Consider the following 55,674-nt stretch of genomic DNA (forward strand, 5'->3'; position numbering starts at 1 on the left):
CCTACTTTCCCCGCATCACCTTAACTGGTACTCAGGATCCGCACCGGTCCCTGGCGATTGAGAACCTCGACCATGACGTTCTCCCCCGAGCGCCGGAGCATCAAGTCCACACATTCACCACCCACGGCCAAACGCCGCAAGGTGATGGTGTCTAGAAAGCTCGGGAGCACCGGTTCGTCGAACAGGATGTTGAGCTTCCTCGGCCTGAAACTCATTCCCAGGCATGACTGAATCATCGACAACGGCGCAGCAGCGGCCCAGGCCTGGGGCATGCAGGCGACTGGATAGAACGTCGGCCCTTGGGTACGTTGCCGGGCAAAGCCGCAGAACAGTTCAGGCAAGCGCCGCAGATCGATGTAAGTCGAGGCGGCGAACAGCCCTTCGAAAATACGCGCCGCATCCCGGCGGTAACCGTAGCGGGCGAAGCCGGCGGCGATCAGCGCATTGTCGTGGGGCCAGACAGAGCCGTTGTGATAACTCATCGGGTTATAGCGAGCCTGGGAAGCTGCGACAGTGCGCACGCCCCAGCCGGAAAAGGATGAGCGTTCCATCAGCGTACTGACGACCGTTGCCGCGCGCTCCGGATAAGCGATGCCCGCGAACAGGGCGTGACCGGCATTGGAAGTACGGATTCGGCAGGGCTTTTTGTGGCCGTCCAGGGCCAATACATAAGTGCCCAGTTCTTCGTCGAAGAAGCGGTTATCGAATTCTTCGCGCAAACGTTGAGCCTTGTATTTCAGTTGTTGAGCCCGGTCCGAATCCCCCAGCCGGCTGGCTATTCTGGCCGCACCGGTCCAGGCCCCATACACGTAGGCCTGAACTTCGACAATCGCAATCGGCCCGGTGGCCAATTGTCCATTGGCATGGAACACCGAGTCGTGGCTGTCTTTCCATCCCTGGTTAATCAGCCCTTCGGCAGACTGGCGGCCATACTCGACAAAACCGTCGCCATCGCGGTCGCCGTATTCCTCGATCCAGGTCAGCGCCGCTTCGATATTCGGCCAGAGCTGACGCACGGTACTCAAATCATTAGTGCGCTCCAGGTAGGCAGCGGCCAGCATGACGAACAGCGGCGTGGAGTCGATGCTGCCGTAGTAGCGGCGGAACGGCACCTCGCCCAATTCAGCCATTTCTCCCAGCCTTATTTCGTGCAGGATTTTACCGGGCTCCGAATCGGCGTGAGGGTCAATGATGGTTGCCTGATTGGCGGCCAGATGCCCGAGTACACCTTTGGCAATACCAGGATCGAACCACAGCATCTCCCATGCCGTGATCAGGGCATCTCGTCCGAAAACAGTGCTGAACCATGGAATACCCGCGTAGGGATATAACCCTTCCGGCGTTTTGGTCATGAGCATGTAAAGGTCGGACACGCTGCGGCTGACTGCTTCGTTGAACACATCATGGGAGGTCGCCATCGAGGCCGCTCGGGAAGAGAATGTGCGTAACTCGCGCCGGGAATCGCGCAATGAAATGAAGAACCCGTGGCGCACCGTAAACGGCGGGTTTTGCACACCGCAATTGATGTCCATGAATAGTGACTGACTTTCCCCCGGGGCCAGCCGAACCTCGAACAACGCTGAATCGCAAGTCAGGCTGACCGGCACCGGGGCAAAACGCAGGCGGGTCATGCGCCGTTTGTGATCCAGGCCGGTGTAGGAAAGCACCACCTCTTCATTGGTAATCTCTGCCCGGTGCCCTTCGCCGCGTTGCGCACGCCGGGCCCCGCGAACTTCGAACAGGTCTTTGAAGTCGGCGGCAAACTGAATTCTCAGTTTCAACAGCTGAGGAACGTCGTCGAAATTGCGCAGGGTCAGGCGTTCGTAGCAGGAGCCCTTCCACAAGAACCGTGAACGGCGCAAATGGATCAAATCGTGGTGCAGGATTTTTTCGCCATGGCTGTCGAACAGATCCGGGTTGGTCAGGTCGCACGTGAGCATTGCGTTGTCATCACGCAGCGTGGAACTGAGCAACAGCGGGCGCATGCCGTTAAGCGTCAGGTAAAGCCCGGAAAGGTGGCGGGTATCGGTGTGGAAAATCCCTTGCGGGCTGTCGTCGGCAAACAGCACATCGCCATTGGGATCGAACACCCCAAAGGTCTCGTTATTTTTCAGGTTACGCAAACGCAGCTCTTGCAGCGACGCGGTGGCCGGAATGTCGAAGGGCGTGGACGGATGCCCATACGTGTTGCCCGCCGTCAGATGACGGTACAACTCAAGATAATGATTGGTCATGCGCTCGACCGTGAACCGTTCCTCGAACCTGGCCCTCACCTTGCGCCGATCCAGCGCTCCCAACCGCTGCACCGCCGCCACCGCTCCTGCAATGCCATCGACGATGTAACCGGATACGCCCTCGTCGATCACTTCCGGCACCGAGCCCTGACCAAACGCAATCACCGGCGTGCCGCACGCCATGGCTTCGATCATGACCAGGCCGAACGGCTCGGGCCAGTCGATGGGAAAGATCAAGGCGCGGGCATTGCCCAGCAAGCCTGCCTTTTGGGATTCATCGATCTCGCCGAGAAATTCGACATTTGCCCGGCTGGCGATCATCGGTGCGATGATTTCTTCCCAATACACCTGATCGGCCTTGTCGACCTTGGCGGCGATCTTCAATGGCAGCCCGGCCTTCGAAGCAATCTCGATGGCACGGTCCGGGCGTTTTTCGGGAGAAATGCGCCCCAGGAACATCAGATAGTCGCCGCGCGGCTCAGGGTTGAAGGCTAGTAAATCGCGCGGAATGCCATGGTAGACATTGCCCACCCAATTGACGTCGCCCTTCACCGGACTGCGCTGCGCCTTGGAAATCGAAACCAGCGGCACTTCGGGAAAGTGAGGGTAAAAGCATTGGTAATCGCTGATATCCAGACGCCCGTGAAGCGTGGTCACACTGCGCCCGGCCAAATGTCGAATCAGGGGAAAATGGTAGATGTCGGTATGAAAATGCATCACGTCGAATTGATCCGCCTGACGCAGCACTTGATCAAGCATCAGAATGTGATGAGGCGCTCCGTCCTTGACGCCTGGATCGAACCGCAAGGCCTGATGTGCGCCTGACTCCAGGCGGGCCGAGGTTTGCGAATCGCCGCTGGCAAAAAGCGTGACATCGTGGCCCTGGCGCACCAGCTCTTCGGTCAGGTAAGACACAATCCGCTCAGTGCCACCATACAAACGGGGCGGACAACGTTCGGTGAGCGGCGCGATCTGAGCGATCCTCATGGAGAGGCCCTCCGTCATGGGGTCGAAGAATTAAGGCCTCCAGCGTCTCGGCGTTTCTATTCGCCGAGGTCTGGCGGCTTTATCCTCGATTGACGGTGCGCCTGCTACAACAGTTCCATCCGGTTATACGACCTAATCCTGTAGCAGCTGAATGGCTTAACTTACCCGAAACAACCGTCGCCGTAACCACACGACCCATAGCGTGAAGAACGCACCAGCCACTGCCAGCGCCATGTCGGCTTGAGAGTCCCATGGGTCATTTTGTGCGGCGACAAATGCCTTTGCCGTGTCTTTTCCCAGGTACTGCCCGCCTATCCATTCGACGATTTCATACACAGCCGAGGTCGACAGCACGATATTCAACGCGATGAACCCAACCCAAAAACCCCGCAGCGGCGTGATTCGTACAAGCACTTCCCGAATCGGATACACCATCAAGAGTCCATACGTCAGATGCACCAGCCGATCGTAATGATTGCGTTCAAACCCGAGGGCTTTGTTGAGGCTGATCCCGGTCAAGGCTGAGCACCAGCGGTCGTAGGGCACCAGCGCGTAGGTGTAGTGCGAACCCACCTCATGAATACAGAGAAAAACGAACACCAGGCTGAGGGAAACCGCAGACAGGCGGAACCGTCGATAAACGCCGATCAGGACCAGCACCAGCACCAGGGCCAGCAGATTTTCCAGGACCCAGTCCACTCGGCTATGGGGCGAAATTCCCAGCGCGACGACGATAAGAAGAAATGCAATCAATAGCGCCAGGTCGTATCGCGGGTGCTCTTTGGGCGTCATGACCGGCAGAGGTCTGCTGTGAGTACTCAGGTCTTTTGCGCCTACTGACGTGCTCATTGGGCGCCTTCTTCTCGAGTCTTTTAAATTCGAGACGCGGCCGCTTCGCAAGTTCGTTTTTTCTGGGCGGGTATGGCGGCCCGATACCCGCCCCCAACGCTTATCAAGGCCGGCGCACCGCCCTCACCTTCCCGCTGTTGCCGCCGCCACAGAAAAACCGGTCGTGACCATCGAACTCAAGTCCTGAGACCCCGACGCCAGCCGGCATCTGGACGCTCTCCAGCACGTCGCCCGTGGCCGGATCAATTCGCCGCAACTCGCTCTCGTCACCTTCCCAGGTGCCGTGCCACAGGTCCCCCTCGACCCAGGTTACCCCGGTGACGAAGCGGTTGGATTCGAGGGTGCGCAGCACTGCCCCGGTCTGGGGGTCGACCTGATGAATCTTGCGCTCGCGATATTCACCCACCCAAAGCGTCCCTTCGGCCCATGCAAGCCCCGAATCGCCACCGCCGCCGGGCGCGGGGATGGTGGAGAGCACGCGACCGGTCTGTGGGTCGATTTTCTGGATGCGATCCTCGGCGATCTGAAACAGGTGCTGACCGTCGAAGGCTGTGCCAGCGTGGGCGGCGACATCGATCGAGCGCAGCGTCTTGCCGCTCGCGGGATCGAGGGCATTGAGTTTGTCGCCGGAGGCAAACCAGACCTGCCGGCCGTCATGGGTGACGCCATGCACGCTGTCGACGCCGGGGAAAGGTCCATATTCGCGGATGATTTCAGCCGTTGAATGTTTCATGCCTTGCTCCTCATTCACTGGGTTGGTGAAGGGATGCTAATCATTGGGCAGCAACCCTGTGAGTAACAATACCGTCGCGAATCCCGGAACCGGCGGCGTCATCCAGCGACGCGCCCGGCCATGACCGAACGACTGCACCTTGCCGGCCACCGCCAGCGTGTCGAGAGCCCGTTGCACGGTGCGCTGACTGGCGCCAAGCGCCAACGCCAGGGCCGAACTCGACCACGATTCGCCGTCGGCGAGAAAGGCGAGCAGCGTCGCATGCTGCTCTTCGACAGGCCGCACCAGCACCACCACGTCACGCGCATCGTGCGGCACCAGCGCAAACCCGCGCGGGGTCGCGACGACATTGGCGATCTGGTGCAACGCTGCGCGCAATCGCCCGAGTTCGACACGCAACCGCGCGCGATGGGAGTCATCCGCGAATTTCATCCGAAAGGCGCGCGCAATCAGCGTCTCCCTCGGCACGTCGGCGGGCCATGCTTCGCCCAGCGCCCGAACGAGCGCGAAGAGCACCGGCCGCCGGGCGAGTGAAACCGCCGAGCCTGCGTCGCGCACGACATACCGGCAGGCGTCCACGACCAGCTTGGTGGATGCCAATAACGCTTCAATTTCATCGAGCAGCAGCGGCTGTTCCTGGCCACCGACAATCAGCCGCGCCGCCGGCGTGTCGAGGATGCGCGCGGCGCTTTCGACCTCGGCCGTCAACGCGGGGATAGCGGCGTGCTGTGCGGCACGCTCGGCCCGTTCAAGTGCCGCGCACGCCGTTTTTGTTTGCAGGCGACGCATTGCGATGCCCGCCACGACCAGTTCGTAGGCTGCCTTCGATGCAGGCGGTAACGGTGTTGGATCGAGTTCGGCGAGCCGGTGCTCAGCCTCCTCGAGGTGCCCGATCAGCAGCAAGCGGCGGATCTCGAGGTACCGCGCATGGGCGGCGTTGACCCAGTCGCCGTGCGCCTGAAGCGTTGCCTGCGCGGCGTCGAGTGCCTTGGTCGGCCAGTTCAGATCCCGCGAGGCGAGCGCGATTTCGGCCTCGGCGACGACACAGCGCGCCCGGGCCAAGGCCTCTTTCGGCCCGAAAGCACGTGCGGCGCTGCGCACCAGCGCCTTCGCGCGCACCAGATCCCCCAATTGCGCCATCGCGATGCCACGAAGCGCGAGGGCTGGCGCATCGTCGCGCAAGGCGATGCGGTTCAGTGCGCCGAGGGGGTCACCCGCCGCGAGCGCACGGGCCGCCGCCGTGATCAGCGAATCCATCTGAAGCGCGCCACCTGCCACCCCCACCGTTCGATGCCCGCTGATCAGTCTATCTCACGACCGCATAGCCGCACGCCGATCCGCCAGGGGTGCCGCTCACTTGATCCGGTAGTGAAAGGTATTGCGCACGGCCGGCACCGCAACCGCGTGGCCGTCGACGATTTTCGGCTGGTAACGGAAGGTGTTGGCGGCGGCCAGCGACGGACGCATGAACAACGGATGGCAACCGTCCAGTACCTTGGGGTTCTCGATGTGGCCTTGGGGATTGACGGTGTATTCCACGGTGCAATCGCCTTCGATGTTTTTATCCAGCGCCCGTTGCGGATAATCCGGCGCGTCCTTGCTCAGGGGCAGATATTGGCGGCTGTCGGCAGCTGCCTGGGCGGCCTGCTGCCGTGCGCGTTCGACGGCCAGGCGCGATTGTTCGGCGCGATGTGCCTGTTGCGCCTGCTCCTGGGCCTGGCGTTGCTGTTCGAGGTCATGGGTGCGTTTTTCTGTTTCCTGACGCTGGCGTTGTTGCTCGGCCTGGTGTTCGCGTTTTTTGTCTTCGACGCGTTTGCGGGCAAGAACGGCCTGATCAAGTTTCTGCGCCTGGATCTGCGGATCGATAGCCGGTTTGAGGGGTTGGATGGGCGCCTCGGCAACCGGCTCCGGCGTCGACGCCGCTACCGGTTCAGGCGCCTGTGGCTGCGGTGCCGGTGGCAGCATCACCAGTTGCGTTCGCAACACCGCGGGCTGATCGAGCGCGGGTTTCTCCAGCGACCCGCCATGCACCAGCAACGCCAGCACGATGGCATGCAGCCCTACCGCCAGGCTCGCCGCCAGACTGTTTTTCCAGAACCCGCTGCGAGCAGCGTCCCGCAGCGTCATGGATGGACTGTGCATGATCATTGCCGTCATTGCGGGGCCTCGGTCACCAGCCCGAGGTTGCTCACACCGCCCTGCTGCAGTGCCGCCATGGCTGCGACCACGCTGCCGTAACCGGCGTCCTTGTCGGCGCGAATGTAAACCTGAGTGTCACGGCGTTCGGCAACAATCTGCGCGACCTTGGCGCGCATCTCGTCGAGCGCCACCGCACTGTCGGTCTGGTGCTGCGTATCCAGTTCACCGCCCAGGTTCCAGTAATAGCCGCCCTCGGCCTTCACCGACAGGGTAAGGATTTGCTGGCGGGTATCGGTGGCCAACGCTTCACTGGCGACCTTGGGCAGTTCGATCTTTACGCCTTGGGTCAGCATCGGTGCGGTGACCATGAAAATCACCAGCAGCACCAGCATCACATCGATGTACGGCACCACGTTCATTTCGGCCTTGGGCCCGTGCTTGCGTTGCGGTCTGACGAGCATCTGCATTCTCCTCTCAGGCTGCGACGGCCAGGTTCATCGGCGTGCCATGCAAGGTGCGATGCAAGCGCACCTGCAATTCATTGCCGAAGGCGTAATAGCGAGTCAGCAGGGTTTGGCTGCGCGCCGAAAAACGGTTGTAGGCGATCACTGCCGGGATGGCGGCAAACAGACCGATGGCCGTGGCGATCAGCGCTTCGGCGATGCCCGGGGCCACGGTGGACAACGTCGCCTGCTGCACCTGGGACAGGCCGAGGAAGGAATTCATGATCCCCCACACCGTGCCGAACAGGCCGATATAAGGGCTGACGGAACCGACCGTGGCGAGGAACTGCAAACCCTTCTCCAGGCGAACTTCTTGCTCACTGATGGCCACGTACAACGCCCGTTCAACGCCTTCGAGCACCACATCGGCGGCATTGCACGAGTGCTGCTTGAGGAGGCTGAATTCCTGAAACCCGGCGTGAAAAATCGGCTCGACACCGGCTTCGCTGTCGGTGCTCTGTGCGCTGTCGCGGTACAGCGGCAACAAGTCCGTCGTGCTGCGAAAGCGTTGCATGAAGCCGTTCAGCTGCCGCTCGCGACGTTGCAGCACGCCGCTGCGCTGGATGATCAGGTACCAACTGAGCACCGACGCCAGCAAGAGGATGAGCATCACGGCTTTGACCAGCAGGCTGGCGTCACTGATCAGGCCCCAGATGGTCATGTGTTCCAGTGTCGCTTGCATGGTAAAACTCCTTGTCTGACGCTCTCGGGCCGGCGATGCGCGACGGCCGTTGAGCTATTCGATGAAATAGTGATGACAGGTTGATGACTGGCCGGGTCAGGGCAATTGCAACGCCTTGGTGACCTCGGCCCAGGGCACGAATTTGAAGTTCTGGGTTTGCTCGGGCATGCGTTTGCGCCCGTCCTGCACCACCAGCATGCCGTGGCTCCAGGCGCCGCCGAGATTGGCCGAAGTGACTTCCAGGCCATCGGTTTCCGAAGCGCCGTCAATGCCTGCCGCCGCGTTCAGCCCTACGCGAAATGCGCCGCGAGAGGCGAACGGCGGTTCGGCATCGAGCACCACATAGCTGTCGTTGCCCTGGCTGGAGATCACCAGATAGTCCTGCGTCGCGCTTTGATAGAGCGCCAGCCCTTCCACATCCGCCTGCAACTGCGCACCGACCTTGATCACGCTGCTGAGCGTCGCCGGCTGATCGGCGCGGGCGTCCACCGCCCAGACGCCGACATCCTCTTCACCGAGAAACAGGCGCTGGCGCTGGTCGTCGGCCACACAGCCTTCGGGCTGGCTATCGACCTTGAACTGGCGCACCAACTTACCCTGTACGCTGCCGTTCAGCGCGCTCAGGCGGTATTGCAGGAAGGTGCCGTCCTTGCCGTTGGCGATCGCGTAGAGTTCGCCGCTGGCCGGTTGAAACAGACAGATGCCGTAGATGTCGTCGAGCGGCGTGGGAATCTCGCCGGCTTCGCGCAACTCACCGCTGGTGCGGTCGATGCTGAACAAGCTGAGGCTGTTGTGATCGCGATTGCTCGCCACCGCAAGATCGACGGTCTGTTGACCGAGCTTGAAATTCGGTCGTATATCGACGTTGTTCAGCCGCCCCACCGGCAATTCCTGCAGCAATTTGCCTTGCAGGTCGTACGCCATTAGCCCCTGCTTTTTATTGGTGCCCAGCACCCTACTCAGGGCGGGTTGCTGTGGGTGAATCCAGATCGCCGGATCATCCGCGGCATCGCCCTGGCGCCCTACCGGTTCGCTTTGGCTGATTGCTTGTACGTTCGCCAGCACCGGCGCCAAGGGCACCGGCGTGGCTTGCCAGTCGAGTTCGCCCTGATACAGACGGCCGTCATCATCGTCGCGCAGCAGTACGTGCAAACCATTGGCCGTCGGGCGCAGGGCGAGGTTTTCCGGTTCTTTCAGACCTGGCAGCGTCAGTGTGGCCTGAGCCGTCCAGCGTTCGCCCTGCTGCTGATAGAGATGCAGCTGCGCGGCTTGCGGGTCGAGTGCGACGATGCCACCCGGCACCAGGGCCATTGCACCCGCGGCCTGTTTGATTTCACCGAACGGTTCGCGCATGGCCACCGGTGAGCGCGTCACATCGGCTTCGGCATGCGCCGGATAAGCCCACCAACCGACATTTTCCTCATTGACCATCAATTGATTGGCCGCATCGTCGACCTGGCAAAACTGTGCCGACGGCGGCAGTGGCAGACCGCGCACCCGTTGCGGTTGCGGGTTCAAAGTGACGCCGTTGCCCACCAGCCATTGCTCACCCTTGCCCTCCTCGCCCACCAGAAACAGGAACAGGTTGCTGGCTTCGTCGCGGTACAGGCACAAGCCGTTCACCGGGTAATCCCGTGTTGGCAGATACACCGGTTGCCCCCAACTGCGCCTGGCCGGATCGAGACTGACCAACAAGGCTTGTTGACGGGCGTTGTCGAGGCTGGCCACCAAAACGTGTTGGCCGGCGGCGCGGCTGTCCAGGCTATTGAACGAACCCTTCAAACGCGCCAGCTCTTTGCCTTGCGCGTCGAGCAGTAGCAAGCCGTCTCGCTCGCTGGCGGCCAGGCGTTCGGGGCCGAGGCCAGTGGGTAAAAACGCCACTGCGTCGACCGCCAGGCTCGGCGCCCAAGGTGTGAGGCTCAGGTTCGGCGCGGCCGCCATGGCCTGGCCGATGGTCAAACTGATCAGGGTGGTCAGCAGACCGTGTTTGGGTAACCACGAAATACTCATGAACAGGCAAAGTCCTTGTCGTGCATCCATCAGGGCGGCAGCACCGGGCTGCCACCCGGGGCTTAGAAGTGGGTGAAGGTCAGGCCGAGCTTGTAGGTCGGGCCGTATTCTTCGTATTGGCCGTTGTAGGAGCGGTTGCCGGTGTAGACGAAGTACGGCTCGTCGGTGAAGTTCTGCGCCTCGAAGCTGACTTGCAGGTTTTTGGTCAGCGAATACCGTGCGCTGAAATCGACGAAGGTCTGGGCATCGACGTGCAGGTCATGGGCCTTGTCATTGATCGAGGCCAGCTCAAAGAGGTAATCGGACTTGTAGTTGGCCGACAGGCGCAGGCTCAACTTGTCGTCTTCCCAGCCAAGCATCAGGTTGCCGACGGTGTCGGACTGATTGGGCAAATCGATGCTGCGCTTGCGGCTGACCCCATTGGCGGCGTCGAAGCCTTCGATCTCGGCATCGGAGCGGCTGAAGGTGGTGTTGGCGCCGAGCAGCAGGCCGTTCCAGGGTGCGGGCAGCCAGTCGAATTTCTGCGAGTAGGCCAGTTCCAGGCCATAGAGTTTGGCGCTGTCGCCGTTGGCGAACGTGTGAGCCTCGGAGAAATCGGCCCAGGCGCCGGTGCCGGCCAGGTCGGTGTTGTAGACGAAGTTCTTGATGTCTTTGTAGAACACGAATGCCGAGACCGTGCCGGCATGGCCCATGTAGTGCTCGATGCCCAGGTCGAGGTTGCTGGACTCCAGCGGTTTGAGGTCCGGGTTGCCGAACGTCGCCTCGTCATCATCGATGACAAAACCCGGCGCCAGTTGGCCGAAAGTCGGGCGCACCACGGTCTTGGTCCAGGCCGCGCGCACCTGAGTGTTCTTGTCCAGTTGATAGCGCGCATGCAGGCCGGGCAACCAGTGGTGATAACGGCGTTTGGTTTCGGTGGACTGGAACTCGCCGTCGGTGGCGCCCGTGCCCTTGGCTTCGAACTCGGTGCTTTCGTAGCGCAGGCCGGCAATGAAACGCCAGTCGTCGATATCGATGGTGTTCATCAGGTAGCCGGCGTTGATGTCTTCGCTGATCTTGAAATCGTTGACCCGCGATTCGGTCTCGTCGTAGAAGTCCGCCCGATTCAGGCCACCGATCAACTGCTTGATGGCGCTGCCGCTGATGCCTGGGCCGAATTGGCCGAGGCGGTAGTCCACGGAGCCTTTCTTGAATTGGCTGAGGTTGAGCTGTTCATCGCTCAAACCCAGGTCGTCGAAATCTTCATAGACCCAAGCGTCGAGGTTGTTGTCTTTGTTGCGGCGGCTGACCTTGCCACCGAATTTGACCTGGGACGCATAGCCGCTGAAGTCGTAGTCGCGGGCCAGGTCCAGGCGCAGGTTTTTCTCGGTGTCGGTGGTTTTCTGTTTTTCCCAGTCGACCTTATCGAGACTGAAGTTGTCCGGGTTGTAGAAGCCCTGACCGATGATGGGCCGCGGCTTGTCGTTGTCGTGGAAACCGCTGTCGGTGAAATCGTCGGTGCCGTTGAACGCGGCGTTGGCGATGTGGCCCGGGCTGTCTTCGCTGGAGCGGCTGTAGCCGGCCTGACCGCTGAGGGTCCAGAGGCCGAACATACGCTCGCCACCCAATACGTAGGACTGGATTTCCTGGGTCTCTTCCCGCTGCTTGAGTTTGCGGGAGCCTTCGGCGTCACCTGATTCCCTCGCTGCCAGCGGGTCGGCGAATTCGAGACTGGTGGAATTGCGCGTCTCGCTGTCCTTGTAGCGGCTGTACAGAGTGCGCAGGTAATAGCTGCTGAGGTCGTCAGGCTTGTAATCGAAGTTCAGGCCGCCACCGGCGCGTTCACGGCGGATGTCGTAATCGCGTTGCTCGAACTCCTGCAACCTGGCGCCTTGCTCAAAATCCCAGGCGCCGCCGGTTTCGACGTTATCGGAGCCGAAGTCGCGCTTCTGCCAGCTCAGCGCCGCAGCGACGCCGAAGTTGTCGATGCCGTCGCCAAGGCTGAAGCGATCACTGATGGCGCCGGAAAATTTCGGGCTGGTCTGTTGGGTATTCTTGTCGTAACTGGCTTCGCTGCTGCCGGTGTAGAACAGTCCTTTGTGATCGAAGGCCGAGAGGCTTTTCACCTCCACGGTGCCGCCCAGGGAGTTGGCGTCCATGTCCGGAGTCAGGGTTTTGATTACCGACAAGGACTGCACCAATTCCGAGGGCAACACATCGAGGGCCACGGCCCGGCGTTCGCTTTCCGGTGAGGGCACCAGCGTGCCGTTGATGGTCACGCTGTTCAGGTCCGGACCGAGGCCACGCACGCTGACAAACCGCCCTTCGCCCTGGTCGCGCTCGACGCTGATGCCTGGCAGACGCTGCACCGCTTCGGCAACGTTTTCGTCCGGCAATTGCGCCACGCCATCGGCATGCACCACGCTCTTGATGCTGTCGGAACTGCGCTGCTCCTTGAGCGCCTGATCGATGCTCGCCGCCTGGCCCACCACTTCGACGTGTTCGGTGTTCGCCACGGCTTCGGCGGCGCTCAGGCGTTCACTGGCGATCGCCATGGCCAGGGCGGTGAGCGTGAAGCCGACGACTCCGGCGGTGTTGCTGCGCTTGTACATGAATGTCCTCCCCCAAGAGTCCGTTAACGCCAGGCAAGAGGCCCGGCAACTGGGAGGGCACGCTAGGGATGGTGGATGACGCTTCTGTGACAGGGATTGGCGGGAGGTGCGGTAAACCGGGGTTTTGCCGGGTTTCGGTGAAGGAAGTGAGCTGAAATGACTTGCTCCCGCAGACAACAATTCTGTGGTGAGTGAGTTTTCCTGTGGTGTGGGGCTTACCTGTGGTCCACACTCGCCAGAAAATCCCATAGGACCATGAGCTGATTCGACCTCCCTGCTCCATTCCCACCCCGTCACCCGACTGTCACAAACATCTGCTGTGCTGGCGCGCATTGCTTCTTCGCCAAAGGATCGCGGCCATGTTCTCTGTGCTCAAACCTCACCGTTGGAAACTCGCCCTGCTGCTGTTGGCCGCCCATCTGGGGTTGCTCCTGCATCTGGCCTGCGGCGAGCTGAAACCGGTCAGCGAATGGGTCTGGCTGGACGTCGTCGGTGAAGGCGGTTCGGCGCTGCTGGCGTTGGTCTGGTTGGGGTTGGTACTCAAGAGTCGGCCGGCCGGGCGCGTCACCAATTACCTGGTGCTGGGCTTGAGCGGTATCTTCTTTTCCTGGTGGATCGACAGCCTCGACGAGTTTATCCGCCTGCCCAACAGCATCACCTGGGATCACTGGCTCGAGTCCGGGCCGATGCCGGTCGGCATGATCCTGCTGACCATCGGCATCTATCACTGGCACCGCGAACAACTGGCGATCAGCGCGCAGATGGAGAAACGCGAGCGGCTGTTCCGCGAGCATCGGTTGTTCGACAAACTCACGCCATTGGGCGGCGCCGATTACCTCAAGCGGCAACTGACCGGCAGCCTTGAGGAAAGTCATAGCCACCAACAGCCGCTGTCGTTGTTGGCCCTGGACCTGGACAACTTCTCGGCCATCAACCAGGCCTTCGGGCATGCCGAAGGCGACGCCGTGTTGCAAGCGCTCAGTCATTTGCTGCTGCTCAACCTGCGGCGCCAGGACTTGCTCTGTCGACTGGCCGGCGACCGTTTCGTGGTGCTGCTGCCCAACACTGGCGAGAGTCAGGCACGGTTGCTGGCACTGGAGCTGCAACAGGCGGTTCAGGGCCTGGCACACAAAACCCGGCAGCATGGCGAACGCTTGCAACTGTCGGCGAGCACAGCGGTGGTGATGGCGCTGAACGAGTCGCCGGAGGCCCTGCTTAAACGCCTTAACCTGGCGCTGGCCCGGGCCAAACAGCCTCTGGCCAGAACCGCTTGAGGCCTGGCCATGACCCTGAAAACCACCTGGTACGAAACCGACAGCCGCTTCATTCCCGGGCATTACCAGCCGGCAACCCTGATCGACCTGGCGCTGTCCCGGGACATCGACAGCCATCGTCTGCTGCGCGGCACCGGGCTGTTTCATGAAGACATTCTGGCGGGCCAGACCCGCCTCAGCCCCCAGCAGTTTTTCGCGCTGATCGGCAACAGCCGACGCCTGCTGGATGCCGACGACAGCAGTTTCCTGTTCGGCCAGCGCCTGCTGCCCGGCCACTACGGCGCCGCCAGCCACGCCCTGCGCCATGCCCAAAACCTGCACCAGGCACTCGACACCCTGGTGCAGCAACAGGCGCTGCTCAGCCCGTTAATGACGCCGCGGTTGGTGCTGGATGAAAAACACGCCTATCTCTTTTGGCTGGACAGTTGCGGGGCCGGCGAGCAGTGGCATTTTCTGCTGGAAGCGAGCATGACCTCGCTGGTGGCCATGAGTCGCGCACTGAGCGGCCAGCGTCTGCCGTGGGAGTGCAGTTTCAGCCATGCCGAGCCCCGTTATGTCGAGCAATATTGGGTGCATTTGGGCGAGCACACTCAGTTCAATCGACCACTGGATCTGATGCGCATCCCCCGGGAATTTCTCGCCCGGCAATGGCCCGATGCGTCGGCCATTGCCGGGCAGGTCGCCCGTCAGGAAGCTCAGGGGCAACTGCAACAGTTGGGCTGCACGTCGAGTTTTCTCGACTGCCTGTACCGCTATTTACAACGCCACGTGCGCCACCCCCCAAGCCTGGAACAAGCCGCTCAGGCCTTCGCCATGAGCCCCGCCACCCTCAAGCGCAAACTGCAAAAACACGACACCGGTTTCCAGCAGCAGGTGGATCTGGTGCGCTTGCACATGGCCTTGTACCTGTACCAGATCAAAGGGTTCAGCAACGAAGCCGTGGCCGAGTACCTGAGCTTCAACGATGCGGCAAACTTCCGTCGCTCGTTCAAACGCTGGACCGGCAGTACGCCCAATCTGATCCGCCAGTTATTCAATGCCGGCCTTTAGGCGCTGCGATCGATTGTAGGAGCCGTCGAGCTCCGGCGAGGCTATGATCGATTGTAGGAGCTAAGATGTTGACCTGAATGCGCGCAAGGCCGCGACTCAGCAGGCCATGAGGTTGGCAGATAGTCTCGTGCTGTAAACTGACCGCGGTTAACCCGTAGCAGCTGTCGAGCCCCGGCGAGGCTGCGTTCGGCTGCGAAGAAGTCGTGAATCCGGCTAACGCGGTTTGCCTGACGTATCGTAATCTCTGGTTTTACGGCCAGCCGAACGCAGCCTCGCCGGGGCTCGACAGCTGCTACAACTGCCCCTATACAAACGCCCCTCAAGCACGAGAACCCTCATGGCAAATCGCGACATCACCTTTCTCCCTGATCCAGACCCGGAATCCATCTCCTCCGATGTCGCCGGTTTCGGCGGCCTGTTGGTCTCCACTCAAATCCCTACCCGCATCGATGGCAGCCTGGAGCTGGGTGGCATCACCGAGCAGAGCGAATGCACGCTGCAAGCGCTCAAGGTAGCGTTGGAGCTAGCCGGCAGTTCCATGGACCGGGTGCTGCATCTGACCATCTACCTCACTGACATGGCCGACCGCGCCGCTTTCAACGAAGTCTACAAGCGCTTTTTTGCCAAGCCCTGGCCCGTTCGCGCCGCCGTTGGCGTGGCATCCCTGGCCGTCGAAGGCATGCGCGTGGAAGTCACTGCGATGGCGGCCAAGCGCTGAGTCCGCGGACTTGTCCGGTCCCGACGACGGATTCTGCGTCGTCGGGCGATCTTCACCGGGACTCAAAAAACGGCTACTTGACCAGCCGTTTCTCCTTGGAAGGTCTGTAGCCGAAATACGAGCTATAGCACTTGCTGAAATGACTGGGCGACACAAAGCCACAGGCAACCAGCACGTCTACCTGGGACAGTTCTGTGTGCTGAAGCAGCCGACGCGCTTCGGTGATGCGCAGCTCCATGTAATACCGCTGCGGCGTGGTTCCGAGCTGCTCTTTGAACAAGCGTTCGAGTTGTCGCCGGGAACGGCCCGCGTAGACCGCCAGTTGCTCCAGCTCCAGAGGCTCTTCGAGGTTGGCATCCATCAGCTTGACCACCTCGCGCAATGGCGCACTCACACAAATATTTTCAGCCGGCTTGATGCGCCGGTAGCGAGACTCCTCGAAAGCAAGAATGTCCTCGATCCCCTCGACCAGGGCTTTATCGTGCAGTTCCTTGATCCAGTCCAACGCCATATGAAATGCCCCAGAGGGACTGGACGCGGTGAGCCGGTCTCGATCGATGACATAGGGCTCACTGGTGACGTGCGTCGCCTTGGAGATTTCCGCCAGTGCGGGACGATGTTCGGGATGAATGGCGCAACGGTATCCATCGAGCAAGCCTGCGCTGCCCAAGAACCATGCACCGTTCCACAACCCGGCCAGACTGACACCTTGGTCTGCCGCCGCTCGCAACAGGCTGATGAACTCATCAGTCGCCTTCAGTTCTGTCCTGTAGCCGCCGCAAATGACCAGCAGGTCCAGGTTGTGGATGGCTGAAGAGTCGATGCGTGCGTCCGGCCGGATGACCAGGCCCAGGTCGCTGATGACCTCCCCCTCATTCAAGCCGAACGTTCGGGAAGAGAACAACCCGGGGCGCAGAAGATTCGCAGTGACAATCGTGTCCAGCGCTTGCGTGAACGCAGGCAGCGAGAAATGCTCGAGCAGCAAAAAGCCTGCCCGAGTCATTCGAGCAGGCTCGCCAGGGTTTTCATTCAGATAGCGGAGGTTTTTCCCTTTCATGCCCCCGCTGAATTGACGTCGTTCGATCAATGTTCGACCCACTCGGTTACGTTAGCCAATCTGTCATTTGGTGCGCTTATAAAGCGTCCATGCTACCTGCACAAGCTCAAAAAGCCCTAGGGGTCGTTCTCAATTAATGCGCAAAAGCGGATAAATAAAATGATAGATGGCAATGGCTGAGAACGGCACGCATTGAACTGCGTCATGAGCACTTAAAAACCCGAACTCCCTCCATACCGCTGAATCCAATTTATAAGCCAATGGAGGTGAGCGAAATGAACAATGATGACCGTGTTAATGACGACGAAGCAGAAACGACCCCGAACGTCCCGCCTGCCGATACCTCTGGCAAACCCGAGGATGTGATTGAAACAGAGCTTGAGGACAGTGACGCCGAAGGTATAAATAAAACCCATGCCCAGGAGCTGGAGGCTGAAGAGCTCCGTCGAAAAATAGCGGAGATAGAACGCAAAGTGGCCGATGGCAACTAACAGAGTGCCGCTGAAACGCGAGAAGTCATGGTGCAGATGTTGACCGGGGTGATTTGACAGACGGTGTTATGCACTCCGAAAATTGACCGCTTTGCGTTTTGGATTCAATCCGTCGATGCAACAGATTGCAATTGGGCCAAAACCGGTCAATATCGCTCCCTTTCGTCTACCCTCACAAAGCGCCAGGCCTGCTTGGCGCCTCGACATTCTTTTGTTCATACACCGGAGATTTTCATGCTCAAGCGTACCCTGGCGTTGGCCGTCAGCTTGATCCTGCCTTTTTGCACCCTGTTGGCGCAGGCGGCCGATACGCTGAAAGTCAGCGCGATTCCCGATGAAGCCCCTACCGAACTGCTGCGCAAGTTCAAGCCGCTTGGCGCCTATCTGGAACAACAGTTGGGCATGAAGGTCGAGTTCGTTCCGGTGAGTGACTACCCGGCCGTGGTCGAAGCGCTGGCCACCGACCGCATCGACCTGGCCTGGCTGGGCGGTTTCACGTTCGTGCAGGCACGCTTGAAAACCGGCAATGCCATTCCGCTGGTACAGCGTGAACAGGACGCCCAATTCACCAGCAAATTCATCACCGCCGACCCTGCCGTCAAGTCCCTCGCCGATCTCAAGGGCAAGACGTTTGCCTTCGGCTCGGTGTCCTCCACGTCCGGCAGTCTCATGCCACGTTATTTCATGCTGAAGGACAGCATCAAGCCTGAAACTTATTTCAGCCGAGTCGGCTACTCCGGCGCCCATGACGCCACTGTTGCCTGGGTTCAGGCCGGCAAGGTCGATGCCGGGGTATTGAACGCCAGCGTGTGGGAAAAACTGGTCGCCGCCGGCAAGGTCGACACCACCAAGGTCAAAGTGTTTGCCACCACACCGGCTTACTTCGATTACAACTGGACGGTGCGCGGGACCCTCGACCCGGCGCTGGCGGCCAAGATAAAAACAGCCTTCCTGGCCCTCGATCCGGCGAAGCCTGCGGACAAGGAAATTCTGGATCTGCAGGCCGCCAGCCGTTTCATCGAAACCAAACCCGAGAACTACAAGGGCATCGAGGAAGCCGCCCGCGCCGCCGAACTGCTCAAATGACATTACGTCTGACCCAGGTAAGCCTTACCCACGCCAATGGTGTCCAGGCACTGCGCGGCGTGGACCTGCACATCGGTGCCAGCGAACAGGTCGCCATCATCGGCCCGTCTGGCGCGGGCAAGTCGAGCCTGCTCAACCTGCTGGCCACCGCCCTGCGACCAGGCCACGGTGAGCTGCAGGTGCTCGGTGAGCGTGCCTGGCAGCTTTCTGCCCGTCAGCGTCAGCGCCTGCGCGCGCGTATCGGGCTGATTCATCAGTCGCCTCCCCTGCCACCGCGCCAACGTGTGGTCACCGCGGTTCTGGCCGGTAAGCTGGGTCAGTGGGGTCTGGGCAAGAGCCTGTTGAACCTGCTGCACCCACTGGATATTCCGGGCGCGCGCGCGGCCTTGGCCCGGCTGGACCTGAGTGACAAATTATTTGCGCAATGCCAGCAACTGTCCGGTGGACAGTTGCAACGCGTGGGCATTGCCCGTGTGCTGTACCAGGCGCCCGAGGTGTTGCTGGCCGATGAGCCGGTATCGGCCATGGACCCCGTATTGGCCCAGCACACGCTTTCGGTGCTCTGCAGCCATGCCCGGCAGCACAACGTTACCCTGGTCGCCAGCTTGCATGCGGTGGAGCTGGCCCTGGCGCACTTTTCGCGCATCATCGGCTTGCGTGATGGACAGATTCTGTTCGACCTTCAGGCCAGCGAAGTCGACCGTGAGTTGCTCGACAAGCTCTACGCCAACGAACAATTGCTATCCCCACCGATTGCTCCAGCGCCCTTGAGTGTGCAGATTCCCCGATGCTGACCCGTGATACCCGCGATCCGGCCACCCGGCCCCGCCTGCTGTTCACCTTGCTGGCCCTTGCCCTGCTATGGCCTGGCATCCATTTCAGCGAGTTGGACCTCAGCGTGCTGGTGGCAAGCGACAGTCAGAGCGAGATGGGCCGGTTTGTCTCCGCCTTCTGGCCACCGGCCCATGGCGAGGAGTTCATTGAGCTGTTGTTGCAAGCCACCCTGCAGACCCTGGCCATCGCCACGGCCGGCATGGCCCTGGCGTTGCTGTTGGCAATCCCGGCCAGCCTGTTGGCCAGCCGCGCATTGTCGCTGTCTGCGGCCTCCCGAGCCGGCCACCCGAGTTATTGGGGCCAACTGCTGCGCTGGCCTGTACGCGGTTTACTGATCTTCCTGCGCAGCGTGCCGGAAATCGTCTGGGCCCTGCTGTTCGTACGCGCTGTCGGCCTCGGCCCGACAGCGGGAGTGCTGGCCATTGCCATTACCTACAGCGGCATGCTGGGCAAGGTTTACGCGGAAATTTTCGAGTCGGCCGACCAGCGCCCGGCCCACGCGCTATTGCAATCGGGCAGCAGCCGGCTCGCGGCCTTTTGTTATGGGATCCTGCCCAATGTGGCGGCGGAATTGCTGTCGTACACGGTGTACCGCTGGGAATGCGCCATCCGCGCCTCGGTGGTGATGGGTTTCGTGGGTGCCGGCGGTCTGGGCCAGCAAATAGATCTGTCGTTGCGCATGTTCGCCGGCGGTGAAGTGGCCAGTCTGTTACTGACCTTCCTGGTGCTGGTACTGCTCGCCGATCAACTCAGCCGTCTGCTGCGCTGGAGGCTGGCATGAATCGCCTGATCAATCTGGCCCTGCTGCTCTGCATCGGCGCAGCGGTGATCGCCTCGTTCATCTACCTGGGCATCGACCTGGGCGAGCTGGGCGGCACGGGCAACCTGAAGCAGATGGGCGCTTATGCGCAGCGTTTTCTCAGCCCGGACCTGAGCCCCGGTCATCTGCAAGCCATCGCCCACGGTGCGTTGGAAACCATTGCCATGTCTGCCCTGGGCACCCTGCTCGCGGCGGTATTCGGTTTGCTGTTGGCCTTGCCTGCGGCCGGGCGCTTCGGCTGGCCATTGCAGAGCGCGTCGCGCCTGGTGCTCAACGCCTTGCGTGCGGTTCCGGAACTGGTGTGGGCTGCGCTGATGGTCCTTGCCGCCGGCCTCGGCCCCAATGCCGGTACCCTGGCGCTAGCCCTGCACACCACTGGCGTGCTCGGCCGGCTGTTTGCCGAAGCGCTGGAAAACACCCCACCAGAACCGGCCGAAGCCATTCGCCTCCAGGGCGGCAACACCGTATGGGCTTTCTGTTACGGCACACTGCCCAACCTGTTGCCACAGTTACTGGCCTACATCCTGTACCGCTGGGAAAACAATATCCGCATGGCCAGTGTGCTCGGCTTCGTCGGCGCCGGTGGTTTGGGGCAAATGCTCTATGTCAGCCTCAGCCTGTTCCAGGAGGCGCAAGCCAGCACGGTGATTCTGGCCATGCTGTTGTTGGTATTCGCCGTCGATACATTGAGCAGCTGGAGCCGTCAACGCTGGGTCAAGGCCTGACTTTTTTCGCATAGCGGGTTGCACAGAGTGTGTTGCGCTCGACGGCACGACAACCCCATGGGCAAACCTGATCATAGCGCTCTATGATTGAACCCCATGACGACCTCTCTACCCATCCGCCAACCCTGCCCGCCCGGAGCCTGCATCTGCGAGCGTGAGCCGTTGCTGGAAACCCCCGGCGCGGATCTGCGCATCCTGAGCCTGACCCGCTCGGAAGAAAAGCGCCTGATCGAACGCCTGGAAAATCTCCAGAGCCTCAGCGATCTGGAGCGTCTGCAACGCCGGATGTACGAGCAATTGGGTCTGCGCGTGGAGATCGTCCCGGGCTTCAACGAAGTGCGCACCATGCGCGGCATCAACATCACCCTCGGTGAATTGCCGGGCCTGTGCCGCAAAACCCGTCAGTCGATTCCGGCGGCGATTCGTCGAGGGCTGGAGAAGCGCCCGGAGATTGCCTACGAGCTGCTCAATGCCAACGACTTGCTGCGTGATGCCTGATGGTTTGCGCTGTTATCTCGATATATTCGTTTCAAATGCCCTGAAAGAGGATCAGCGGTCGTACGCCAAACGCGGGCCGCTGCTATGCCTTCTGATGGGAGCAAAGGTATCAGGCCAGCCAGGATGGAGCTGGAAACACAAGCGTGGCCGTGGCCCCGGCGCCAGCCATGTGCGCGAAAAAAAAGGTGCCAATCCGTAGCAGGAGGTGGCAAATGTTATTCATCGTCCGTTGGTCCATCAGTCAGCAACATCGTAACAGTGCAATCGAACGTTTTCTCAAGACCGGTGGCGCGCCACCCGCAGACGTCAAGATGCTGGGGCGCTGGCATGCCGTCGGTGGCTCGAGTGGTTTTGGCATTGCAGAGGCCAGTGATCCGGTGTTGATTCAGAAGTGGGTGCTGGAATGGAGCGACCTTATGAGCATGGAAGTCCACGCCGCATTGACCGATGAACAGGCGGCGCCGCTGCTGGCTGCCGCTATCGGCAAGCAATAGTCGTCGAGGTGGCGAGTGCCCTCGCCACCTTCTTCTCGATTCACTATTTTTTCATCCCCACCCGCCGCCGCATGTCGGCAGTTATCGTCTGTCGGGTCTTCTTCAGGTCAGCCCAGGGTTCGTCACCAATGTCGGCCAGGCGCTCATGCACGTTGTGCACGTTCCATTGATTGCCCCCCTTGAGCTCGGCCACCTCCTCGCGAAAGATCGGCACTGACACCGGCAGCCCTTCGCGGGTGCGCACGGCATAGGCGCAAATCGTGGTGGCGCCCAGACCGTTGCGCAGGTAGTCGATGAAGATACGCCCCACGCGGTTTTTCGGTCCGGACACCGCAGAAAAGCGGTCCGGCAGTAATTTGGCCATGTGGCTGACGATCGCGTGGCTGAAGTCCTTGACCTCGTCCCAGCCATGTTTGCGAGTCAGCGGCACGATCAGGTGAATCCCCTTGCCGCCGCTGGTTTTGAGAAACGCCTTGAGTCCCAGCTCATCCAGCACCGTGAGGGTTAGCCGGGTCGCTTCGATCATGCTTTTCCAGGGCAACGCCGGATCCGGGTCGAGATCGAGGACGAAGCGATCGGGTTTATCCAGATCGACTGACGTGGCATTCCAGGTGTGCAGTTCCACGGTGCTCATCTGCACCGCGCCGATCAACGCTTTGGCGTTGTTGATGATCATCACCGGTTGGCCGGTCAGTTCCTTGTCCAGGGTCACAATCCCCGGAATGGCCAGGCGTTCGGCGTTCTTCTGAAAGAACAGTTCGCCGGCGATGCCGTCCGGCGCACGCACCAGCGCCACCGGCCGATCCTTGAGTTGCGGCAAAATCCACTCGGCGATGTTGGCGTAGTACTCCGCCAATTGCATCTTGGTGGTGCCGCTGCTGGCGTCGATCACCCGTTCCGGGTGCGTGATGCGTATTTTGCCGCTGGCCAGGCCGATCTGCGACGGCGCGACAGTCGAGCGGGCAGTTTTCGGGTCGGCGGTGTCGGGTTTTTCGGCGGCTGATTTCCTCTTTGCCACGGATTTTGCTGCGCCAGTTTTCGGGGTTGTTGTATTCGAGGCTGATGTGTTCACGGTTTTCGGCAACTCCACAGTAATTTCTTCGGCTGGCTTGTCATCACGCAAACCATGGAACACGGCATGGCGCACCGAGCCGTCCTTGGTCATTTCGGCGAAAGCCACTTCCGCCAGCAATGTGGGCTTGAGCCAATGCACGCCTTTGGCTTCGAAACCGCTGGGCGGATTGACCACCGATGGTTTTTTCGTCTGCAAGGGCTTCAATTGTTCGTAAATGCGCTTGAGGGTCGCCTCGTTGAACCCGGTGCCCACCTTGCCGGCATAACGCAATTCACCGCTGTCGCGGTCGTGCAACCCCAGCAACAACGCGCCAAAAGCACTGCGCGTACCTTTGGGATCAGTAAAGCCGACCACGATGAATTCCTGCCGGTGCTTGCACTTGAGTTTGATCCAGTCACTGGTGCGCCGGGACACGTAAGGCGACCCCAGGCGCTTGCCGATCAGCCCTTCCATCTTCATTTCGCAGGCACTGTTGAGCAACGCCTCCGGGGATTCGCCAAAGGCGTCGGAGAATCGCAACAGCGGGTTTTGATTGGGCTTGAGCACAATCGCCAGCGCCGCCCTGCGCTCCTCGACAGGCACTTCGCGCAGGTCCACGCCATTGAGGTAGGGCAAGTCGAACAGGTAGTAAACAATGCTGCCGCTTCGGCCGGAATCGAACGCATTTTGCAGCGCCTGAAAATCCGGGACGCCTTGCTCGTTGGCCACCACCATTTCGCCGTCGAGCCAGGCCGATTCCAGATCCAGCGCAGCCAATGCCCGGGCTTGGGCGGGCAATTTGTGGGTCCAGTCATGACCGTTGCGGGTGAAGAGTCTGACCTCGTCGTGGTCGATGCGCGCCATGACCCGGTAGCCGTCGAATTTGATCTCATAGCTCCATTCGCCGCCTGGCGCCGATTCGACCAGTGTCGCCAGCTCAGGTTTGAGCAGCTCCGGCAACTTGGCTTTGCGCGCGCCCGTCAATTGTGCCGACTTTTCCTTACGTGCCTTGGCCGGGACTTTTTTGATCGGCTTGGGTTTTTCAGCACCGTGCTTTTTTTCCAGAATGGTGCGGTCGCTGAGCACGCTGTCCGGCTGGGCGGCGACCACGTCGTATTCGCTGTCGGGTCTGGCGGCGCTGTCCTGATGCTTGATCAGAAACCACTGTTCCTGCTTGCCCGGCATGTGCGTGCGCACCAGGTTCCACAGACCGCCAAGCTTTTCCCCCTGCAGCTCGAATTTCAGCCGGCCTTTGGCGTACGCCTTGGCCGGGTCGTCCAGGGGAATCCACACCCCACGATCCCAGACGATCACATCGCCAGCACCGTAATGCCCTTCAGGAATAGTGCCCTCGAACGTGGCGTATTCCAGCGGATGGTCTTCGACATGAATGGCCAGGCGCTTGACCTTGGGGTCCAGCGACGGACCTTTGGGCACGGCCCAACTTTTCAGCGCGCCGTCGAGTTCCAGGCGAAAGTCATAGTGCAAGTGCGAGGCATCATGCTTTTGAATGCAGAACTGCAACGCATGATCCTTCGCTGCTTTTTTGCCCGAGCGTTTGACGGCGGCCGGTTCCGAGGTCGCCGAGAAATCGCGCATGCGGTTGTAATCGTCCAGGTTCTTGTTCATGGCTCACCTACCGCTCGTTGCGGGGCCGGGCTGGCGCAAGGTTGTTCGCCGGTTTCCATCAGCAGTTGATCGACCGCTTGCGCCAACGCCTCGGGCATCGAGCGTGCGTCGCACAAGGCCTGTTCCACCGCGTGCCGTTGCCGATCGGCGCTGGTCCCGTCGATCAACAGACGCCGAGCCTGTTTGAAGACATCTTGCACGCCCAGTTGCTGCGCGGTCTCGGCAAACGTCACTTGCGCCAGCGCCAGCCATTGCTCGACCGAGATTGTCGGTTCGTGGTCCTTGCGGATGAAGGTGCCGTGAATGCCGTAACGCTTGGCGCGCCAGCGATTTTCCTTGAGGATCCAGTAAGCCGTCCGGTTGAAGTTCGCCCCCGGCAGCGGCTGCGCGACGGCATCAGCGACCATCAGGCGAAACAGCGAAGCGATGCACAGCGCGTCATCCAGCCGTGGACAGGCGTCGGTGATGCGCAGCTCCAGCGTGGGAAACCGTGCGGCCGGGCGCACGCTCCACCAACAGTCACCAGGTTGGCGGATCGAGCCGGTGCGGGTCATCAGCGCGACATAGTCATCGAACGCATCCTGATCCTCGAAAAACTCCGGGATGCCCATGCGCGGCCACTCGTCGCAGGCCACTTGGCGATAGCTCATGAAACCGCTGTCCACTCCCTCCCAAAACGGGGACGAGGTGCTGAGCGCCAACAACAGCGGCACCCACGGCAAGACTTCATTCATGATGCGGATCCGGTCCAGATGACCGGGCACTTCGACGTGCACGTGCAGCCCGGACAACAGGCTGCGTCGGGCCACTCGCTGGTAATCATCGAACAGCTGATGGAAATGCACCTGATCCGTCGGTTGCTGAATTCGCCAATCCGCCAAGGGATGACTGCCGGCGCTGAGCAGGCCCAACCCGAACGGCTCCAGAGCACGTCGCAGCGCACTGCGGGTGGTGGCCAGGTAATCGGCGGCCTGCGGCACACTGCTGAAAACCGGTGAGGCGACTTCAATTTGCCCCTGGAACATTTCATAGGCGAACGACTGGCCCAGCGCCGCCCTGCACGCCTCGATCGCTTGGGCCGAGGGCTGCATCGGCATGTGCCGGGTGACGAGGTCGGTGAGGAAGTATTCTTCTTCAATGCCGAAATTCAGGCGCCTGCTCATCAACGTTTTCCCCAATGCCCGGGCCGAGACGCGTCGCGGTCAGCGCGACGACGGCAATCCGTTCCACCCGTTGATAACCGGGTGTCGACAACTCTTCTCCGAACACATCCGGATCGAGTTCACGATAGGTCCAGCCGAACCCCGGAGCCTCCAGGCGCGGAGCAAGGGCCTCCAGCAATGGGTCGCGGCCATCGACCATCGCCGCGCCGGTGTACAACAGCAACGAGCCGCCGGGTGCCAGCCGACCCAGTGCCTGCTCGACAATCCGCAGTGACAATTCCGCGCCCAACGCGCCGCCGCCATGCCGATAGGCACGCTCGGCCGGATCGGCCATGTAGGGTGGGTTGGCGACGATCAGGTCAAAGTATCCGTCGACATCCTGCAGCAGATCGCTGGCCTCGACCCTGAGGTTGTGCACTTCGGCAAGCGCGGCGTTGATGGCCGTCATGCGCAGGGCCTCGGGGTTGATGTCCAACGCCCACACCTCGGCTTCGCGACGGGCGCGGGCAATCAGAATGGCACCGACACCGGCGCCGCAACCCACGTCCACAGCGCGCCTGATCGGGGCAAAACTCTGCTGCAGATGGGCGTGAATCAGTTGGGCGAACCGATAAGTGTCGGGGCCGAAGAACACCGAATCGGCGGCCTCCGTCGGAAAGGCCGAATGCACGAACAGCAAGTCGTCGAGGCTGGACCAGCGCACCCGGCTTTTCAGCCGCCCGTTGCATGCCTCCAGCACCTGCGCCTGTTGCAACTGGCGTTGTTCATCCGCCGACAACAGCCCTGGCTCAAATGGCCGCGACCAGCCAAAAACATCGCGCAGGGTCTCGGCCCGTCGGCCTTCGGCACGGCTATTGACGCGCTGATGGGTCAGCGGCGTCGGCGTAATGAACCGATAACCGTCAGCCTGCAGGCGCCGTCCCAGTTGCACCAGCGCCAGGTCGGCGACAGACAGCTGTTCTTCCTGACTCATAAACCGCTCCCGTTGATAAAAAAGCGTTCTAGAGAAGGCTGGATTTGAGTTCGATGAAACGACGCGTCGCCAACAGACCCGCAGGATGTGCATGCCGATGGGGCGAAAGCCACCGCATCAACACCGGCATTTGCTCGTGCCCGCTCAGACCGTTCAGCGCGGCGTGCAGGCGCTGGATATCCGGATCGCTGTCAGGCACCGGCGTTTCTGCCGCCACACTGCTGCCACGTCGTACGGCAACCGCCGGATGTTCAGGTTTCCAGTCACCGGCAATCCAGTCGTGCAGCAACTGTTTCTCGTAAGGGCTGAATACGCCGAACATCGCCGCGCCGGGGCCATCGATCAATTGCCAGAAACGACTGGCCTGCGGGTCCTGGTGGCGTTTGATCCAGCCTTTGTTTTCCAGGGCGGCCAGCAATCCCGGCAACTGCTCCGATGAAGACAACCATTGATTGACGGTCTTGCCTTCAAAGCGGCTGTAATCGGAATGCATGTGCTGGCCGAACGGGCGTTTGCGTTCCAGCATGCTCAGCACTTCGCTGTCGAGGTCGAACGACTCGATAATCGCCCGGCTGCCCTGCCCCAGGCCGTTGAGCCGATAACCCAACGCCACCCGACGCAGAAAGTCATCGCGATCGCCCTCCACCGGGAGCAATTGCAGCACCGACTGCGCCGCCTTGTGAGCATGGCCGATGCTGGCGTTGTCGATGGTCACGTGGAGCGTGAAATAAAGCGGATCGATGCCCAGCTCGCTGAGTTCATAAGCGCTGATCAACAAATGCAGCGGCAGTTGTTCATAGCCGAGGTTGTAGCCGATCACTTCCGGTAAATACTCCTGGGCGCAATAGCCGAGCGCCAGTTGAATCGCGCCTTGCAGGTAGCGTTCATCGGTAATCGCAGCCGTGTCTGGCAAGCCATGTTCGGCGAGCAGTTTGCGGTAGATCAGCACATGATTCTGTGCCGGATTGCCCTCGCCCAACTCCTCCAGATAAGTGCTCAACAGCCCGTCGAAGCGCGGGTCCTTCCAGTGCGGCAACAGGCCATAGAGCCAGGCCCCATCCACCAGTTTGGTCGGGGCCACTGCCTGCAGGAAAAACAACGCATGGGCTTTATTGCTGAAGAACTGTCGCGCACCGCCCGCCTTGCGTTGCTGAACGTAGTCGGCGTATTGCCGGGCCACGTCGACGCTGTGCTGTTCGACCCAGTTTTGCAGGGCCGAGAGGTCCCGCGGCAGCTCATCAGGCAACTGCGCCGCTTGTTGCAATTGCTCTTGCAGGAAGCGGCGGGCGAGCGGGGTCTTTATCGCGTCATCGTCGCTCAGCAGCAATTGTTCATAGAACGACTTCACGCCGCCGGTAGCAGTCATCAGGTGTTCGCGGGCAGGCCGGGATTCAAGTCGTGTCAGGGCAGTCATGGAATAGTCTTCTCACTCTGCGGCCAGTGGCAGGACGCTGGATCAGCACGTCTCTATCAGCAGAGCGGCGGTACCTGAAAAAAATTCCACTGGCATTGAAATTGGCCGGACAGACGGGCCAGCGCCGTGGCACTGGCTCGCGAGGCAATTCGCCCGGGATGTACACAATGTGTGTAGAGGCGCTGCCGCAGGCTGCGAGCTTTTGATCCTGGCCATGTTCAAACCGCTGAAAATCAAAAGATCGCAGGCTTCGCCAGCTCCTACAGGTGGATGCCGCGCCGCCCTTGCACCTCCCGGCTATTACCGGGGTATTTTTTTGTCCGGCGACTAAGATTCATAGGGGGTGAACCTTATCCCCGCAAATCCGGTCGATACCTGCAACCCGACCCGGTTCGCCCGACACCCTCAACAAGAGGGTGATCATCGGCTTGCTTCACTTTCTGGAGAACGCCCCCGTGATATCCACCGTACACATTGCCAGGCTCAAAGCATGGGGCGCCCATGGTTTTACCGCCACTGGCGTGGTCACAGCCTTCCTCGCGACCCTCGCCTTGTTGGAGAACCAGCCGACCCATTGTCTGCTGTGGCTGGGCGTGGCGCTGATTGTCGACGGTCTGGACGGCGCGCTGGCACGCAAGGTGAATGTGCAGTCGGTGCTGCCAGGTTTCGACGGTTCGATCCTCGACCTGGTGATCGACTACCTGACGTATGTATTTATCCCGGCCCTGTTCATCTACCGCTATATCCCGTTGCCGGACTACACCCTGCTGCTGACTGTGTCGCTGATTCTGGTGTCGTCACTGTTTTGTTTCTGCAACGTCAACATGAAGAGCAAAGACAACTATTTCCAGGGCTTCCCCGCTGCGTGGAACGTCGTTGCGCTATGCCTGTACATCATTGACCCGGCCCCGTGGATCACCTTGCTCACCATCATCGGCCTGGCGCTGCTGACCGTGACCCGAATGAAATTCCTGCACCCGTTCCGCGTGCGCCGGTTCATGCCGATCAACATTGCCGTGACGGCCATCTGGCTGCTGTGCAGCTTGTCGCTAGTGGTCAATCACCCGGTCATCAATCCGCTGGTGATGGGCTTGTGGCTGCTGATGTCGGCGTACTTCCTGGGGATCTGCTTCTGGCGCACGGCGCTGGAGTGGTTCGACAGTTCGCGGCTCAAATAGGCACTGCGATCATGCCCATTCACATCGTCCAACTCGGCTCACCCCGCACCGCGAATGAAGGCCTGCGCCTGGGCACGGTACGCCGCCCGCCCCGTGGCGTACCGAAGGCCGAATTCGCCAGCCGGGATTTTTACGATGTGTGGCAACCGTTGTTGTCCCCCAGCCCCGAGTTGGTGGCCGAAGCCAAAGCGGCGGAAGATGCCAAGGCCTGGGGCGCCTTCAAGCGCAAATTCAAGGCCGAGATGAACCACCCCGCGTCCAGTCAACTGCTCGACCTGCTGGCCGCCCTCTCCCATCAAACGTCACTGGCGGTAGGGTGTTATTGCGAAGACGAAGCCCACTGCCACCGTTCCGTGTTACGGGAATTGCTGGAGGCACGGGGGGCGAAGGTTGTATAGGTCGCACGAGCCCCATCCCCTTGTGGGAGCGAGCCTGCTCGCAATGACTGTTTTCCAGTCAATGCAGCTGTCGACTGACATTGCGCCATCGCGAGCAGGCTCGCTCCCACACTTTTTACCGAGTCATCCGTTACCTCAACGCGTGATCACCCGCTTGCGGACGAGAGTTTGATCATGGTCAATACTGAGAGGATTGAATGGCTATCGAATGACCATACGTCGGGCGCACTGTCGCTCTCCCGTGTCAGCCCGGGGGGACCGTCGTCTGCTCGTTTACCCACGGGAGGTTTGTCATGTCTGGTCAAGCTCGTTTCATGCTGGTCGCCTCGCCCCTGATGGAACACAGCCCTGCCTTCGACCGAGCCGCAGCGCTGGCCAAAGCCGAAGATGCAGCCCTGCATATCGTAGCCTTTGACTATCTGGAAGGCCTGGCGACCGCCAGCCTGGTCAACGAAAAGGCCCTGGAGCAGATGCGTCTGGGCTATGTCGAGCGTCACCGCCAGTGGCTGGAGGAACAGGCCCGTCCGTTGCGCAAGATCGGTGTGCACGTCACCACGGAGGTGACGTGGGTCGAAAATCCGCTGGAGGAAATCCTCACCCACCTCAAAGAACAGCCGATGGACGTACTGATCAAGGCGCTGGAACATCAATCGCGGCTATCGCGGCTGGTGTTTACCCCCCTCGATGTACATTTGCTGCGCGAATGCCCGGTGCCGCTGCACTTCGTCAGCCATGCCAGACATGCGTTGCCGCGCAAGATCGTTGCAGCGGTGGACCCCTTCCATCGTGATGATCACTACAAAAGCTTCAATGACCGGATTCTGCACGAGGCGTCAAAACTGGCGAGTGCCTGCAATGCCGAGCTCGACGTGGTCTACGCCTATGACCTTTCATCGATCAGCTCGGACGAGTTCAGCTTCGAAAACGGTTCGGCGTTTTTCGCTTCGGACAAGGCCAAGACCCTGTTCGACTTTCAGGAAGATGCCTTCAACGAATTGGCCGCACGCAACGGCATCGCCCCACAGCAACGGCACATGCTCATGGGCAGCCCGACCAAGGTGCTGACTCGCTACGCCGAGACCTATGACGTCGATGTGATTGTCATGGGCCGGGTTGGCCATCGTGGCCTCGGCCGGTTGATCGGCAGTACCGTGGAGCACCTGCTGTACAAAATGCCGTGCAGTGTATGGGTGGTGTACACCGAACGGCTGGATGAGTGATCGGTCTGGTCAGGTAGTCAATACTGCACATACCCCGTAGGAGCGGGCTCTGTGGCGAGGGGGCTTGCCCCCGTTCGGCTGCGAAGCAGTCGCAAAGCTTTTAGGGCCGCTTCGCGCCCCAACGGGGGCAAGCCCCCTCGCCGCAGAGCCACCATGTCCCCGGTCCAGACAAGCCCGCTCCCACAGGGGGATTTGTGTTGTCGTTTCAACGCCGTGTAATCACCACCTCCAGGTATTCACTGGGCACCACCAGCGACCGCTTCCCCGCCCGGTTCAGGCGATTGAGCAGTTCGGTCAGGTCGTTTTCCAGGGCGGTGCCCCCTTCGGGTGGCAGGGTCGCAAATGCCTTGTGAACCGGGCCATACCAGGTACGGAAGGTATCGATCCAATGCGCGGCCGAGCGATAGCGGAAGTTGAACAACCGCCGCGTCACCTGGAGCTGGAAGTCGCGCTGATCAAACTGTGAGTGCAACCAGGCTTCGGTGCCCCAGTTCGAAGGGGGTTGCGCGCCTGGCGGTGGTGGCAGGTGGCGGCCCAGAGTCCTGAACACCTGGCCGATGAAGCCTTCAGGCGTCCAGTTGGCAAGACCGATCCGCCCGCCACGACGGCACACCCGCGCCAGTTCCGCTGCGGCCTTGGGCTGATCGGGGGTGAACATCACACCAAAGGTCGAAAGCACGGCATCGAAACTGGCGTCCTCGAACGGCAAGTCCTCGGCATCGGCCACCTGAAAAGTCACGTCCAGATGTTCTGCCCGAGCGCGGTCTTCGCCGCGCTCAAGCAGCTTGGCCACGTAATCGGTGGACGTGACCTTGCAGCCCCGGCGCGCGGCAGCGAGCGTTGCGTTACCGTTGCCGGCGGCGACATCCAGCACCTGCTCATCACAAAGCAAGTCACAGGCCTCGGCCAGTTGTTCCCCGACAATCTGCAGGGTAGTGCCGATCACGGCGTAGTCGCCGCTGGCCCACGAGGCCATTTGCCGGTTTTTCAGGGCAGTGAGGTCAATGGGTGTGCTCATGAAATCTGCTCCGTTGCGGGTTGGAACGCGTCCGGCTCACTCCGCCGTGGTGGGATCGATGACGTTCATGACCCGGGACACGCTGTTGATGGGAAATTCACCCTTTTGGGCGTGCTCCCTGATCAGTCCCTCATTCGGCGCGATGTACACGCAGTAGATCTTGTCGCCCGTGATGTAGCTCTCCAGCCACTGCACCTCTGGCCCCATCTCGCGCAACACATCGCAGGACTTTTGCGAAATCGCCTTGAGCTCCTGTTGCGGCAGTGCGCCAGCGCCTGGAAGCTCGCGTTCAATAATGAATTTAGGCATGACAACTTCCTTTTCTTGAGGGTGATGACAGGGTCGGCAATGATCCTGTCGTCCACAAACTATCGCTCCCGGATACGCCGGCGTCCTGCCAATCGTCCGGAGAATTCACGAAACAGGGGATTCTCCGATGCGTGGTCGCCATTTGTAACGCCGCCTTGACAGATTGGCTTGCGTGGCCGAAACGGGTTAAGCGGCAGGCGGTTTGGCCTCTTCCAGCAATTGCCGGATCATCTGCTCCTGAGTCTCATACCGTCCCTCGCCAAAATGGGTGTAACGCACCTGCCCCTTGGGGTCGATCAGGTAATGAGCGGGCCAGTACTGGTTATTGAAGGCGCGCCAGATCGCGTAGTTGTTGTCGATCGCCACCGGATAGGTGATACCGAGTTTTTTCACCTGATCGCGGACATTGTCGATGATGCGTTCGTAGCCATATTCCGGGGTGTGCACGCCGATCACCACCAAGCCATCTTTCTCATATTTTTTCGCCCAGTCCTTCACGTAGGGCAAGGTGCGCTGGCAGTTGATGCAGTCATAGGTCCAGAAGTCCACCAGCACCACTTTGCCGCGCAGGGAGTCGTTGCTCAGTGCTGGCGAGTTGAGCCATTGGACCGCGCCAGCGAGTGACGGCATCGCGCCCTTGGCCGCGTCCAGGGTCGAGTCGGCCTTGACCTTGCTGACGACGTAATCGATGACTTTCGGTACGCTTTCCAGCAGGCGCTGTTCAACCGTGGTGACACCTTCGGACGAGGTACTGGCGAGCAACTTGTTGTCGGTGCCAGTGGCGATGACTGCGGCGGCGACCAACACCGCAACGCCCGTACCGCGCCGCAGCCAACCGGTCAGCGGAATCGACGGTTTCAAGCGATTGACCAGGCCGCGACCGGCGAAGATCAAAGTGCCCAGGGACAACGCGCTGCCCAGGCCGTACGCCACCAGCAGCAGACTGGTCTGAGCGTTGGCGCCTTGCAGCATGGCGCCGGTGAGAATCACGCCGAGGATCGGCCCGGCACACGGCGCCCAGAGCAACCCGGTGGCGACGCCGATCATTACCGAACCCGACGGGCCAGACATTTTGCGAGTGTCGGGATCAAGGCGATTGCCCAGCAGCACGAACGGGCGCGCCAGCCAGCCACCCATGCGGGCAGAGATCAGCGACAGGGCAAACAGCACCATCACGATCAGCGCCACATGACGGCCGGTGTTGCTGGCTTGCACCACCCAATCACTGCTGACCACCGCCAGGCTGGAGATCAGGGCGAAGGTCAGGGCCATGCCACCGAGGGTGAGCAGGATGGAAGAACGCGTGCGTTTCGCCCCGGCAAACAGAAACGGCACGACCGGCAGGATGCAGGGGCTGAGGACGGTCAAAATACCGCCCAGGAATGCGATGAGAAACATGGGAATCACCTTGAGAATGTGAAGGGCGATACACCGCAATTCCCACACTGGGACGGAGGGAATTGACAGAACCGGGCCAGGCTTCAGCCCTCCAGCTGCTGGCCCTGCGGCGTCCGGCTGTAGCCATTTTCGGCAACCAGTTGCCCTTGCGGTGTGCGGCTGGAACCATCCTCGGCCAGCAGCGGCGTCAGTTGGAAGCAGGTGCTGTTGCCACAACTGCTCTGTTCAACCACAGCGTTGGCATGGGCGACGGCGCCTGCTACGGAGAAGACGATGGCGGTCAAAACGCGGGTAATGTTGTTCATGATGTTCTTCCTGTTGCAAAGGGGATGGGTAATCGAAAGACTCAGTTGCCTTCGTTGCAGCCGTCAGCGAATTTGCTGTAATCCAGGACCCGGGTTTGGCCTTGGGAATCCAGGTAGGTCATCCGGGCATTCACAATCCCGCAGGCAGGTGTGGCGTCCTGTTTCATCGACAGCACTTTCTGGATGTCCAGGTGGGTGCCGTAGGTGTAGGTTTGAGGGGTGACTTCGGCCTCCGCCCGGGCCGACAAGGTACAAATGTTCAGGGCGGCAAACAGGCAGGCGGCGTACACGGCTTTGGTGTTCATGGTGGTTTCCTCTGGGCTTCCATAGGTCAATCGTTGATTGAGCCGAGGCGGTTGGGTGTGCCTCGATGGAACCTATTTGAAACCCGCGAGGTATCTCGTCTGTGTCTGGAACAGGCGCGAGTAAATCGCTGTGTATCGACGCCGGCCTGCGATACACAGCGATACAAAACCCCTGAAACCGGCTGTTTTTTTGCATCCCCGTGTATCCGCCCAGACGCCAGATACACTGCAATACAATCGACGGCAGGCGAGCGGGCCATGGCTCGATAGACTGCGCGACAACTCCCCTTCAAGAGGCTTCAGCATGGAACACGTCGATCACATTCTCATCGTGGACGATGACCGCGAGATCCGGGAACTGGTAGGCAATTACCTGAAAAAGAACGGCCTGCGCACCACCGTGGTGGCGGATGGACGGCAGATGCGCTCGTTTCTGGAGTCCACGCCGGTGGACCTGATTGTGCTCGACATTATGATGCCGGGGGATGATGGCCTGGTCCTCTGCCGCGAACTTCGCGCCGGCAAACACAAGGCCACGCCAGTGCTGATGCTCACCGCTCGCAACGATGAAACCGACCGCATCATCGGCCTGGAAATGGGTGCCGACGATTACCTGGTCAAACCGTTCGCCGCCCGCGAATTGCTCGCCCGCATCAACGCCGTGCTGCGCCGCACGCGGATGCTGCCACCGAACCTGATCATCACCGAAAGCGGTCGCCTGCTGGCGTTCGGTCGCTGGCGCCTGGACACCTCGGCCCGGCATTTGCTGGATGAGGACGGCACCATGGTCGCCCTCAGCGGCGCGGAGTATCGATTGCTGCGGGTGTTCCTCGATCACCCTCAGCGGGTGCTCAATCGCGACCAGTTACTCAACCTGACTCAAGGCCGCGATGCCGACCTGTTCGACCGCTCCATCGATTTGCTGGTGAGCCGCTTGCGTCAGCGTCTGCTGGACGACGCCCGGGAACCGGCCTACATCAAGACCGTTCGCAGTGAAGGCTATGTGTTTTCCCTGCCGGTGGAAGTGCTCGGTGCGCCGTCATGAACCTTGCGCTGCACTGGCCCCGCACGCTGGCGTCGCGGCTGTCGCTGATTTTTCTGATCGGTCTGATCCTCGCCCAGGCGCTGTCCTTCGGCGCTCAGTACTATGAGCGTTATCAAAGTGCGAAAAACACCATGCTGGGCAATCTGGAAACCGATGTCTCGACCTCCATCGCCATCCTCAACCGCTTGCCCGCCGAAGAGCGCCCGAACTGGCTACAGCGTCTGGAACGCACCAACTACGGCTATCTGTTGAATGAAGGCTCGCCGGGCACACCGATCGCGGCCCGCGATGTGCCGATTGCAGTCACCTCGATTCAGTACGCCATCGGCCGTGATTACCCGCTGACCTTTACCGACATCCCCGGCCCGAAAAAACACTTTCAGGCCCACCTGAAACTCAAGGACGGCAGCCCTGTGACCATTGATGTACGGCCTTCGATGGTGCCGTTGTCGCCGTGGTTGCCGGCGGTGTTGCTGGGGCAACTGGCGCTGATGATTGCCTGCACCTGGCTGGCGGTGAGAATCGCCATCCGCCCGCTCACCCGCCTCGCCCAAGCGGCGGAAACCCTCGACCCCAACACCCACGCCATCCACCTGGATGAAAAAGGCCCCACCGAAGTCGCCTACGCAGCCAGAGCCTTTAATGCAATGCAGGCGCGCATTGCGGCTTACCTCAAGGAACGCATGCAACTGTTGGCGGCGATTTCCCACGACCTGCAAACCCCGATCACCCGCATGAAACTGCGCGCCGAATTCATGGAAGACTCCAGCGAAAAAGACAAACTGTGGCATGACCTCGGCGAGATGGAACACCTGGTTCGCGAAGGCGTGGCCTATGCCCGCAGCATTCATGGTGCCACCGAGGAAAGTCGCCGCACCGATCTGGATTCATTCCTCGACAGCCTGGTGTTCGATTATCAGGACATGGGCAAAGACGTGCAGCTCGACGGCAAAAGCGCAGCCGTGATCAACACCCGGCCGCATGCGTTGCGTCGGGTGCTGGTGAATCTGATAGACAACGCGCTGAAATTCGCCGGTGCCGCAGAGTTGTGGGTAGAAACGAAGGCTGATGGCTTGTCAGTGAAGGTGATGGACCGTGGGCCGGGGATTGCCGAAGAGGAATTGGCGCAGGTGATGGAACCGTTCTACCGCGTGGAAAATTCGCGTAACCGCAGTACGGGAGGGACCGGGTTGGGGTTGGCGATTGCGCAGCAGTTGGCCATTGCGATTGGCGGGTCATTGAAATTGAGCAATCGCGAGGGGGGTGGGTTGTGTGCGGAGCTCAGGTTGCCGACACCTCACTAAACACCACGAGTCCCTGTGGGAACGGCCGGCCTATCCAACATTGATGTTGGCTGACACTCCGCCATCGCGGGCAAGCCCGCTCCCACAGGGATATCGGTTTTTTGGGAGATTGTGGGCGGTCAGGCGATTATGCCGATCACCCCTTCCCCGTGCATCTGCCGCAATAACGCCAACCCGTTGTCGATAAAATCCGGCGCCCCAACCATCTCCGCCTCCACCGCCAATCCGTCCAGCTGCGCTCGGCCATTAAGCTGAGGAAACGCTTCGATCCGCTGCAACAACCGCCACGCCAACGGGCTCAGTTCGGAAAACCGTACACCCCAATCCTCGGCCCGATGAACCAACAGTAACGTCGGCTGAACGGGCGGCGTGTCCGGTCGGTAATCTGGCCCCACCCTCTGCACCGGCCAGCCATACGCCAATGGCCAGGCCAGCGGCGAAACCTGCAACGGTCGATCCAGCAGCAATGCGGCATCGCCGGTCGGCAACGGCTCGGCGTCGGATTGTTGCAGTGCCATTTCGACCCATTCGTAATTCGCCAGCTCGACCATGAATGGCGGCCACGGCCCATCGCTCAACACCTGTGGCTCGGAGGCGAGGAATTCCACAAATTCCTGGGCAACCTCACCGAATTTTGGCGTTTGAGCGCGATAGTCCCTCAGGAAGATCCGCACCAATGCACGCCAATGATCATCGCCAAGCACCTTCACCAGCACTGGAAAAGTTCCGCAGAGTAACGACGACAGATTCGAAAACACCAGGTCGCGATAAACCTGCGCCCGTGCCACGTCCATCTCCGCGGGCGGCGCACAGTGTTCAGGGTCGCGCAAGTAACGGGTCAATGTGTCTTGCTGCTGATAGAGCGTCGGCTTAGCCATGATTCACCTCACCTTGCAGGCGGCGAATGGTCTGTAACTCGCTCACCAGGTCGGAAAATTGGGGAAAGTTGAAATCCCGTTCCAGCAGTGTCGGTTGCACACCAAACCGCGCGTAGGCCTCGGCCAGCAGCGACCAGACCACCGGTTTGACCGAGGCGCCATGGGTGTCGATCTTCAGCGTGTCGGACTCATCAAAATGCCCCGCCACATGCAGGGCAACCACCCTCCCCGCGTCGACGCCGGCCAGAAAGGTCTGGGGATCGAAACCGTGATTGATCGAGTTGACGTAGACATTGTTGACGTCCAGCAACAGGTCGCAATCGGCTTCACGCAACACTGCGTTGATGAAGCTCAGTTCGTCCATGTCCTGTTGTGGCGCGGCGTAGTAGGAGATGTTTTCCACCGCCAGGCGCCGACCGAGAATGTCCTGTGACTGGCGAATTCGGCCGGCAACGTGATGCACCGCTTCTTCGGTGAACGGCAATGGCAGCAGATCGTAGAGATGCCCGTCATCGCTGCAGTAGCTCAGGTGTTCGCTGTACAGCGGCACGTTGTGCTGATCGAGGAAAACCCGCACCTCTTGCAGGAACCCGACGTCCAGCGGTGCCGGCCCGCCCAACGACAAGGACAAGCCGTGACAGGACAATGGATAACGCTCGGCCAAGGCGCGAAAAGCCGCGCCATGAGCACCGCCGATGCCGATCCAGTTTTCCGGCGCGACTTCCAGAAAGTCGAAAGCGCCTACCGGGGCCGCTTGAAGATGCTTCATTAAACCGCGGCGCAAGCCGAGCCCGACGCTCGTCTTCGCTGATATGAGGGGAGTTTGCATGGTGTCGATCTCATCCTGGGATCCGGTCTCCAGCGTCTGAAAACTCAGTGCCAGCCGGCAATCCCAGTCAAGCGCCGCGGTGTGTCGGGTGTGTGTTCACAAACGCCGCTCTTCTCAGGCCACTGTATCGGACAGGCAGTCAGATACAGTGGGATACACGAACTAGACTTATTGATTACCCCCGCAGGGGGCCAGGACGCCGTTATCGTCCTGTTCATTCCCACGATCACCGCCCAAAGGTGCATGCCTCGACAAACAATGCCTCTGGACTCTGATCCTGCTGAAGGAGCACACATGATGGACGAGGCCAGACTCAATGATTTCATGGGCAAACTGGTGAACGACATGGGTGGCGCGGCGATGCTGGCCAACGTCATCCTCGGCGAAGAGCTCGGCCTGTACCGGGCCATGGCCGACAGCCAGCCTGTCACCCCCGAAGCACTCGCCGAAAAGACCGGCTGCAACACCCGCCTGCTGCGCGAATGGCTCAGCGCCCACGCCGCCTCCGGTTACATGGAACACCGGGACGGCCAGTTCCGCCTGCCTGAAGAGCAAGCCATGGCGCTGGCGATCGAAGATTCACCGGTCTATGTGGCCGGCGGTGTCGGCGTGGTTGCCTCGTTTTTCCATGACAAGGACAAACTGGTCAAGGCCATGCGCGGCAACGGCGCCCTGCCCTGGGGCGATCATCATCCGTGCATGTTCAGCGGCACTGAACGGTTCTTCCGCCCTGGGTACAAAGCGCATCTGGTCAATGAATGGCTACCGGCACTTGATGGAGTGGTGGCCAAACTGGAAGCCGGCGCCAAGGTGGCGGACATCGGCTGCGGCCACGGCGCCTCGACCGTGATCATGGCCCAGGCGTTTCCCAATTCACGGTTCGTCGGTTTCGATTACCACGCGCCTTCGGTCACCGTCGCCACCCAGCGCGCCGAAGAAGGTGGCGTGTCCGGCCGGGCGCGGTTCTTCCAGGGCACCGCGAAAAGCTATCCGGGCGACGACTATGATCTGGTCTGCTACTTCGACTGCCTGCACGATATGGGCGACCCGGTCGGCGCCGCAAAACATGCCTATGAATCGCTCAAGCCCGACGGCTCGGTGCTATTGGTAGAGCCGTTCGCCAACGACACGCTCGATGCCAATACCACGCCGGTGGGACGACTGTTTTATGCCGCCTCGACCTTTGTCTGCACGCCTAACTCGCTGTCCCAGGAAGTCGGCCTCGGGCTCGGCGCCCAGGCGGGTGAGGCACGGTTGCGCAAGGTCTTCACCGAAGCGGGGTTCACGCAGTTCCGGCGGGCCACGGAAACGCCGTTCAACCTGATACTGGAGGCGCGTAAGTAAACACTGCTGACTGCTGATCGTAGGAGCTGCCGAAGGCTGCGATCTTTTGATCTTCAGCGATTTCAACATCGCCGAATCAAGATCAAAAGATCGCAGCCTTCGGCAGCTCCTACGGGGCCGTGTTGGATTTCAAAGGGAAAGCTGTTGGCCAAGGTTTTCGGCTTTGAGAATATCGAACAGCGCCTGCGCCGCCGCCGACAGTTCATGCCCCGTCGTCAGCACCCCGATTGCCCGTTCCACCACCGGGTCGCGCAGGGTGATGCAACGCGCGCCCAGCTCGCGCATCTGCCCGGCGCATAGGGCCGGCACCGCACTGACGCCCAATCCGCTGGCGACCATCCGCCCGACCGTCGCCAATTGATGGCTTTCAAATTCCACCGGCAATTTCATGCCGCGCGTCTGTAAATGTTCTTCGAGCATCACCCGCACCGTCGATGGTCGCTGCAAAGTAATGAACGGCTCCTTGAGCAAGGACTGCCAATCGATGTCAGCCAGCTGCGCCAGCGGTGAATCGAGGGGCACTACCGCCACAAACCGGTCGATGTACAACGGGGTAAATTCCAGCGACGAGCTCTGGGTCGGTTCGAACGCTACGCCCAATTCCACCTGACGGTCGCGAACCATTTCCAGCACCTGCTCGTTGATCACGTCGTTCACGGTGACGTTGACCTTGGGGTAGCGCGCGCGAAAGGTCTTGAGGATCGGCGGCAACAGGTTGCCGGCAAACGACGGCATCGCCGCCAGCGTCACGCGGCCGCGCTGGAGGGTGAAGCGTTGGCGCAGTTCATCCTCGGCATTGTCCCAGTCTGCGATCAGCCGACGAGCCAAAGGCAGCAACGATTCGCCTTCGGCGGTTAGCGCAACATTGCGGGTATTGCGCGTGAACAAGCGCCCGCCCAAGCCTTCCTCCAGCGCCTTGATGGTCAGGCTCAATGCCGACTGGGACAGGTGCAGCCGCTCGCATGCCACGGCAAAACTCAAACTCTGGGCCACGGCGAGAAATGCGCGGATCTGTTTGACGGTCATGGCCACGGTCTCCACGGTAAGGAATATCCCATGTAGGAGCTGGCGAAGGCTGCGATCTTTTGATTTTCGGCTCCCCTTGAAGGTGTTGAAGATCAAAAGATCGCAGCCTGCGGCAGCTCCTACGCATTATTGAGTTTTATCCATCAATCAACCTTAAAAATCAACTTAACAAATCAATCATCCAGCGAGACACTCCTTCCCCATCCGGCTAGCCAGCCGCCCACAAAGAATAAAAGAGGTGCATATGGCAGGGTTCGACAAGCGCGTGTATTCCTACGAGGAAGCGATGGCAGGTCTTGAAGACGGCATGACTGTGATTTCTGGCGGCTTCGGCCTGTGCGGGATTCCGGAAAACCTCATCGCCGAGATCCAGCACCGTGGCACACGCGATCTCACCGTGGTCTCCAACAACTGCGGCGTCGACGGTTTCGGCCTCGGCGTATTGCTGGTAGACCGGCAGATCCGCAAGGTGGTGGCCTCTTACGTCGGCGAAAACGCGCTGTTCGAGAAACAGCTGCTGAGCGGCGAAATCGAAGTCGTCCTGACTCCTCAAGGCACCCTCGCCGAGAAAATGCGCGCAGGCGGTGCCGGCATCCCGGCGTTCTTCACCGCCACCGGCGTCGGCACTCCGGTGGCCGACGGCAAGGAAGTGCGTGAATTCAAGGGCCGCCAATACCTGATGGAAGAGTCCATCACCGGTGACTTTGCCATCGTCAAAGGCTGGAAAGCCGACCATTTCGGTAACGTGGTCTATCGCCACACCGCCCAGAACTTCAACCCGCTGGCCGCCACCGCCGGCAAGATCACCGTGGTCGAAGTCGAAGAAATCGTCGAACCCGGCGAGCTGGACCCGTCGCAGATTCACACCCCAGGCATCTACGTCGACCGGGTCATTTGCGGCACGTTCGAGAAGCGCATCGAACAGCGCACCGTGCGTAAGTGATCCCCTGCCCCCGGACCGAATGAAGGAATAACAACAATGGCACTTTCCCGCGAACAAATGGCTCAACGCGTCGCCCGCGAAATGCAGGACGGCTACTACGTGAACCTCGGCATCGGTATCCCGACCCTGGTCGCCAACTACATCCCGGAAGGCATGGAAGTCATGCTGCAATCGGAAAACGGCCTGCTCGGCATGGGCGCCTTTCCGACCGACGCCGAAGTCGACGCCGACATGATCAACGCCGGCAAACAAACCGTGACCGCGCGCATCGGCGCGTCGATTTTCTCGTCCGCCGAATCCTTCGCGATGATTCGCGGCGGCCACATCGACCTGACCGTGCTGGGTGCGTTTGAAGTGGACGTCGAAGGCAACATCGCCTCGTGGATGATCCCTGGCAAACTGGTCAAGGGCATGGGCGGCGCAATGGACCTGGTGGCCGGTGCGGACAACATCATCGTCACCATGACCCACGCCTCCAAGGACGGCGAGTCGAAACTGCTGTCGCGTTGCAGCCTGCCGCTGACCGGCGCCGGTTGCATCAAACGCGTATTGACCGACCTGGCCTACCTGGAAATCAAGAACGGTGCGTTCATTCTCAAGGAGCGCGCGCCGGGCGTCAGCGTCGAGGAAATCGTCGCCAAGACCGCTGGTAAACTGATCGTGCCTGACCACGTCCCGGAAATGCAGTTCGTTGCCCAGTGAGGAATTTTTCCATGCAAGAAGTCGTAATCGTTGCCGCCACTCGCACTGCCATCGGCAGCTTCCAGGGTTCGCTGGCGAATGTGTCTGCCGTCGATCTTGGCGCTGCGGTGATCCGCCAGTTGCTGGTGCAGACCGGGCTGGACCCGGCGCAGGTCGATGAAGTGATCATGGGCCAGGTGCTGACCGCCGGTGCCGGCCAGAACCCGGCGCGTCAGGCCGCGATCAAGGCCGGCCTGCCTTTCGCCGTGCCGGCCATGACCCTGAACAAGGTCTGCGGCTCGGGCCTCAAAGCGTTGCATCTGGCGGCGCAGGCGATTCGCTGCGGCGATGCCGAAGTGATCATCGCCGGCGGCCAGGAAAACATGAGCCTGGCCAATTACGTCATGCCGGGCGCCCGCACCGGTTTGCGCATGGGTCACGCGCAGATCGTCGACACGATGATCAGCGACGGTTTGTGGGATGCGTTCAACGATTACCACATGGGCATCACCGCCGAGAATCTGGCGGAAAAATACAGCCTGACCCGTGAACAGCAGGACGCCTTCGCTGCCGCCTCCCAGCAAAAAGCCGTGGCCGCCATCGAAGCCGGGCGGTTTGCCGATGAGATCACACCGATCCTGATCCCGCAGCGCAAGGGCGATCCGCTGGCCTTCGCCACCGATGAACAGCCTCGGGCCGGCACCACCGCCGATTCCCTGGGCAAACTGAAAGCGGCCTTCAAGAAGGACGGTTCGGTGACTGCCGGCAACGCTTCTTCGCTGAACGACGGCGCTGCTGCAGTGATTCTGATGAGCGCCGAGAAAGCCAAGGCCCTCGGCCTGCCCGTGCTGGCGAAAATCGCCGCTTATGCCAACGCGGGCGTCGACCCGGCGATCATGGGCATCGGCCCGGTGTCGGCCACTCGCCGTTGCCTGGATAAGGCCGGCTGGTCCATCGATCAACTGGACCTGGTCGAAGCCAACGAAGCCTTCGCCGCGCAATCTCTGGCCGTGGCCAAGGACCTGGAATGGGACTTGAACAAAGTCAACGTGAATGGCGGCGCCATTGCCCTGGGCCACCCGATCGGTGCCTCGGGTTGCCGGGTGCTGGTGACGTTGTTGCATGAAATGATCAAGCGCGATGCCAAAAAAGGCCTCGCCACCCTGTGCATCGGTGGTGGTCAGGGCGTGGCGTTGGCGATCGAACGAGCTTAAAAGCTTCGCGAGCAAGCCCGCTTGTATGATGAGACTTGAAAAACGATACCTGTGGCGAGGGGGCTTGCCCCCGTTTGAGTGCGTAGCACTCACAAAATCTTTGGTGCATCCAAGATTTTGGGGTTGCTACGCCGCCCAACGGGGGCAACCCCCCTCGCCACAAACTCTGATCCTCAGGCGAATTTCACCAGGTTCAAGACTGGCAACGGTCCGCCCGGAAACTGCACCAGCCGCGCTCCGACACTCAGCTCGCCCAGATCAATCCCGAAGAACCCCAACCGCTCGATCAATGCAGCCACTTGTGCCTTGGCCTCGGCATCGTCACCTGAGAGAAAAAGCACCCGCCGACCGCCCTCCGCTTTCGGGTCGCTCTCAAGCAGATGCGCCTGCAGGTGATTGAATGCCTTGACGACCCGCGCACCGGGCACCCATTCGGCAAACACTTCGCTGGACGGACGGCCCTGCAAATCCACCGCTTTGAACGATGGCGCCTCGATCGAATTGTTCGCATCGATCACAATTCGCCCGTCAAAATCTGGCAGCCCGGCCAGTGCCGTCGGTAACTTCGACCAATTCACCGCGACCAGAACGATCGGCTGCGCGGCCGCTTCTTCACGGGTGCCGGCCCGCGCTGTCGGCCCGAGTTCTTCTACCAGCGCGGCCAGGGTTTGCGGGCCGCGGCTGTTGGCGATGACGACTTCAATGCCCTGACGGGACAGTGCTTTGGCGAAGGCTTTACCGATGGCGCCAGCGCCGATGATTCCGATTGTGCTCATGGTGTTCACTCCGTGGTGGGTTGATGGAGTGAATACTGCGCTTGTCATTACGACTTGATTAGAGGGTAATAGCTTGAATCATCTTCAAGCATTAATAGCAGGTGCCCGGAATGGAAACCCTCGCCAACCTCGAATCTTTCGTGCGCAGCGCCGAAACCGGCAGCTTCTCCGCCGCCGCGCGGCTGCTGGCACTGACACCCGCCGCCGTCAGCCGCAACGTGGCGATGCTCGAACGCAACATCGGTGTGCGGCTATTCCAGCGATCGACCCGCAAGTTGTCGCTGACCGAAGCCGGGGAGCGTTTTCTGGCAAGTATCAGCGGTAATCTGCAAGCGTTGCAGGCAGCGATCAGTTCGGTGTCCAGTGATCGCGGGGAGCCGGCGGGCGTGCTCAAAGTCAGCCTGGCGCCAACGTTCGGCATTGGTCATGTATTGCCGTTGTTGCCGGCATTTCTGGCGCGCTACCCGCTGATTCGTCCCGAATGGCATTTCGAAAATCGCCAGGTGGACCTGATCGCCGAAGGTTATGACGCAGCCATCGGTGGTGGTTTCGAACTGACGCCCGGAGTCGTCTCGCGGACGTTGGCGGCGGCGCATGTGGTGGCAGTGGCTTCCCCGGCCTACATGGCCGGGCGCACGCCGCCCGACAACCCGGCGGACCTGGCTCGTTACAACGGGATTGTGATGCGTGGCGTGCGCACCGGGCGACTGCGTCACTGGGTCATGCGCGATGGCGCGGGCAATGAAGCAAGTGCCGAGCTGAGTGACAACATCGTGCTCAATGACCCGGCCGCCATGCGCGAAGCGGCCCTGCTCGGCCTCGGAGTGACGCTGCTGGTGTTGCCCGATGTCGCCGCCAATATTCAGCGTGGCGAACTGGTGCGCTTGCTGCCAGGCTGGCATGCCGACGCGGGGCCGATCTCGTTGTATTACCCAAGCCGCAGTTTGATGCCGGCCAAGACCCGGGTGTTTATCGATTATCTGGTCGAGGCGTTTGGGCGGGGATGAAGATCAAAAGATCGCAGCCTTCGGCAGCGACGCCGAAGTCCGACAAACTGCTGCTGCGCATGCTGGCCGGCGCCCTGCTCACATTGGCTGTGACGTTGCTGGCCAGCACCGTCGGCGAACGCTGGAGCGGGTTGCTCGCGGTATTCCCGGTGCTGGGCAGTGTGATGGCGGTGTTTTCCCAGCACACCGCAGGCATTACGGCATGATGCGTCCCGTCCTTTCCCCATGAAGAGGCCGTTTTTCTTGAACGATTGCGAGGGTGGCACAGAGTTCGGTGACTCAGGCATGATGCGAACTTCAGCCAACGGAGAGGCGTATTGAGCAGCAACGATAGCCCATCGGTTTCACTGGCCCTGCGTTCGTATTCGGGTCAGGTCGAGCTCGGGCGACGCGGTGTGGCAGGATTTCGCAGCTGGAACCAGCCCTGGTCGGTGTGGGCGGTCGGTTTTCTCGGGATCTTCGCCTACCACGCGCTGTATTTTTTCGCCCTCAAAGCCGCTCCAGCCGCCGAGGCCAGCCTGATCGCCTACTTGTGGCCGCTGCTGATTGTGCTGCTCTCGGCCTTCACCGCCGGTGAACAGCTACGCAAACGCCAACTGCTCGGTGCGCTGCTGGGGCTGGCCGGGACCGCATTCATCATGCAGCAGCGTGCTTCGGCGGAAGTCGCCGACATGCCGGTGGCCGGCTACCTGGCCGCATTCGCCTGCGCGTTGGTCTGGTCGTCCTACTCGGTCATCAACCGGTGCTTCAACGAAGTGCCAAGCAGCATCATCGGCGGCATCTGCGGCCTGGTCGCGGTGGCAGGTCTGGTCTGTCATCTGACGTTTGAGACCTCGGTCACCCCCGACTCCGGCCAATGGGCGGCCATCGTCGGCCTCGGCCTGGGGCCAGTGGGGCTGGCGTTTTTTGCCTGGGATCATGCGACCAAACACGGCAGCCTGTCGATGCTCGGCGCACTGTCGTACCTCGCGCCACTGATCTCGACCCTGCTGTTGGTGGCCATCGGGCAAAGCCATGCCAGCCCGTTCCTGATTATTCCCGCCCTGCTGATTATCGTCGGCGCCGTTATCGCAACCTCACGAACAGGTCAGCCCAAAGCCTGACATCAATGTTGTAAAGGAGCTGTGGAGATGGACCTGATTGCCTCTGAAGGAACAAAGCAATACGTAGTCCGCCACTACGACAACGGCGGGTCTCATGAAAAAGCCACCATGGCCACGGAGAAGTGGAGCGCCGAAGACATCGAAAAAGCCCGCATGGAACTGCTGGTGCGCGCCAACGGTGCCGATCGGGTCAGGAAGATGGTGCGGCGTGGGACGTGGCCGGTGGATGCTTGAGAGAGCGCTTGCCCCCTCGCCACAACCAACTCATTCGCCAGTACTGCGTAACCAGTCAGCACATTCGCGCTGGAGTGCTTCCTGACCTCCATGGGATGATCGCCGTCAAAGCGCGGATCATCCACTGGAGAGTTTGAATGTCATTGTTGAGTAAAAAAACCGTTGTTCTGCTGCTGATGGCGGCTACCAGCCTGGGTGCCTTGAATGCGCAGGCGGCCAAGGCCACTGCCGGCGACAAAGCGCCGGCCCAGAAGGTCTCGATGCTCGGCGGCAAGTTCACCTTCACCCTGCCCAAGGGTTTCATCGCCAACTCGCTACCCGCCGGCGATGCGGCCACCGGCACTGCTGGGGCGACGGGTACGATGTACACCAACCAGACCACCAAAACCGTGGTGATCGCCGCGGAAAACACCATCCCCGGCGGCGTTAACGTCAAGGACAACGACGGTGAATTCCTCGACAACACCGTGTCCGCGTTCGCCACCGAGCAACGCAACGCCTTGCCGGATTTCAACAAAACCAGCGAAAAAAGCCTGACTCAGAAAGGCACGGGCCTGGGCCTTCGGCAGATCGACAGCACCGCCACCCAGGGCGGTGGCATGACGCTGGACAGCACGTTGATGGCCGCTTCCGGAACGCGCATGGCCATCGTTCAGATCATTTCGCGCCCCAACGACAAAACCGGCCACGAAACGCTGGTGAAACAAATCGTCAGCGGCAAATAAACCCGACCGATTCAGGGATTTTTGCGCTGCAACCAAGCACTCAAATCCTGCATCTCGGGGGCGCTGATGCTGTGACCGACACCCGGATAAGCATGAAACTCGGGTTTGAGTGACAGGCGCTGCAACAGGCTGTCGGCCTCAGTACCGTCGTTGTAGGGCAGGAGTGTGTCGGCGGTGCCATGACCAATGAAAATCGCCAGTTGCTGGCGTTTTTCATCCGGTTTGAGTTCGGACTTGAGCACCGGCAGAATTCGCCCGCTCAGTGCCGCAATTCCACCCACCGCGTCGGGATGACGCAATGCGACCTCGTAGGACATCATCGCGCCTTGGCTGAAACCCACCAGGAATACCTTGTCCGCATCGGTGTGATATTTCTTCGCCGCTTGTGCGACAAAATCCCGCAGCATTTGGCCGCTGGCCTTCAGGTCGTCCGTCTCACCGTTATAGGCGCCCTCGCCCTTCTGGCGAAACCACTGGTAACTGCCCTCTTCCATCGTCATCGGTGCCCGCACCGACAGGTAGTTGTACTGCGGCGGCAATTGATCCTTGAGGTCGAACAGGTCCTGTTCGTTACTGCCGTAACCGTGCAGGAAAATCACCAGAGGCTGGTTGCGGGATTCAGCGTGGGCCTGCTCCAGGTACTTGAGCGGCAGATCGGTGTGCAGCGGGGTTTGAGCGTGGACGGCGGTGGACGCCAGGAGCGTGAGCAGAGCAAGTAACTTCAACATAAACCTTCCTTCACAGCGCGCAGGATTCGGGGCAAAGCCTAACACTGTGAAGCATGCTGGGGCATTTCAGGTGTTGCTGAAGCCGCCATCGCGAGCAGGCTCGCTCACACAGGTTTCTCATCTCAATAGTGCGAGCATAAAAAAAGTGGCCATCGCGTCAACAGTGGCCACTTTTTTCTACCGCCTATTAATGGCCGTAAACATCAAAATTGAAATACTTGTCCTGCACTTGCTTGTACTTGCCGTTGGCGCGGATTTCAGTGATGGCGGTGTTGAATTTGTCCGCCAGCTCTTTATCACCCTTGCGCACAGCGATGCCGGCACCGCCGCCAAAGTACTTGGCGTCTTCATAGGTCGGGCCAACGAAAGCAAAGCCTTTGCCGGCGTCGGTTTTCAGGAAACCTTCGTCCAGGTTGACCGAGTCGGCCAGCATCGCGTCGAGGCGACCGGCGACCATGTCCAGGTTGGCTTCCTGCTGGGAACCATAACGCACCAGGTTGATGCCGGCGGGTACCAGCACTTCTGTGGCGAAGCGGTCGTGGGTGCTGGCGCGCAACACACCGACTTTCTTGCCTTTGAGCTCGGTCAGCGGATCCTTGACGTCGGTGCCTTCCTTCATCACGAAGCGCGCCGGGGTGTGGTAGTACTTGATGGTGAAATCGACGTTTTTCTTGCGATCGTCGGTGATGGTCATGGACGACAGGATTGCGTCGATTTTCTTGACCTTCAGGGCTGGGATCAGGCCATCGAATTCTTGCTCGACCCAGGTGCACTTCACCTTCATCTGCTCACACAACGCATCGCCGATGTCCACGTCGAAACCGGTGAGTTTGCCGTCCGGGGTTTTCATCGAGAACGGCGGGTAGCCGGCTTCGATACCGAGGCGGATCGGCTTGGCGTCATCGGCCACGGCGGTCAGGGACAACATCGACAGTGCCAGGGCACCGAACATCACTCGCTTCTTCATTTATAACTCCTGTGTATGGAGGTTTTTTATTGGCAGCTTTCGATTGGCAACTTTCGGTAGATGAAAATCGAAGTGGCGGGCAGTCTAGAGTGGCTTCAGAAGGGCAAATTGTGTTTAGGCGACAAATACTTATAGAAAAACAGCCGAGGGTTTCAAGGTACTTGAAGCGTGCGCCACGGTGGTGCATGGGCTGTAGGACAATCCTTTGTTTCAGACAAGACCTGGGGCGGGCCTTATGAATCCAATGCCGGGCCGACGTGGCCGGAAGCGGAGCCGAAATTGGAATTGGATGGATTTTTGTGGCGAGGGGGCTTGCCTCCGTTCGGCTGCGAAGCAGTCGTAAACCGGTTAATGCGGTGTATCCGACAAAATCAGGTGGCAGGGTTTGGGGCCGCTTCGCGACCCAACGGGGCGATGCGGCGTTCCGACAAGCCCCCCGCCACAGTTGATCACCTGTGTCTGAATGTCAGCATTCGCAACCAATGACCGCCGTTGCGGTGCGTGCAACCGAAACACTCAATGCAAACCCTTCATCCAGCCACCCCGTTACCCCGCCGATCATTTCCTTGACCGGGTAACCCAGTGCCGCCAGTTTCACCGCGGCTTTGTTGGCGCCGTTGCAGTGGGGCCCTGCGCAATAGACCACGAACAGCGTGGATGTCGAATAAGCCGCCAGGACGTCAGCCGTGATCAGCCGCCCGGGGATGTTGATCGCGCCTGGCACATGTCCGCGTTCGAACGCCAACGGTCCACGCACGTCGACCAGGACAAAATCCACCTCGCCGGCCTGTTGGCTGCCGTAGACGTCGGAACAATCGGTCTCGAAGGTCAGGCGGTTACTGAAGTGCATCAGGGCGATGGCGGAGGGGGCGGCGGGAATTTCGCGAACCAGGCTGCGCATGGGCTGTACTCCAAAGTCTTGATGGGTGTGGGAAGACTTTATCTGCCCCGCGCTTGCCGCTACAGTGGCGCACAAGACACTCACCGGGAATTTTCCGCCAAATGCAACCCACCCCTGGATTGGTCGCGATTCTGGCCTATGACGGCCTCTGCACTTTCGAATTCGGTATTGCCGTGGAGATCTTCGGCTTGGCGCGACCGGAGTTCGATTTCCCCTGGTATGAGCATCGAATTGTTGCCGTCGACCAGGGGCCGATGCGGGCCATGGGCGGCATTCAGGTGCTGGCCGACGGCGGGATGGAACTGCTGGAACAGGCGCGAACTATCATCATCCCCGGCTGGCGCGATCGCAGCGCAGCGGTGCCTGAACCTTTGCTCTCCGCCCTGCGCCAGGCCCATGCCCGGGGCGCCCGATTGCTGTCGATCTGTTCGGGAGTATTCGTGCTGGCGGCCACCGGTTTGCTGGACGGCCACGGCGCCACGACACATTGGCGCTATGCCAGGGAACTGGCCGAGCGTTATCCGGACATTCAGGTGGACCCGGACGTGCTCTATGTGGATTCAGGCCAATTGATCACCTCGGCTGGCAGTGCCGCGGGCATCGATGCCTGCCTGCACCTGGTCGCGCGGGATTTTGGCACGCAGGTGGCCAACTCAGTGGCGCGACGCCTGGTGATGTCGCCGCAACGCACCGGCGGTCAGGCGCAGTTCATTCCATCACCGGTCAGCCCGACGCCGCGCAGCGATCTGTCGCGAGTCATGCAATGGGCGCGGGAACGTCTGCACCAACCGCTGGAAGTTCGCGACCTGGCCAGCGAAGCGGCCATGAGTGAACGCACATTCCTGCGGCGGTTCACCGAAGCCAGCGGCCTGTCGCCCAAGACCTGGTTGCAACATGAGCGCCTGGCCCGTGCCCGCGAGTTGCTGGAGAGCACCCGCCAGAACACCGAGCAGATTGCCCAGCACTGCGGTTATCGTTCGGTGGAGAGTTTCCGGGTGGCGTTTCGCAGCGTGGTCGGCGTGCCGCCGTCGGTGTATCGGGAGCGGTTTGGGCGTGAGGTAAAGGCGATTTGTTGAGGTGTTATTCAGGGCCTCTTCGCGGGCAAGCCTCGCTCCTACAGGAGTCTTGCCACAGATCCACTGTAGGAGCGAGGCTTGCCCGCGAAGGCGTCACCCCAGACACCCCTTATCTCAAGGCTTGCGCAACAGATACGTATCCATAATCCACCCCTGTGCCAGGCGCGCCGCCTTGCGCACTCGCTCGATCTCATCCGCGACATCCTTGAGCTTGCCACTGATCAAAATCTCATCCGGCGTCCCCAGGTAAGCCCCCCAGTAAATCTCCGTCTCCTGATCGGCCACCTGATGGTAGGCATCTTGCGCATCCAGCATCACCACCAGGCTATCGGCGTCACTCACCTGCCCCGCCGCCAATCGCCGGCCGGTGGTGATTTCAATCGAGCGACCGATGCGGTTCAGCGGCACTTTATGTTGCGCCGCCAACGCTTGCACGCTGGTGATACCGGGGATGACTTCGAACTCGAACACACACCGGCCCGACGCCAGAATCGCCTGCAGAATCCGTATGGTGCTGTCGTACAACGCAGGATCGCCCCACACCAGAAAACCAGCGCATTGGTCGTCGGTCATTTCCTCGTTGATCAGCCGCTCGAAGGTCTGCTGCTTGGCGCGGTTCAGGTCTTCGACGCTGGCCTTGTAGTCCACATCCCCGCGCTCCCGCTCAGGGCTGTGAGCTTCAACGAAGCGGTAATCGCGATCGGTGATGTAGCGCTCACAGAGCTCGCGGCGCAGCTCGATCAGTTGGTCCTTGCTTGAACCCTTGTCCATGAGGAAAAACACATCGACGCGGTTCAGCGCCTTCACCGCCTGCATGGTGATGTAGTCGGGATGGCCGGCGCCGACACCAATGACCAGAAGTTTTTTCATCAGCATGTTCCCTCAGGTTGCGTACCCATCAAACGTAACCGCCAGCGACCGTTGAACCGCAACTCGATGGCCGACAACGGCTCGACGTCGATCTGGTTGAACGCCGCGCCCTGCACCACTTGCATCAGGGCGGCGCGAATGACAAAAGGATGGGTGATGGCAACGACATGCCCCGGCGTCGCTTCAAGGCTATTCAACCACGCAGCCACCCGCTCACCGAGTTGCGCCACCGATTCTCCACCGTGGGGTGCCGAGGTCGGGTCACTGAGCCAGACCTGGAGTGCCTCCGGTTCAGTTGTTTGCAGGTCGTCGATTGACAGGCCTTTCCAGCGTCCGAAATCGCACTCCGCCAGTGCCGCAACCATTGCCACATCGTGGCCAAACAGTTCAGCGGTTTGTCGGGTCCGCAGTTCTGGGCCACAGAGTAAACGGAGGGGGCCCTTGAACTGGTGGCAACGCGAACCCTGCGCCGAATGCCAATCCATTTCCAACGGCTCATTCGTAGGAAAACGCGCCAATTTTTGTGCGACGGTTCGAGCGTGGCACATCAGGGTCAAGCGGGTCGCCTGCACGGAAGATCACTCTGTCGATAGGATGGAAAACGGCACGACGCCGCGAATAATCGCGTCATTGTGCCCCAAGAAGCACACTCTGAACGCATTCCTCGTAGCAGCTGCCGAACTCGCGCGGCTGCGTTCGGCCCTGTAGGAGCTGTCGAGCCTGCGAGGCTGCGATCGGCTGCGCAGCAGTCGTGAATCCGGCTGACGCGTTCTGCCTGACACACACCGCGAGTTCTGGTTTTACGACTGCTGCGCAGCCGATCGCAGCCTCGCAGGCTCGACAGCTCCTACAGTCTCCAATTTCCCAAAAAAATGGCGATATCTCACACATCCATGAGCGATGTCCTACAAACTCAGTCGACATCCGCGTAGCCCCCGGCGCACGGGGGTTCGCCCGATTCCTGGGATTGGAAAATCCTCGCGAAAATTCACTAGACATGTAGCACACGCTACATAAATACTGTTTTAGCAATTTCTGAAACGAAACCGACACACTCATCCAGCAGGAGCCCGGATGCCCCCTCTCAGAGACCTGATCACCGATCCCTGCCTGGAACTTACGCCATCGGAACGCAAAGTCGTACGTGCTTTGCTGGATCAGTACCCGCGCAACGGACTGGGTCCGATGTCACGTCTGGCCGAACATGCCGGTGTCAGCGACCCGACCATCGTGCGGCTGGTGAAGAAGCTTGGCTTCAGCGGTTACGCCGACTTTCAGGACGCCTTGCTCCGCGACATGGATGACCGCCTGCGCTCCCCCAGTACCCTGTTGCAACCCCGCGCCCATCTCAATAAAGATGACCCTTGGGGCCATTATCTGGCGAACACCCATCGGGCATTGGTCGAGACCCAGGCGCTGACCCAACCCGAAGATGTACGAATTCTCATCGAATGGCTGCTCGACACCCGCCATCAGATCCATTGCTTTGGCGGCCGCTTCAGCAGCTTCCTCGCCCACTATTTGCTCAACCACCTGCGTCTGTTGCGGCCCGGCTGTTTTGCCCTGGAAGACAACGCGCAATTGCCGGACCGGCTGTTCGACGTGCAGCGTCAGGACATGGTGCTGGTGTTCGATTACCGCCGCTACCAGGCCCAGGCCCTGCGGGTTGCCAATGCGGCAAAGAGTCGACATGCGCGGGTCGTGCTATTCACCGATATCTATGCATCACCGCTGCGAGAAATGGCCGACCTGATCATCAGTGCACCGGTGGAATCGACGTCGGCCTTCGACTCGATGGTTCCGGCGCTGGCCCAGGTTGAAGCACTGGTGGCCTGCCTGTCCCTGCGCAGCCCCGATCTGGCCGATCGCCTGGAAGGCATCGATGCCCTGCGGACCGACTTCGACACTCACCTGCTGGAGGATAAATAAGGATGTTCACGCTCCCCCACCACTCGCCCCGGGATTTGCCCTTTGCCGCTGACCACACCGCGCTATTGCTGGTGGACATGCAGCGTGCCTGGCTCGAGCCGCAGTTCGACCCGCATCTCAATCAGCCGGAAGCCGACTATTTTCTGACCCGAGCCCGTGTGCAAGTGGTGCCCAATCAACGCCGGTTGCTCAGTGCTTTTCGCAATGCGCGACAAAACGTGCTGCATACGCTCATCGAAAGCCTCACCGCCGATGGTCGCGACCGTTCGCTGGACCACAAGCTCTCGGACATGCACCTGCCCAAGGGCAGCCCGCAAGCGCGAATCATCGATGATCTGACGCCGATCGAAAACGAAATCGTGCTGCCCAAGACTTCTTCCGGGGTCTTCAACTCCACCAACATCGACTATGTGCTGCGCAACCTGGGAACCCGACACCTGATCATCGCCGGCATCGTCACCGACCAATGCGTCGACATGGCCGTGCGCGATGCCGCCGACCGTGGTTACTTGGTGACGCTGGTCGAAGATGCCTGCGCTACCTACACCGAACAACGGCATCACGCCTGCCTGAACGCCATCAAAGGCTACTGCTGGATCACCGACACCCAGACCGTGCTCGGTCGTTTGCAGGAGATGCAGCCATGAGCGAACGCCTGTCGCCATTACCCATGACCACCATCGTCACCACCGACCTGATCGGCGTGACCCGCGGCCGTTCCTTTCCCACGGACGAACTCGAGGCCTATCAAGTGGCGGGCTGCGGCTGGGTGCCGGCCAACAGCGCCCTGACCCCGCAAGACATCATTGCCTCCAGCAATCCATGGGGCGCTTATGGCGACTTGCGGCTGATCCCCGACATGAGCAGCCGCGTGACCGTGAACAACGGCCCGGATGCCAATGCCCCGGCGCTGGACTTCATTCACGGCGACATTCGCGAAACCGATGGCCGCCTGTGGGGCGCCTGCCCGCGCACACTGCTGCGCAACGAGGTAGAGCGTTATCGCGGCGAATTGGGATTGCAGATCAACGCCGCGTTCGAACATGAATTCAACCTCGGCAGCGGCGCGGCTGAGCCTTTGGCGTTCTCTCTTGAGGCTCAGCGCCAGGGCGCCGAGTTCGGCGGCTGGTTGCTCAGTGCACTGCGTGCCGGCGGTGTGGAACCGGAGATGTTCCTGCCGGAATATGGCAAGCACCAATATGAAATCACCTGCCGCCCCGCCCTCGGCGTCGCCGCCGCCGACCGCGCGGTGAACGTGCGTGAGATCACCCGTGAAATCGCCCGGCAAATGGGCCTGGACCTGAGCTTCGCGCCCAAGACCTCTGCCCGGGCGGTGTGCAATGGCGTGCACTTGCACGTGAGCTTGCAGGATCTGGCCGGCCACCCGGTGATGTACGACGCCGACACCCGCAACGGTCTGTCGACCCTCGGCCAGCATTGGGCCGCCGGCGTTCTGCATTATTTGCCGGCGCTCTGCGCCTTTACCGCGCCGACACCGGTTTCCTACGAACGCTTGCAGCCCCATCACTGGAGCGCTTCCTACGCCTGCCTCGGCCAACGCAACCGCGAAGCGGCGCTGCGAATTTGCCCGACCGTGAGCCTGGGCGGCAAACCCGTGGCGGCGCAGTACAACCTGGAATTTCGCGCCATGGACGCCACCGCCTCGCCGCATCTGGCCATGGCCGTGTTGCTGATCGCCGGGCGTCTGGGCATCGAGCAGCGCCTGGCCCTGAATGCGATCACCGATGAAGTCCCCGATTCGCTGAACGAAGAGCAACGCCAGGCTCGCGGCATCGTCGCCCTGCCCGCGTCCCTGGCCCAGGCCCTGGAATGCCTGCGCAACAGCGAGGCGCTGATAGAAGCCCTGCCGAGCGCCTTGCTGGACACCTGGTTCGCCCTTAAAACCGAGGAACTGAAGCTGACGGAACAGCTCTCGTCCGCCGATCTGTGTGAGC

General features: G+C 60.7%; 56 protein-coding genes (1 of these 56 only partly in view). 28 read left to right on the forward strand and 28 right to left on the reverse strand.

What is annotated here, in order from left to right:
• Positions 1–20: 20 nt before the first annotated feature.
• The 9 genes from BZL43_RS27290 to BZL43_RS27330 form a co-directional block, all read right to left on the reverse strand.
• Complete coding sequence (locus BZL43_RS27290) at positions 21–3,221, reverse strand: glycogen debranching N-terminal domain-containing protein (protein ID WP_168185152.1); 3,201 nt, start codon at positions 3,219–3,221, stop codon at positions 21–23.
• Between the two features lie 156 nt (positions 3,222–3,377).
• Positions 3,378–4,070: a DUF2238 domain-containing protein gene (locus tag BZL43_RS27295; protein WP_095635151.1), complete on the reverse strand. Its 693-nt coding sequence runs from the start codon at positions 4,068–4,070 to the stop codon at positions 3,378–3,380.
• 103 nt (positions 4,071–4,173) lie between these two features.
• Complete coding sequence (locus tag BZL43_RS27300; RefSeq protein ID WP_095635152.1) at positions 4,174–4,803, reverse strand: PQQ-binding-like beta-propeller repeat protein; 630 nt, start codon at positions 4,801–4,803, stop codon at positions 4,174–4,176.
• 36 nt (positions 4,804–4,839) lie between these two features.
• Positions 4,840–6,060: a helix-turn-helix domain-containing protein gene (locus tag BZL43_RS27305; RefSeq protein WP_095635153.1), complete on the reverse strand. Its 1,221-nt coding sequence runs from the start codon at positions 6,058–6,060 to the stop codon at positions 4,840–4,842.
• Positions 6,061–6,156: 96 nt separating this feature from the next.
• Entirely contained in the window at positions 6,157–6,960 is an 804-nt protein-coding gene (locus BZL43_RS27310; RefSeq protein WP_095635154.1) for an energy transducer TonB, read from the reverse strand.
• Positions 6,957–7,403, reverse strand: a complete 447-nt coding sequence (tolR, locus tag BZL43_RS27315) for a protein TolR (RefSeq protein ID WP_052963043.1) — start codon at positions 7,401–7,403, stop codon at positions 6,957–6,959. The genes BZL43_RS27310 and tolR overlap by 4 nt, the downstream gene beginning before the upstream one ends.
• 13 nt (positions 7,404–7,416) lie before the next feature.
• Positions 7,417–8,127, reverse strand: a complete 711-nt coding sequence (gene tolQ, locus BZL43_RS27320; RefSeq protein WP_095635155.1) for a protein TolQ — start codon at positions 8,125–8,127, stop codon at positions 7,417–7,419.
• Positions 8,128–8,223: 96 nt separating this feature from the next.
• On the reverse strand, positions 8,224–10,137 hold the full coding sequence (locus BZL43_RS27325) for a phytase (protein ID WP_095635156.1): 1,914 nt from the start codon (positions 10,135–10,137) through the stop codon (positions 8,224–8,226).
• A 62-nt stretch (positions 10,138–10,199) separates the two neighbouring features.
• A complete protein-coding gene (locus tag BZL43_RS27330; RefSeq protein WP_095635157.1) occupies positions 10,200–12,728 on the reverse strand; it encodes a TonB-dependent receptor in 2,529 nt (842 codons plus the stop codon).
• A gap of 359 nt (positions 12,729–13,087) precedes the next feature.
• On the opposite strand from BZL43_RS27330, the gene BZL43_RS27335 reads away from it, so the two are divergent.
• The 3 genes from BZL43_RS27335 to BZL43_RS27345 all read left to right on the forward strand — a co-directional run bounded on the left by BZL43_RS27335 (position 13,088) and on the right by BZL43_RS27345 (position 15,770).
• Positions 13,088–14,002, forward strand: coding sequence for a GGDEF domain-containing protein (locus tag BZL43_RS27335; protein ID WP_095635158.1), 915 nt, complete (start codon positions 13,088–13,090; stop codon positions 14,000–14,002).
• A gap of 9 nt (positions 14,003–14,011) precedes the next feature.
• Entirely contained in the window at positions 14,012–15,052 is a 1,041-nt protein-coding gene (locus BZL43_RS27340) for an AraC family transcriptional regulator (protein ID WP_095635159.1), read from the forward strand.
• A gap of 337 nt (positions 15,053–15,389) precedes the next feature.
• Entirely contained in the window at positions 15,390–15,770 is a 381-nt protein-coding gene (locus BZL43_RS27345; protein ID WP_095635160.1) for a RidA family protein, read from the forward strand.
• 73 nt (positions 15,771–15,843) lie between these two features.
• Here the strand turns inward: BZL43_RS27345 and BZL43_RS27350 are convergent, their stop codons facing one another.
• Complete coding sequence (locus tag BZL43_RS27350) at positions 15,844–16,857, reverse strand: GlxA family transcriptional regulator (protein ID WP_177409358.1); 1,014 nt, start codon at positions 16,855–16,857, stop codon at positions 15,844–15,846.
• Between the two features lie 245 nt (positions 16,858–17,102).
• Between BZL43_RS27350 and BZL43_RS27355 the strand changes: the two genes are divergently transcribed.
• From BZL43_RS27355 to BZL43_RS27385, 7 genes are all read left to right on the forward strand, one after another.
• Positions 17,103–17,318 (forward strand): hypothetical protein, encoded by a 216-nt coding sequence (locus BZL43_RS27355; RefSeq protein WP_095635162.1) that lies wholly within the window; start codon positions 17,103–17,105, stop codon positions 17,316–17,318.
• A gap of 234 nt (positions 17,319–17,552) precedes the next feature.
• Positions 17,553–18,404 carry a putative selenate ABC transporter substrate-binding protein gene (locus BZL43_RS27360; protein WP_095635163.1) on the forward strand — a complete coding sequence of 284 codons (852 nt, stop codon included), beginning with the start codon at positions 17,553–17,555 and terminating at the stop codon, positions 18,402–18,404.
• Positions 18,401–19,198, forward strand: a complete 798-nt coding sequence (locus tag BZL43_RS27365) for a phosphonate ABC transporter ATP-binding protein (protein ID WP_095635164.1) — start codon at positions 18,401–18,403, stop codon at positions 19,196–19,198. Before BZL43_RS27360 ends, BZL43_RS27365 begins: the two co-directional genes overlap by 4 nt.
• The gene (gene phnE / locus BZL43_RS27370; RefSeq protein ID WP_095635165.1) at positions 19,192–20,019 is read left to right on the forward strand and encodes a phosphonate ABC transporter, permease protein PhnE; all 828 of its coding nucleotides are present in this window, start codon (positions 19,192–19,194) and stop codon (positions 20,017–20,019) included. The genes BZL43_RS27365 and phnE (BZL43_RS27370) overlap by 7 nt, the downstream gene beginning before the upstream one ends.
• Positions 20,016–20,783 carry a phosphonate ABC transporter, permease protein PhnE gene (gene phnE / locus BZL43_RS27375; protein ID WP_095635166.1) on the forward strand — a complete coding sequence of 256 codons (768 nt, stop codon included), beginning with the start codon at positions 20,016–20,018 and terminating at the stop codon, positions 20,781–20,783. The genes phnE (BZL43_RS27370) and phnE (BZL43_RS27375) overlap by 4 nt, the downstream gene beginning before the upstream one ends.
• Before the next feature lie 96 nt (positions 20,784–20,879).
• Positions 20,880–21,281: a hypothetical protein gene (locus BZL43_RS27380; RefSeq protein ID WP_095635167.1), complete on the forward strand. Its 402-nt coding sequence runs from the start codon at positions 20,880–20,882 to the stop codon at positions 21,279–21,281.
• A gap of 212 nt (positions 21,282–21,493) precedes the next feature.
• Complete coding sequence (locus BZL43_RS27385; protein WP_095635168.1) at positions 21,494–21,775, forward strand: DUF3303 domain-containing protein; 282 nt, start codon at positions 21,494–21,496, stop codon at positions 21,773–21,775.
• A 43-nt stretch (positions 21,776–21,818) separates the two neighbouring features.
• Here BZL43_RS27385 and ligD read toward each other — a convergent pair whose 3' ends face one another.
• Genes ligD through BZL43_RS27405 form a run of 4 tightly spaced genes read right to left on the reverse strand, consistent with a single transcriptional unit; the run spans position 21,819 to position 28,008 of the window.
• The gene (ligD, locus tag BZL43_RS27390) at positions 21,819–24,458 is read right to left on the reverse strand and encodes a DNA ligase D (RefSeq protein WP_095635169.1); all 2,640 of its coding nucleotides are present in this window, start codon (positions 24,456–24,458) and stop codon (positions 21,819–21,821) included.
• Positions 24,455–25,621, reverse strand: a complete 1,167-nt coding sequence (locus BZL43_RS27395) for a carboxylate-amine ligase (RefSeq protein ID WP_095635170.1) — start codon at positions 25,619–25,621, stop codon at positions 24,455–24,457. Before BZL43_RS27395 ends, ligD begins: the two co-directional genes overlap by 4 nt.
• A complete protein-coding gene (locus tag BZL43_RS27400) occupies positions 25,593–26,594 on the reverse strand; it encodes a class I SAM-dependent methyltransferase (RefSeq protein WP_095635171.1) in 1,002 nt (333 codons plus the stop codon). Before BZL43_RS27400 ends, BZL43_RS27395 begins: the two co-directional genes overlap by 29 nt.
• A 28-nt stretch (positions 26,595–26,622) precedes the next feature.
• Positions 26,623–28,008: an iron-containing redox enzyme family protein gene (locus BZL43_RS27405; protein WP_095635172.1), complete on the reverse strand. Its 1,386-nt coding sequence runs from the start codon at positions 28,006–28,008 to the stop codon at positions 26,623–26,625.
• Positions 28,009–28,463: 455 nt separating this feature from the next.
• Here BZL43_RS27405 and pcsA point away from each other — a divergent pair, with 455 nt between their 5' ends.
• The 3 genes from pcsA to BZL43_RS27420 all read left to right on the forward strand — a co-directional run bounded on the left by pcsA (position 28,464) and on the right by BZL43_RS27420 (position 30,804).
• Entirely contained in the window at positions 28,464–29,186 is a 723-nt protein-coding gene (pcsA, locus tag BZL43_RS27410; protein ID WP_095635216.1) for a phosphatidylcholine synthase, read from the forward strand.
• Between the two features lie 11 nt (positions 29,187–29,197).
• Positions 29,198–29,584 carry a DUF488 domain-containing protein gene (locus tag BZL43_RS27415; protein WP_095635173.1) on the forward strand — a complete coding sequence of 129 codons (387 nt, stop codon included), beginning with the start codon at positions 29,198–29,200 and terminating at the stop codon, positions 29,582–29,584.
• Positions 29,585–29,877: 293 nt separating this feature from the next.
• Entirely contained in the window at positions 29,878–30,804 is a 927-nt protein-coding gene (locus BZL43_RS27420; protein ID WP_095635174.1) for a universal stress protein, read from the forward strand.
• A 205-nt stretch (positions 30,805–31,009) separates the two neighbouring features.
• Here BZL43_RS27420 and BZL43_RS27425 read toward each other — a convergent pair whose 3' ends face one another.
• The 5 genes from BZL43_RS27425 to BZL43_RS27445 form a co-directional block, all read right to left on the reverse strand.
• Positions 31,010–31,822 carry a class I SAM-dependent methyltransferase gene (locus tag BZL43_RS27425; RefSeq protein ID WP_095635175.1) on the reverse strand — a complete coding sequence of 271 codons (813 nt, stop codon included), beginning with the start codon at positions 31,820–31,822 and terminating at the stop codon, positions 31,010–31,012.
• Between the two features lie 36 nt (positions 31,823–31,858).
• The gene (locus tag BZL43_RS27430; protein ID WP_095635176.1) at positions 31,859–32,131 is read right to left on the reverse strand and encodes a DUF4242 domain-containing protein; all 273 of its coding nucleotides are present in this window, start codon (positions 32,129–32,131) and stop codon (positions 31,859–31,861) included.
• A 186-nt stretch (positions 32,132–32,317) separates the two neighbouring features.
• A complete protein-coding gene (locus tag BZL43_RS27435; RefSeq protein ID WP_095635177.1) occupies positions 32,318–33,529 on the reverse strand; it encodes a cytochrome c biogenesis protein DipZ in 1,212 nt (403 codons plus the stop codon).
• A gap of 83 nt (positions 33,530–33,612) precedes the next feature.
• Positions 33,613–33,834: a hypothetical protein gene (locus BZL43_RS27440; protein WP_095635178.1), complete on the reverse strand. Its 222-nt coding sequence runs from the start codon at positions 33,832–33,834 to the stop codon at positions 33,613–33,615.
• A 41-nt stretch (positions 33,835–33,875) separates the two neighbouring features.
• On the reverse strand, positions 33,876–34,139 hold the full coding sequence (locus tag BZL43_RS27445) for a DUF2790 domain-containing protein (protein WP_095635179.1): 264 nt from the start codon (positions 34,137–34,139) through the stop codon (positions 33,876–33,878).
• A gap of 304 nt (positions 34,140–34,443) precedes the next feature.
• On the opposite strand from BZL43_RS27445, the gene BZL43_RS27450 reads away from it, so the two are divergent.
• The gene (locus BZL43_RS27450) at positions 34,444–35,184 is read left to right on the forward strand and encodes a response regulator (RefSeq protein ID WP_095635180.1); all 741 of its coding nucleotides are present in this window, start codon (positions 34,444–34,446) and stop codon (positions 35,182–35,184) included.
• A complete protein-coding gene (locus BZL43_RS27455; protein WP_095635181.1) occupies positions 35,181–36,488 on the forward strand; it encodes an ATP-binding protein in 1,308 nt (435 codons plus the stop codon). The genes BZL43_RS27450 and BZL43_RS27455 overlap by 4 nt, the downstream gene beginning before the upstream one ends.
• A gap of 119 nt (positions 36,489–36,607) precedes the next feature.
• Here BZL43_RS27455 and BZL43_RS27460 read toward each other — a convergent pair whose 3' ends face one another.
• Positions 36,608–37,366 (reverse strand): DUF2063 domain-containing protein, encoded by a 759-nt coding sequence (locus BZL43_RS27460; protein ID WP_095635182.1) that lies wholly within the window; start codon positions 37,364–37,366, stop codon positions 36,608–36,610.
• Positions 37,359–38,195 carry a DUF692 domain-containing protein gene (locus BZL43_RS27465; RefSeq protein ID WP_095635183.1) on the reverse strand — a complete coding sequence of 279 codons (837 nt, stop codon included), beginning with the start codon at positions 38,193–38,195 and terminating at the stop codon, positions 37,359–37,361. The genes BZL43_RS27460 and BZL43_RS27465 overlap by 8 nt, the downstream gene beginning before the upstream one ends.
• Positions 38,196–38,492: 297 nt before the next feature.
• On the opposite strand from BZL43_RS27465, the gene BZL43_RS27470 reads away from it, so the two are divergent.
• Entirely contained in the window at positions 38,493–39,539 is a 1,047-nt protein-coding gene (locus BZL43_RS27470) for a class I SAM-dependent methyltransferase (protein WP_095635217.1), read from the forward strand.
• Positions 39,540–39,668: 129 nt separating this feature from the next.
• On the opposite strand, the gene BZL43_RS27475 is transcribed toward BZL43_RS27470, so the two are convergent.
• Positions 39,669–40,565: a LysR family transcriptional regulator gene (locus tag BZL43_RS27475; RefSeq protein WP_095635184.1), complete on the reverse strand. Its 897-nt coding sequence runs from the start codon at positions 40,563–40,565 to the stop codon at positions 39,669–39,671.
• Between the two features lie 244 nt (positions 40,566–40,809).
• Between BZL43_RS27475 and BZL43_RS27480 the strand changes: the two genes are divergently transcribed.
• The 3 genes from BZL43_RS27480 to BZL43_RS27490 are packed head-to-tail and all read left to right on the forward strand — an operon-like array spanning position 40,810 to position 43,403.
• The gene (locus BZL43_RS27480) at positions 40,810–41,508 is read left to right on the forward strand and encodes a CoA transferase subunit A (protein WP_007896014.1); all 699 of its coding nucleotides are present in this window, start codon (positions 40,810–40,812) and stop codon (positions 41,506–41,508) included.
• Positions 41,509–41,544: 36 nt separating this feature from the next.
• Positions 41,545–42,210: a CoA transferase subunit B gene (locus BZL43_RS27485; RefSeq protein ID WP_095635185.1), complete on the forward strand. Its 666-nt coding sequence runs from the start codon at positions 41,545–41,547 to the stop codon at positions 42,208–42,210.
• Between the two features lie 11 nt (positions 42,211–42,221).
• Positions 42,222–43,403, forward strand: coding sequence for an acetyl-CoA C-acetyltransferase (locus BZL43_RS27490; protein WP_095635186.1), 1,182 nt, complete (start codon positions 42,222–42,224; stop codon positions 43,401–43,403).
• A 173-nt stretch (positions 43,404–43,576) separates the two neighbouring features.
• On the opposite strand, the gene BZL43_RS27495 is transcribed toward BZL43_RS27490, so the two are convergent.
• Positions 43,577–44,179: an NADPH-dependent F420 reductase gene (locus BZL43_RS27495; RefSeq protein ID WP_095635187.1), complete on the reverse strand. Its 603-nt coding sequence runs from the start codon at positions 44,177–44,179 to the stop codon at positions 43,577–43,579.
• Positions 44,180–44,289: 110 nt separating this feature from the next.
• On the opposite strand from BZL43_RS27495, the gene BZL43_RS27500 reads away from it, so the two are divergent.
• The 5 genes from BZL43_RS27500 (at position 44,290) to BZL43_RS27520 (ending at position 47,248) form a co-directional block, all read left to right on the forward strand.
• A complete protein-coding gene (locus BZL43_RS27500) occupies positions 44,290–45,186 on the forward strand; it encodes a LysR family transcriptional regulator (protein ID WP_095635188.1) in 897 nt (298 codons plus the stop codon).
• Positions 45,183–45,392, forward strand: a complete 210-nt coding sequence (locus BZL43_RS27505; RefSeq protein ID WP_143517905.1) for a hypothetical protein — start codon at positions 45,183–45,185, stop codon at positions 45,390–45,392. The genes BZL43_RS27500 and BZL43_RS27505 overlap by 4 nt, the downstream gene beginning before the upstream one ends.
• A gap of 111 nt (positions 45,393–45,503) precedes the next feature.
• Positions 45,504–46,289, forward strand: a complete 786-nt coding sequence (locus BZL43_RS27510) for a DMT family transporter (RefSeq protein ID WP_371916231.1) — start codon at positions 45,504–45,506, stop codon at positions 46,287–46,289.
• A 27-nt stretch (positions 46,290–46,316) separates the two neighbouring features.
• Positions 46,317–46,523, forward strand: coding sequence for a hypothetical protein (locus BZL43_RS27515; RefSeq protein WP_256582930.1), 207 nt, complete (start codon positions 46,317–46,319; stop codon positions 46,521–46,523).
• Between the two features lie 137 nt (positions 46,524–46,660).
• On the forward strand, positions 46,661–47,248 hold the full coding sequence (locus tag BZL43_RS27520) for a hypothetical protein (RefSeq protein WP_095635189.1): 588 nt from the start codon (positions 46,661–46,663) through the stop codon (positions 47,246–47,248).
• 11 nt (positions 47,249–47,259) lie between these two features.
• Here BZL43_RS27520 and BZL43_RS27525 read toward each other — a convergent pair whose 3' ends face one another.
• The 3 genes from BZL43_RS27525 to BZL43_RS27535 all read right to left on the reverse strand — a co-directional run bounded on the left by BZL43_RS27525 (position 47,260) and on the right by BZL43_RS27535 (position 49,844).
• Positions 47,260–47,976 (reverse strand): alpha/beta hydrolase, encoded by a 717-nt coding sequence (locus tag BZL43_RS27525; protein WP_095635190.1) that lies wholly within the window; start codon positions 47,974–47,976, stop codon positions 47,260–47,262.
• A 187-nt stretch (positions 47,977–48,163) separates the two neighbouring features.
• Entirely contained in the window at positions 48,164–48,943 is a 780-nt protein-coding gene (locus BZL43_RS27530) for an ABC transporter substrate-binding protein (RefSeq protein WP_095635191.1), read from the reverse strand.
• 466 nt (positions 48,944–49,409) lie between these two features.
• Positions 49,410–49,844: a rhodanese-like domain-containing protein gene (locus tag BZL43_RS27535; protein ID WP_095635192.1), complete on the reverse strand. Its 435-nt coding sequence runs from the start codon at positions 49,842–49,844 to the stop codon at positions 49,410–49,412.
• A gap of 101 nt (positions 49,845–49,945) precedes the next feature.
• Between BZL43_RS27535 and ftrA the strand changes: the two genes are divergently transcribed.
• Complete coding sequence (gene ftrA / locus BZL43_RS27540) at positions 49,946–50,920, forward strand: transcriptional regulator FtrA (protein ID WP_095635193.1); 975 nt, start codon at positions 49,946–49,948, stop codon at positions 50,918–50,920.
• A 114-nt stretch (positions 50,921–51,034) separates the two neighbouring features.
• On the opposite strand, the gene cobF is transcribed toward ftrA, so the two are convergent.
• Complete coding sequence (gene cobF / locus BZL43_RS27545; RefSeq protein WP_095635218.1) at positions 51,035–51,790, reverse strand: precorrin-6A synthase (deacetylating); 756 nt, start codon at positions 51,788–51,790, stop codon at positions 51,035–51,037.
• A complete protein-coding gene (locus tag BZL43_RS27550) occupies positions 51,790–52,362 on the reverse strand; it encodes a histidine phosphatase family protein (protein ID WP_168185153.1) in 573 nt (190 codons plus the stop codon). The genes cobF and BZL43_RS27550 overlap by 1 nt, the downstream gene beginning before the upstream one ends.
• Positions 52,363–52,864: 502 nt before the next feature.
• Here BZL43_RS27550 and BZL43_RS27560 point away from each other — a divergent pair.
• The 3 genes in view from BZL43_RS27560 to BZL43_RS27570 are tightly spaced (at most 2 nt apart) and all read left to right on the forward strand, a layout consistent with a single transcriptional unit that may run on beyond the window.
• Complete coding sequence (locus BZL43_RS27560) at positions 52,865–53,719, forward strand: MurR/RpiR family transcriptional regulator (protein ID WP_095635195.1); 855 nt, start codon at positions 52,865–52,867, stop codon at positions 53,717–53,719.
• 2 nt (positions 53,720–53,721) lie between these two features.
• Complete coding sequence (locus tag BZL43_RS27565; RefSeq protein WP_095635196.1) at positions 53,722–54,366, forward strand: isochorismatase family cysteine hydrolase; 645 nt, start codon at positions 53,722–53,724, stop codon at positions 54,364–54,366.
• Positions 54,363–55,674: the 5' portion of a glutamine synthetase family protein gene (locus BZL43_RS27570; RefSeq protein WP_095635197.1), read on the forward strand. The gene runs 20 nt beyond the window's last position; only the first 1,312 of its 1,332 coding nucleotides appear in the window; its start codon is at positions 54,363–54,365; its stop codon lies beyond the right edge, outside the window. The genes BZL43_RS27565 and BZL43_RS27570 overlap by 4 nt, the downstream gene beginning before the upstream one ends.

This window comes from Pseudomonas sp. PICF141 (assembly GCF_002286815.1).
Classification (GTDB): domain Bacteria; phylum Pseudomonadota; class Gammaproteobacteria; order Pseudomonadales; family Pseudomonadaceae; genus Aquipseudomonas.

What these genes read in the sequence shown, in the direction of transcription:
- BZL43_RS27435 (WP_095635177.1), bottom strand. Translation starts at nt 33,529, where the DNA reads ATGTTTCTCATCGCATTCCTGGGCGGTATTTTGACCGTCCTCAGCCCC.
- BZL43_RS27355 (WP_095635162.1), top strand. Translation starts at nt 17,103, where the DNA reads ATGAACAATGATGACCGTGTTAATGACGACGAAGCAGAAACGACCCCG.
- BZL43_RS27485 (WP_095635185.1), top strand. Translation starts at nt 41,545, where the DNA reads ATGGCACTTTCCCGCGAACAAATGGCTCAACGCGTCGCCCGCGAAATG.
- BZL43_RS27325 (WP_095635156.1), bottom strand. Translation starts at nt 10,137, where the DNA reads ATGAGTATTTCGTGGTTACCCAAACACGGTCTGCTGACCACCCTGATC.
- BZL43_RS27330 (WP_095635157.1), bottom strand. Translation starts at nt 12,728, where the DNA reads ATGTACAAGCGCAGCAACACCGCCGGAGTCGTCGGCTTCACGCTCACC.
- BZL43_RS27415 (WP_095635173.1), top strand. Translation starts at nt 29,198, where the DNA reads ATGCCCATTCACATCGTCCAACTCGGCTCACCCCGCACCGCGAATGAA.
- BZL43_RS27480 (WP_007896014.1), top strand. Translation starts at nt 40,810, where the DNA reads ATGGCAGGGTTCGACAAGCGCGTGTATTCCTACGAGGAAGCGATGGCA.
- BZL43_RS27295 (WP_095635151.1), bottom strand. Translation starts at nt 4,070, where the DNA reads ATGAGCACGTCAGTAGGCGCAAAAGACCTGAGTACTCACAGCAGACCT.
- BZL43_RS27400 (WP_095635171.1), bottom strand. Translation starts at nt 26,594, where the DNA reads ATGAGTCAGGAAGAACAGCTGTCTGTCGCCGACCTGGCGCTGGTGCAA.
- BZL43_RS27450 (WP_095635180.1), top strand. Translation starts at nt 34,444, where the DNA reads ATGGAACACGTCGATCACATTCTCATCGTGGACGATGACCGCGAGATC.
- BZL43_RS27520 (WP_095635189.1), top strand. Translation starts at nt 46,661, where the DNA reads ATGTCATTGTTGAGTAAAAAAACCGTTGTTCTGCTGCTGATGGCGGCT.
- BZL43_RS27385 (WP_095635168.1), top strand. Translation starts at nt 21,494, where the DNA reads ATGTTATTCATCGTCCGTTGGTCCATCAGTCAGCAACATCGTAACAGT.
- BZL43_RS27340 (WP_095635159.1), top strand. Translation starts at nt 14,012, where the DNA reads ATGACCCTGAAAACCACCTGGTACGAAACCGACAGCCGCTTCATTCCC.
- BZL43_RS27530 (WP_095635191.1), bottom strand. Translation starts at nt 48,943, where the DNA reads ATGAAGAAGCGAGTGATGTTCGGTGCCCTGGCACTGTCGATGTTGTCC.
- BZL43_RS27440 (WP_095635178.1), bottom strand. Translation starts at nt 33,834, where the DNA reads ATGAACAACATTACCCGCGTTTTGACCGCCATCGTCTTCTCCGTAGCA.
- BZL43_RS27290 (WP_168185152.1), bottom strand. Translation starts at nt 3,221, where the DNA reads ATGAGGATCGCTCAGATCGCGCCGCTCACCGAACGTTGTCCGCCCCGT.
- tolQ (WP_095635155.1), bottom strand. Translation starts at nt 8,127, where the DNA reads ATGCAAGCGACACTGGAACACATGACCATCTGGGGCCTGATCAGTGAC.
- BZL43_RS27345 (WP_095635160.1), top strand. Translation starts at nt 15,390, where the DNA reads ATGGCAAATCGCGACATCACCTTTCTCCCTGATCCAGACCCGGAATCC.
- BZL43_RS27425 (WP_095635175.1), bottom strand. Translation starts at nt 31,822, where the DNA reads ATGAGCACACCCATTGACCTCACTGCCCTGAAAAACCGGCAAATGGCC.
- BZL43_RS27380 (WP_095635167.1), top strand. Translation starts at nt 20,880, where the DNA reads ATGACGACCTCTCTACCCATCCGCCAACCCTGCCCGCCCGGAGCCTGC.
- BZL43_RS27560 (WP_095635195.1), top strand. Translation starts at nt 52,865, where the DNA reads ATGCCCCCTCTCAGAGACCTGATCACCGATCCCTGCCTGGAACTTACG.
- cobF (WP_095635218.1), bottom strand. Translation starts at nt 51,790, where the DNA reads ATGAAAAAACTTCTGGTCATTGGTGTCGGCGCCGGCCATCCCGACTAC.
- BZL43_RS27460 (WP_095635182.1), bottom strand. Translation starts at nt 37,366, where the DNA reads ATGGCTAAGCCGACGCTCTATCAGCAGCAAGACACATTGACCCGTTAC.
- phnE (WP_095635166.1), top strand. Translation starts at nt 20,016, where the DNA reads ATGAATCGCCTGATCAATCTGGCCCTGCTGCTCTGCATCGGCGCAGCG.
- BZL43_RS27525 (WP_095635190.1), bottom strand. Translation starts at nt 47,976, where the DNA reads ATGTTGAAGTTACTTGCTCTGCTCACGCTCCTGGCGTCCACCGCCGTC.
- BZL43_RS27470 (WP_095635217.1), top strand. Translation starts at nt 38,493, where the DNA reads ATGGACGAGGCCAGACTCAATGATTTCATGGGCAAACTGGTGAACGAC.
- ftrA (WP_095635193.1), top strand. Translation starts at nt 49,946, where the DNA reads ATGCAACCCACCCCTGGATTGGTCGCGATTCTGGCCTATGACGGCCTC.
- BZL43_RS27535 (WP_095635192.1), bottom strand. Translation starts at nt 49,844, where the DNA reads ATGCGCAGCCTGGTTCGCGAAATTCCCGCCGCCCCCTCCGCCATCGCC.
- BZL43_RS27565 (WP_095635196.1), top strand. Translation starts at nt 53,722, where the DNA reads ATGTTCACGCTCCCCCACCACTCGCCCCGGGATTTGCCCTTTGCCGCT.
- tolR (WP_052963043.1), bottom strand. Translation starts at nt 7,403, where the DNA reads ATGCTCGTCAGACCGCAACGCAAGCACGGGCCCAAGGCCGAAATGAAC.
- BZL43_RS27305 (WP_095635153.1), bottom strand. Translation starts at nt 6,060, where the DNA reads ATGGATTCGCTGATCACGGCGGCGGCCCGTGCGCTCGCGGCGGGTGAC.
- BZL43_RS27335 (WP_095635158.1), top strand. Translation starts at nt 13,088, where the DNA reads ATGTTCTCTGTGCTCAAACCTCACCGTTGGAAACTCGCCCTGCTGCTG.
- BZL43_RS27465 (WP_095635183.1), bottom strand. Translation starts at nt 38,195, where the DNA reads ATGCAAACTCCCCTCATATCAGCGAAGACGAGCGTCGGGCTCGGCTTG.
- BZL43_RS27505 (WP_143517905.1), top strand. Translation starts at nt 45,183, where the DNA reads ATGAAGATCAAAAGATCGCAGCCTTCGGCAGCGACGCCGAAGTCCGAC.
- BZL43_RS27495 (WP_095635187.1), bottom strand. Translation starts at nt 44,179, where the DNA reads ATGAGCACAATCGGAATCATCGGCGCTGGCGCCATCGGTAAAGCCTTC.
- BZL43_RS27430 (WP_095635176.1), bottom strand. Translation starts at nt 32,131, where the DNA reads ATGCCTAAATTCATTATTGAACGCGAGCTTCCAGGCGCTGGCGCACTG.
- BZL43_RS27500 (WP_095635188.1), top strand. Translation starts at nt 44,290, where the DNA reads ATGGAAACCCTCGCCAACCTCGAATCTTTCGTGCGCAGCGCCGAAACC.
- BZL43_RS27360 (WP_095635163.1), top strand. Translation starts at nt 17,553, where the DNA reads ATGCTCAAGCGTACCCTGGCGTTGGCCGTCAGCTTGATCCTGCCTTTT.
- phnE (WP_095635165.1), top strand. Translation starts at nt 19,192, where the DNA reads ATGCTGACCCGTGATACCCGCGATCCGGCCACCCGGCCCCGCCTGCTG.
- BZL43_RS27515 (WP_256582930.1), top strand. Translation starts at nt 46,317, where the DNA reads ATGGACCTGATTGCCTCTGAAGGAACAAAGCAATACGTAGTCCGCCAC.
- BZL43_RS27365 (WP_095635164.1), top strand. Translation starts at nt 18,401, where the DNA reads ATGACATTACGTCTGACCCAGGTAAGCCTTACCCACGCCAATGGTGTC.
- BZL43_RS27310 (WP_095635154.1), bottom strand. Translation starts at nt 6,960, where the DNA reads ATGACGGCAATGATCATGCACAGTCCATCCATGACGCTGCGGGACGCT.
- BZL43_RS27445 (WP_095635179.1), bottom strand. Translation starts at nt 34,139, where the DNA reads ATGAACACCAAAGCCGTGTACGCCGCCTGCCTGTTTGCCGCCCTGAAC.
- ligD (WP_095635169.1), bottom strand. Translation starts at nt 24,458, where the DNA reads ATGAACAAGAACCTGGACGATTACAACCGCATGCGCGATTTCTCGGCG.
- BZL43_RS27490 (WP_095635186.1), top strand. Translation starts at nt 42,222, where the DNA reads ATGCAAGAAGTCGTAATCGTTGCCGCCACTCGCACTGCCATCGGCAGC.
- BZL43_RS27405 (WP_095635172.1), bottom strand. Translation starts at nt 28,008, where the DNA reads ATGACTGCCCTGACACGACTTGAATCCCGGCCTGCCCGCGAACACCTG.
- BZL43_RS27300 (WP_095635152.1), bottom strand. Translation starts at nt 4,803, where the DNA reads ATGAAACATTCAACGGCTGAAATCATCCGCGAATATGGACCTTTCCCC.
- BZL43_RS27395 (WP_095635170.1), bottom strand. Translation starts at nt 25,621, where the DNA reads ATGAGCAGGCGCCTGAATTTCGGCATTGAAGAAGAATACTTCCTCACC.
- BZL43_RS27475 (WP_095635184.1), bottom strand. Translation starts at nt 40,565, where the DNA reads ATGACCGTCAAACAGATCCGCGCATTTCTCGCCGTGGCCCAGAGTTTG.
- BZL43_RS27420 (WP_095635174.1), top strand. Translation starts at nt 29,878, where the DNA reads ATGTCTGGTCAAGCTCGTTTCATGCTGGTCGCCTCGCCCCTGATGGAA.
- BZL43_RS27455 (WP_095635181.1), top strand. Translation starts at nt 35,181, where the DNA reads ATGAACCTTGCGCTGCACTGGCCCCGCACGCTGGCGTCGCGGCTGTCG.